Annotated in this window: 58 protein-coding genes and 1 tRNA gene (1 of these 59 cut by a window edge); 36 read left to right on the top strand and 23 right to left on the bottom strand. The window is 60.3% G+C overall.

Features of this window, described 5'->3' with window-relative positions; genetic code table 11:
- The 4 genes from HJA_RS14000 to HJA_RS13985 all read right to left on the bottom strand — a co-directional run.
- Nucleotides 1-957, bottom strand: the 5' portion of a protein-coding gene (locus tag HJA_RS14000) for an FAD-dependent oxidoreductase (protein WP_035583388.1). 189 nt of this gene lie to the left of the window's left edge; 957 of the gene's 1146 nt are visible here — the first part of the coding sequence; it begins with the start codon at nt 955-957; the stop codon falls past the left edge of the window.
- Nucleotides 945-1727, bottom strand: a complete 783-nt coding sequence (gene rlmJ / locus HJA_RS13995; protein WP_051597721.1) for a 23S rRNA (adenine(2030)-N(6))-methyltransferase RlmJ — start codon at nt 1725-1727, stop codon at nt 945-947. Before rlmJ ends, HJA_RS14000 begins: the two co-directional genes overlap by 13 nt.
- Before the next feature lie 61 nt (nt 1728-1788).
- Nucleotides 1789-3537, bottom strand: coding sequence for a M28 family metallopeptidase (locus HJA_RS13990; RefSeq protein ID WP_035583387.1), 1749 nt, complete (start codon nt 3535-3537; stop codon nt 1789-1791).
- Nucleotides 3538-3605: 68 nt separating this feature from the next.
- Nucleotides 3606-4502: a pirin family protein gene (locus HJA_RS13985; protein WP_035583386.1), complete on the bottom strand. Its 897-nt coding sequence runs from the start codon at nt 4500-4502 to the stop codon at nt 3606-3608.
- A 47-nt stretch (nt 4503-4549) separates the two neighbouring features.
- Here HJA_RS13985 and HJA_RS13980 point away from each other — a divergent pair, with 47 nt between their 5' ends.
- The 4 genes from HJA_RS13980 (at nt 4550) to clpX (ending at nt 8248) form a co-directional block, all read left to right on the top strand.
- On the top strand, nt 4550-5146 hold the full coding sequence (locus HJA_RS13980) for a uracil-DNA glycosylase family protein (protein ID WP_035583385.1): 597 nt from the start codon (nt 4550-4552) through the stop codon (nt 5144-5146).
- Nucleotides 5147-5208: 62 nt separating this feature from the next.
- Entirely contained in the window at nt 5209-6123 is a 915-nt protein-coding gene (locus tag HJA_RS13975) for an alpha/beta fold hydrolase (protein WP_051597720.1), read from the top strand.
- 113 nt (nt 6124-6236) lie between these two features.
- Nucleotides 6237-6860: an ATP-dependent Clp protease proteolytic subunit gene (locus HJA_RS13970; RefSeq protein ID WP_035583384.1), complete on the top strand. Its 624-nt coding sequence runs from the start codon at nt 6237-6239 to the stop codon at nt 6858-6860.
- Between the two features lie 125 nt (nt 6861-6985).
- Nucleotides 6986-8248 (top strand): ATP-dependent Clp protease ATP-binding subunit ClpX, encoded by a 1263-nt coding sequence (gene clpX / locus HJA_RS13965; RefSeq protein WP_035583383.1) that lies wholly within the window; start codon nt 6986-6988, stop codon nt 8246-8248.
- Nucleotides 8249-8437: 189 nt separating this feature from the next.
- Here clpX and glnA read toward each other — a convergent pair whose 3' ends face one another.
- Nucleotides 8438-9841, bottom strand: a complete 1404-nt coding sequence (gene glnA, locus HJA_RS13960; RefSeq protein WP_035583382.1) for a type I glutamate--ammonia ligase — start codon at nt 9839-9841, stop codon at nt 8438-8440.
- A 54-nt stretch (nt 9842-9895) separates the two neighbouring features.
- Nucleotides 9896-10234, bottom strand: coding sequence for a P-II family nitrogen regulator (locus tag HJA_RS13955; RefSeq protein WP_034765007.1), 339 nt, complete (start codon nt 10232-10234; stop codon nt 9896-9898).
- A gap of 476 nt (nt 10235-10710) precedes the next feature.
- Here HJA_RS13955 and HJA_RS13950 point away from each other — a divergent pair, with 476 nt between their 5' ends.
- From HJA_RS13950 to HJA_RS13935, 4 genes are all read left to right on the top strand, one after another.
- Entirely contained in the window at nt 10711-11250 is a 540-nt protein-coding gene (locus HJA_RS13950; protein WP_035583381.1) for a histidine phosphatase family protein, read from the top strand.
- Nucleotides 11251-11257: 7 nt separating this feature from the next.
- Nucleotides 11258-12700, top strand: a complete 1443-nt coding sequence (locus tag HJA_RS13945) for an NAD(P)H-hydrate dehydratase (protein WP_035583379.1) — start codon at nt 11258-11260, stop codon at nt 12698-12700.
- Between the two features lie 136 nt (nt 12701-12836).
- Nucleotides 12837-12921: transfer RNA gene (locus HJA_RS13940), tRNA-Leu, on the top strand.
- 118 nt (nt 12922-13039) lie between these two features.
- Complete coding sequence (locus tag HJA_RS13935; protein WP_035583378.1) at nt 13040-13975, top strand: M14 family metallopeptidase; 936 nt, start codon at nt 13040-13042, stop codon at nt 13973-13975.
- On the opposite strand, the gene HJA_RS13930 is transcribed toward HJA_RS13935, so the two are convergent.
- A complete protein-coding gene (locus HJA_RS13930) occupies nt 13972-14697 on the bottom strand; it encodes a DJ-1/PfpI family protein (protein ID WP_081814725.1) in 726 nt (241 codons plus the stop codon). The two genes, HJA_RS13935 and HJA_RS13930, sit on opposite strands and share 4 nt — an antisense overlap.
- 289 nt (nt 14698-14986) lie before the next feature.
- Here HJA_RS13930 and tig point away from each other — a divergent pair, with 289 nt between their 5' ends.
- Nucleotides 14987-16324: a trigger factor gene (tig, locus tag HJA_RS13925; protein WP_035583468.1), complete on the top strand. Its 1338-nt coding sequence runs from the start codon at nt 14987-14989 to the stop codon at nt 16322-16324.
- 162 nt (nt 16325-16486) lie between these two features.
- Nucleotides 16487-17650, top strand: a complete 1164-nt coding sequence (gene spbR / locus HJA_RS13920; protein ID WP_035583377.1) for a SpbR family protein — start codon at nt 16487-16489, stop codon at nt 17648-17650.
- On the opposite strand, the gene HJA_RS13915 is transcribed toward spbR, so the two are convergent.
- A complete protein-coding gene (locus tag HJA_RS13915) occupies nt 17647-18321 on the bottom strand; it encodes an EAL domain-containing protein (protein ID WP_035583376.1) in 675 nt (224 codons plus the stop codon). The genes spbR and HJA_RS13915 overlap by 4 nt on opposite strands.
- A gap of 114 nt (nt 18322-18435) precedes the next feature.
- Here HJA_RS13915 and HJA_RS13910 point away from each other — a divergent pair, with 114 nt between their 5' ends.
- On the top strand, nt 18436-19242 hold the full coding sequence (locus HJA_RS13910; protein ID WP_035583375.1) for an NUDIX hydrolase: 807 nt from the start codon (nt 18436-18438) through the stop codon (nt 19240-19242).
- 9 nt (nt 19243-19251) lie between these two features.
- Here HJA_RS13910 and hslU read toward each other — a convergent pair whose 3' ends face one another.
- Together hslU and hslV are read right to left on the bottom strand one after the other, a co-directional pair.
- On the bottom strand, nt 19252-20556 hold the full coding sequence (gene hslU / locus HJA_RS13905) for an ATP-dependent protease ATPase subunit HslU (protein WP_035583374.1): 1305 nt from the start codon (nt 20554-20556) through the stop codon (nt 19252-19254).
- Nucleotides 20557-20573: 17 nt separating this feature from the next.
- On the bottom strand, nt 20574-21134 hold the full coding sequence (gene hslV, locus HJA_RS13900; RefSeq protein ID WP_035583373.1) for an ATP-dependent protease subunit HslV: 561 nt from the start codon (nt 21132-21134) through the stop codon (nt 20574-20576).
- Between the two features lie 157 nt (nt 21135-21291).
- Here hslV and pstC point away from each other — a divergent pair, with 157 nt between their 5' ends.
- The 5 genes from pstC to phoB are packed head-to-tail and all read left to right on the top strand — an operon-like array spanning nt 21292 to nt 26470.
- Nucleotides 21292-22680 (top strand): phosphate ABC transporter permease subunit PstC, encoded by a 1389-nt coding sequence (gene pstC, locus HJA_RS13895; protein WP_241764371.1) that lies wholly within the window; start codon nt 21292-21294, stop codon nt 22678-22680.
- A complete protein-coding gene (gene pstA, locus HJA_RS13890) occupies nt 22673-24250 on the top strand; it encodes a phosphate ABC transporter permease PstA (RefSeq protein WP_035583372.1) in 1578 nt (525 codons plus the stop codon). Before pstC ends, pstA begins: the two co-directional genes overlap by 8 nt.
- Nucleotides 24250-25068 (top strand): phosphate ABC transporter ATP-binding protein PstB, encoded by an 819-nt coding sequence (pstB, locus tag HJA_RS13885; protein WP_051597728.1) that lies wholly within the window; start codon nt 24250-24252, stop codon nt 25066-25068. Before pstA ends, pstB begins: the two co-directional genes overlap by 1 nt.
- 6 nt (nt 25069-25074) lie before the next feature.
- Nucleotides 25075-25752 (top strand): phosphate signaling complex protein PhoU, encoded by a 678-nt coding sequence (phoU, locus tag HJA_RS13880; protein ID WP_035583369.1) that lies wholly within the window; start codon nt 25075-25077, stop codon nt 25750-25752.
- A 31-nt stretch (nt 25753-25783) separates the two neighbouring features.
- Complete coding sequence (gene phoB / locus HJA_RS13875) at nt 25784-26470, top strand: phosphate regulon transcriptional regulator PhoB (RefSeq protein ID WP_035583367.1); 687 nt, start codon at nt 25784-25786, stop codon at nt 26468-26470.
- Here phoB and HJA_RS13870 read toward each other — a convergent pair.
- Nucleotides 26467-27171 (bottom strand): dienelactone hydrolase family protein, encoded by a 705-nt coding sequence (locus tag HJA_RS13870; protein WP_035583365.1) that lies wholly within the window; start codon nt 27169-27171, stop codon nt 26467-26469. The two genes, phoB and HJA_RS13870, sit on opposite strands and share 4 nt — an antisense overlap.
- A gap of 140 nt (nt 27172-27311) precedes the next feature.
- Here HJA_RS13870 and HJA_RS18155 point away from each other — a divergent pair, with 140 nt between their 5' ends.
- Nucleotides 27312-28151, top strand: a complete 840-nt coding sequence (locus HJA_RS18155; RefSeq protein ID WP_051597718.1) for a phasin family protein — start codon at nt 27312-27314, stop codon at nt 28149-28151.
- Nucleotides 28152-28193: 42 nt separating this feature from the next.
- Here HJA_RS18155 and HJA_RS13860 read toward each other — a convergent pair whose 3' ends face one another.
- Nucleotides 28194-28826: a TetR/AcrR family transcriptional regulator gene (locus HJA_RS13860; protein WP_051597717.1), complete on the bottom strand. Its 633-nt coding sequence runs from the start codon at nt 28824-28826 to the stop codon at nt 28194-28196.
- A 156-nt stretch (nt 28827-28982) separates the two neighbouring features.
- Between HJA_RS13860 and HJA_RS13855 the strand changes: the two genes are divergently transcribed.
- Both HJA_RS13855 and HJA_RS13850 read left to right on the top strand, forming a co-directional pair.
- On the top strand, nt 28983-30671 hold the full coding sequence (locus HJA_RS13855; RefSeq protein ID WP_035583460.1) for an alpha/beta fold hydrolase: 1689 nt from the start codon (nt 28983-28985) through the stop codon (nt 30669-30671).
- 30 nt (nt 30672-30701) lie between these two features.
- Nucleotides 30702-31532: an alpha/beta fold hydrolase gene (locus HJA_RS13850; RefSeq protein ID WP_035583363.1), complete on the top strand. Its 831-nt coding sequence runs from the start codon at nt 30702-30704 to the stop codon at nt 31530-31532.
- 2 nt (nt 31533-31534) lie between these two features.
- On the opposite strand, the gene HJA_RS18150 is transcribed toward HJA_RS13850, so the two are convergent.
- Both HJA_RS18150 and HJA_RS13840 read right to left on the bottom strand, forming a co-directional pair.
- Nucleotides 31535-32107, bottom strand: a complete 573-nt coding sequence (locus HJA_RS18150) for an Hpt domain-containing protein (RefSeq protein WP_051597716.1) — start codon at nt 32105-32107, stop codon at nt 31535-31537.
- Between the two features lie 55 nt (nt 32108-32162).
- Nucleotides 32163-32930: an NAD kinase gene (locus HJA_RS13840; RefSeq protein ID WP_081814732.1), complete on the bottom strand. Its 768-nt coding sequence runs from the start codon at nt 32928-32930 to the stop codon at nt 32163-32165.
- Between the two features lie 147 nt (nt 32931-33077).
- Here HJA_RS13840 and HJA_RS13835 point away from each other — a divergent pair, with 147 nt between their 5' ends.
- Together HJA_RS13835 and hemA are read left to right on the top strand one after the other, a co-directional pair.
- Nucleotides 33078-33869 (top strand): class II aldolase/adducin family protein, encoded by a 792-nt coding sequence (locus tag HJA_RS13835; RefSeq protein WP_035583359.1) that lies wholly within the window; start codon nt 33078-33080, stop codon nt 33867-33869.
- A gap of 105 nt (nt 33870-33974) precedes the next feature.
- The gene (gene hemA / locus HJA_RS13830) at nt 33975-35192 is read left to right on the top strand and encodes a 5-aminolevulinate synthase (RefSeq protein ID WP_035583357.1); all 1218 of its coding nucleotides are present in this window, start codon (nt 33975-33977) and stop codon (nt 35190-35192) included.
- Between the two features lie 48 nt (nt 35193-35240).
- Here the strand turns inward: hemA and HJA_RS13825 are convergent, their stop codons facing one another.
- The gene (locus tag HJA_RS13825; protein WP_035583355.1) at nt 35241-35642 is read right to left on the bottom strand and encodes a Ros/MucR family transcriptional regulator; all 402 of its coding nucleotides are present in this window, start codon (nt 35640-35642) and stop codon (nt 35241-35243) included.
- Nucleotides 35643-35854: 212 nt separating this feature from the next.
- Here HJA_RS13825 and glyA point away from each other — a divergent pair, with 212 nt between their 5' ends.
- Genes glyA through nusB form a run of 7 tightly spaced genes read left to right on the top strand, consistent with a single transcriptional unit; the run spans nt 35855 to nt 40958 of the window.
- A complete protein-coding gene (gene glyA / locus HJA_RS13820) occupies nt 35855-37162 on the top strand; it encodes a serine hydroxymethyltransferase (RefSeq protein ID WP_035583353.1) in 1308 nt (435 codons plus the stop codon).
- 6 nt (nt 37163-37168) lie between these two features.
- A complete protein-coding gene (nrdR, locus tag HJA_RS13815; RefSeq protein ID WP_035583351.1) occupies nt 37169-37645 on the top strand; it encodes a transcriptional regulator NrdR in 477 nt (158 codons plus the stop codon).
- The gene (locus tag HJA_RS13810; protein WP_035583349.1) at nt 37642-38289 is read left to right on the top strand and encodes a RibD family protein; all 648 of its coding nucleotides are present in this window, start codon (nt 37642-37644) and stop codon (nt 38287-38289) included. The genes nrdR and HJA_RS13810 overlap by 4 nt, the downstream gene beginning before the upstream one ends.
- A gap of 24 nt (nt 38290-38313) precedes the next feature.
- Nucleotides 38314-38934 (top strand): riboflavin synthase, encoded by a 621-nt coding sequence (locus HJA_RS13805; RefSeq protein WP_035583347.1) that lies wholly within the window; start codon nt 38314-38316, stop codon nt 38932-38934.
- 4 nt (nt 38935-38938) lie between these two features.
- Nucleotides 38939-40066 (top strand): 3,4-dihydroxy-2-butanone-4-phosphate synthase, encoded by a 1128-nt coding sequence (ribB, locus tag HJA_RS13800; RefSeq protein WP_035583344.1) that lies wholly within the window; start codon nt 38939-38941, stop codon nt 40064-40066.
- Complete coding sequence (gene ribH / locus HJA_RS13795; RefSeq protein ID WP_035583342.1) at nt 40066-40494, top strand: 6,7-dimethyl-8-ribityllumazine synthase; 429 nt, start codon at nt 40066-40068, stop codon at nt 40492-40494. Before ribB ends, ribH begins: the two co-directional genes overlap by 1 nt.
- Nucleotides 40491-40958: a transcription antitermination factor NusB gene (nusB, locus tag HJA_RS13790; protein WP_035583340.1), complete on the top strand. Its 468-nt coding sequence runs from the start codon at nt 40491-40493 to the stop codon at nt 40956-40958. Before ribH ends, nusB begins: the two co-directional genes overlap by 4 nt.
- Here nusB and HJA_RS13785 read toward each other — a convergent pair.
- Nucleotides 40955-42124 carry an epoxide hydrolase family protein gene (locus HJA_RS13785; protein ID WP_035583338.1) on the bottom strand — a complete coding sequence of 390 codons (1170 nt, stop codon included), beginning with the start codon at nt 42122-42124 and terminating at the stop codon, nt 40955-40957. The two genes, nusB and HJA_RS13785, sit on opposite strands and share 4 nt — an antisense overlap.
- Before the next feature lie 63 nt (nt 42125-42187).
- A complete protein-coding gene (erpA, locus tag HJA_RS13780) occupies nt 42188-42529 on the bottom strand; it encodes an iron-sulfur cluster insertion protein ErpA (protein WP_035583336.1) in 342 nt (113 codons plus the stop codon).
- A 27-nt stretch (nt 42530-42556) separates the two neighbouring features.
- Here erpA and HJA_RS13775 point away from each other — a divergent pair, with 27 nt between their 5' ends.
- The 5 genes from HJA_RS13775 (at nt 42557) to scpB (ending at nt 47577) form a co-directional block, all read left to right on the top strand.
- Nucleotides 42557-43729, top strand: a complete 1173-nt coding sequence (locus tag HJA_RS13775; RefSeq protein WP_035583334.1) for a deoxyguanosinetriphosphate triphosphohydrolase — start codon at nt 42557-42559, stop codon at nt 43727-43729.
- A 129-nt stretch (nt 43730-43858) separates the two neighbouring features.
- A complete protein-coding gene (locus HJA_RS13770) occupies nt 43859-44689 on the top strand; it encodes an SPOR domain-containing protein (RefSeq protein WP_035583332.1) in 831 nt (276 codons plus the stop codon).
- Nucleotides 44689-45726, top strand: a complete 1038-nt coding sequence (nagZ, locus tag HJA_RS13765; protein ID WP_241764370.1) for a beta-N-acetylhexosaminidase — start codon at nt 44689-44691, stop codon at nt 45724-45726. The genes HJA_RS13770 and nagZ overlap by 1 nt, the downstream gene beginning before the upstream one ends.
- Nucleotides 45723-46556, top strand: a complete 834-nt coding sequence (locus HJA_RS13760) for a segregation and condensation protein A (protein ID WP_051597715.1) — start codon at nt 45723-45725, stop codon at nt 46554-46556. The genes nagZ and HJA_RS13760 overlap by 4 nt, the downstream gene beginning before the upstream one ends.
- Nucleotides 46543-47577: an SMC-Scp complex subunit ScpB gene (gene scpB, locus HJA_RS18410; RefSeq protein WP_206741726.1), complete on the top strand. Its 1035-nt coding sequence runs from the start codon at nt 46543-46545 to the stop codon at nt 47575-47577. The genes HJA_RS13760 and scpB overlap by 14 nt, the downstream gene beginning before the upstream one ends.
- On the opposite strand, the gene HJA_RS13750 is transcribed toward scpB, so the two are convergent.
- The 4 genes from HJA_RS13750 to HJA_RS13735 form a co-directional block, all read right to left on the bottom strand.
- Nucleotides 47578-48162, bottom strand: coding sequence for a DUF1287 domain-containing protein (locus HJA_RS13750; RefSeq protein WP_241764369.1), 585 nt, complete (start codon nt 48160-48162; stop codon nt 47578-47580).
- Between the two features lie 61 nt (nt 48163-48223).
- Nucleotides 48224-48895 carry a nitroreductase gene (locus tag HJA_RS13745; RefSeq protein ID WP_035583328.1) on the bottom strand — a complete coding sequence of 224 codons (672 nt, stop codon included), beginning with the start codon at nt 48893-48895 and terminating at the stop codon, nt 48224-48226.
- A gap of 77 nt (nt 48896-48972) precedes the next feature.
- The gene (locus HJA_RS13740; protein WP_035583326.1) at nt 48973-50307 is read right to left on the bottom strand and encodes a cytochrome P450; all 1335 of its coding nucleotides are present in this window, start codon (nt 50305-50307) and stop codon (nt 48973-48975) included.
- A gap of 102 nt (nt 50308-50409) precedes the next feature.
- Complete coding sequence (locus tag HJA_RS13735; RefSeq protein WP_035583454.1) at nt 50410-50898, bottom strand: DUF2244 domain-containing protein; 489 nt, start codon at nt 50896-50898, stop codon at nt 50410-50412.
- 58 nt (nt 50899-50956) lie between these two features.
- On the opposite strand from HJA_RS13735, the gene nth reads away from it, so the two are divergent.
- Nucleotides 50957-51703 (top strand): endonuclease III, encoded by a 747-nt coding sequence (gene nth / locus HJA_RS13730; protein WP_035583324.1) that lies wholly within the window; start codon nt 50957-50959, stop codon nt 51701-51703.
- A 240-nt stretch (nt 51704-51943) separates the two neighbouring features.
- On the top strand, nt 51944-52714 hold the full coding sequence (locus tag HJA_RS13725) for a DUF481 domain-containing protein (RefSeq protein ID WP_035583322.1): 771 nt from the start codon (nt 51944-51946) through the stop codon (nt 52712-52714).
- On the opposite strand, the gene HJA_RS13720 is transcribed toward HJA_RS13725, so the two are convergent.
- Nucleotides 52711-53592 carry an ATP-grasp domain-containing protein gene (locus HJA_RS13720; protein ID WP_035583320.1) on the bottom strand — a complete coding sequence of 294 codons (882 nt, stop codon included), beginning with the start codon at nt 53590-53592 and terminating at the stop codon, nt 52711-52713. The genes HJA_RS13725 and HJA_RS13720 overlap by 4 nt on opposite strands.
- Before the next feature lie 80 nt (nt 53593-53672).
- Between HJA_RS13720 and HJA_RS13715 the strand changes: the two genes are divergently transcribed.
- Nucleotides 53673-54671, top strand: coding sequence for an adenosine kinase (locus HJA_RS13715; RefSeq protein ID WP_035583318.1), 999 nt, complete (start codon nt 53673-53675; stop codon nt 54669-54671).
- Nucleotides 54672-54750: 79 nt separating this feature from the next.
- On the opposite strand, the gene HJA_RS18715 is transcribed toward HJA_RS13715, so the two are convergent.
- A partial coding sequence (locus tag HJA_RS18715; RefSeq protein ID WP_035583316.1) for a hypothetical protein occupies nt 54751-54985 on the bottom strand: 235 nt, incomplete at its 5' end.

Raw genomic sequence — 54985 nt, 5'->3', positions numbered from 1 at the left:
ACGCTGGATATTTTCCGCAATCACCGGGCCGGCGCGGACAGCAAACACACCGGCTGGTTCCAGAGGGCTTGCCTTGAAGTAACTTGTGTCCCCTGCGGCCCAGATATTTGTATGGCTTGTGGAACGAAGGCAGGGGTCAACTTCAACACGCCCCTGAACCGTGCTCAGCGCGGACTCGCCAATCCAGTCATGTGGCGCAGAACCGGCACAGTTCACGGCTAGAGCGGCTTCGAGCGTCTCGCCGGTTGAGAGACTCACGATGCCAGCGTCTACGGATCGAACGCGCGCATTCAGCCATAGTGCGATGTTTGCCCGGTCGAGGGCGCGGTACAGCTTGCGGCGGAGAGCCAGAGAATTGCCGGAGGCGATTTCATTACCAGCATCGACGAGATGAACCTTTGCATCCGGAACCCCTACCTGCGTCAGGCGAAATTTTATCGCCAGAGCAACCTCAATGCCTGCCAGACCCGCGCCTATCACAACAATGGAAGGCGGTGTGTCAGAGCCTCTTATACTCTTGATCGCGTCTTGCCATTTCAAAAGGAATGGACTGATCGGCCGGATCGGAACAAGTCCGTTTTTACTTCCGGCAAATTCCAGCGGTCGGATACCGGAGCCAACATCGAGGCTCGCCAGATCGAAGGAAAGCGTATTGCCGGACGCGAGCTGTACGGTGTTTGCCCCCGCGTCTATGGAAGTAATGCTGTCCTGGACGAATGATACACCCGCGGCTGCACATAGCGGCTCCAGAGGCACGCCTATGGAATCGGCCGTCCAATGGCCGGCTATGACGCCCGGAAGGGCTCCGCTGTAGAGGTTCTGCGTAGAAGGCGCCACGAGTGTCAGACTGACGCCAGGGGCCAGAGGCTTCTTCGCAAGTCTGCGCAGTGCAACCGCATGCGCGTGCCCGCCACCTGCGAGCAGAACGTGGCGGTCCCGCGCCGTCAGCGCACCCACCAGGATTGTAGGGCGCTGGCAATGTTCAGGGATGCCTCACGCGCAGCAGCAGGTGCGCGGTAGGCGACGATTGCAGACCCTTCGAGGGCGCCTTCATCCAGCGGGTCCATTGGCCAGCGGGCGCCGGCCACGAAACAGTCATCCAGTTCAGTGAGGTATTCACCGAACTCGATTTCCCGTCCGTCTTTGAAAAGTGGCAGCCAGAGGATCAGCGTACCTTTGGGCCAGCGCTTGAGCGCCTTCGGGGTCCACAGGGCGAGGGCATCAATATCGCGGCTGGTTTCGTAGCTCGGGTCAACGAAACAGATCATCCGCTCACTGCTGCGCGGTGCAAGTTTCAGGGCGCCTGAATATCCATCAGCATGTTTCACCTGAAGGCGTGGGTCAGTTCCGAGGGCCTTGACGAGTTCCTTGTGTTCCGTGGGGTGCTTTTCAAAGAAAATCATGCGGGATGATGACGGCAGAAGCTGCTGCGCGAGGGCTGGCGAGCCCGGATAGTCGCCTCTGCCTCGCTGCTTCACCAGATCCAGCCAGGGGCGTAGCGGCTTTGGTGCGCCGTCTTCTAGAAGTGAGAGAACGCCATCCTGCGCTTCCCCGCCCTTTGTGGCCTGAGCGCCGTCGAGGTCATACCGTCCGCGTCCGGAATGGGTCTCGACGTAGAGCGTGTTCGGGCATTCTTTTGCTGCAGCACTCAGGATCGCGTGCAGGACAGCATGCTTGAGGACATCAGCACGATTGCCCGCATGAAATCCGTGCTGGTAGGAGAGCATGCCGAGAGGCCTCGTTGTAAAAGATGCCACCCGCCGGAAGTTTCCGGCGGGTGGCAGAGGATTATTCTTCTCCGAGGCTGGCCTTGCGAGCCGCTTCGAATTCGTTGCCTTCATACCAGGTCGGCCATTTGTCGGACTGCGCAATCGCCTTTCCGACTTCGAAGAGTGCGGTCACGTCTTCTTCATTGCCCGAGAGATCCCAGTCGTCCGAATATTCGTCCATGGGCTTGTGGTAGCGCTGTTCGTTGTAGGCCTGGGCGATGGCTTTGCCGGCTGCGATGCCGCCGTCCAGCTTGTCTTCCCCGCCATCCGCATAAAGCATCGGCACGCCGCGCTTTGCCAGCGAGATATGGTCCGAGCGATAGAACGAGCCAGCTTCCGGTTTCGGATCCGGCTTCACGACGCGGTTCTGCGTTTCGAGGTAATCGATCAGCATGTCTTCAAGTTCGGACGCGCCATAACCGACGACGACCATATCATGCGTACGCCCGACAGGCAGGGAGCCGTCCATGTTGATACCGGCCACGATCTTGTTCAGCGGCACCGTCGGGTGCTGGGCGAAGTATTCAGAGCCGAGCAGCCCGGACTCTTCCAGCGTCACAGACAGGAACATGACGGAACGGTCGAGCGGCTGAGCAGCCATGGCTTCTGCGATTTCCAGAAGTGCTGCAGCGCCCGTTGCATTGTCCACAGCGCCGTTGAAGATCTGATCCTGGTAAAAGTCTTCGCCCGGCGCGCCGGTTTTCTCGCCGGACTTCTTGCCGAGGTGGTCCCAGTGAGCCGTGTAAAGAACATACTCATCCGGTGTTGTCTGCCCGGGGAGAACGCCGATCACGTTGTGGCTGGTCAGCGGTTCGATTTTCTGGGTGATCGCGCCTTCAGCTTTTAGGCCGGTGAGCGGAACTGGCTTGAAGCCGCGCTCCTTGGCAGCGTTTTTCAGCGTCTCATAATCAAGACCTGCGGCCTTGAAGAGTTCTTCTGCCTTGTCGCGGGTGATCCAGGCTTCCATTGTGGTGCGGTCTTCGCCGCCATTGGCGCGGACGAGATCAGACTGAGCACCCGACCAGGAGTTTGCCACCACGTCCCAGCCATAGGCGGCCGGCGCGGTCTCATGGACAACGATGGCCGCTGCAGCGTGCTGGCGGGCGGCTTCCTCATACTTGTAGGTCCAGCGGCCATAATAGGTCATGGCCTTGCCTTTGAAGAGGTCCGGATCCTGCGTGGCAAATCCCGGGTCGTTCACAAGGATAATCACCGTTTTGCCGGTGAAGTCCTGACCATCGTAATCGTTCCAGTCATACTCCGGAGCAACCGCGCCGTAGCCGACAAAAACGACGTCGCTCGGATCGAAGGAGAGTTCGGTCGCATTCTGGCGCTTGGTCCAGATCACGGCGTCATCCTTCAGCGTAGTCGGGATTTCCGTGCCGTCTTCCGAAGTGAAGTTCAGATAGGATTTCGAGGGATCGATGGTCTGGTTCACCATCTTCACTTCCTGGAGATAGCTGCCGTTGTCGCCGCCCGGTTCGAGGCCGATACGGTCCATCTCTGCAGCGATCCACTCAGCAGCAGCTTCACCTGTGGGTGTACCGGGGCCGCGGCCTTCAAACGTATCGTCTGCGAGCGTCTTGATGCGGACCGCCAGGTCGTCGGCGGTGATGTCCGCGACGGTGCCTTCCGGAAGCGGCATCAGCAATTCCGGCGTAGCTGCGGCTTCGTTCGTTTCTGTTTCGGGGGCGGTGTCGACCGTGGCGGCTTTCTCTCCACAGGCGGTCAACGCCAGCAGGGAGGCTGCCAGGAACAGCTTCTTCATGAGATTCTCCGTAACAATCCTGTTAGGAGGGGTTTTGCACGGGGGCAGGCGAGGAGCAAGCTTGTGCCTCAGGGAAGGGGAATCCATTCCTTCGTATCACCGGGAACCGTCGGAAACCGGTCAGATCCACCTGACCCGGCGGAGTGTTCCCAGTCTTTTTTTGCCTGGTCGATCAGGGATTGGTCGCTGGCGACAAAATTCCATTCGATCTTGCGCGGGCCATCCATCGCTGCTCCGCCACAAATCACGCCCTTCGTCCCCGGCTCAAACCGGACAGCGACATCTGCGCCTGAAGTCAGCACCAGCATCTGGCCTTCGTCAAAGATCTCCCCTTCGATTTCAGCCTTTCCGCTGACGAGATAGATCGCCCGCTCTTCGGCCAGCGTGTGCGGCAGGATCAGGCTTGCGCCATCGTCCGCCTCGAAGGCGACATAGAGGATTGGCCAGGGAAAGCTGACCGGCGATGCCTGGCCGAAAGCTTCCCCTGCGAGGACTCGCATTCGTGCGCCTCGATGATCGAATTCGGGCAGGGTATCGGCGGGGTGATGGTCAAAAGCCGGTGGAATACCTTCATGCGTCTTCGGCAAGGCGACCCAGGTCTGCAGGCCATGCATTTTCTGGCCGGCTTTGCGTTCCGGTGCCGGCGTTCGCTCGGAATGGACGATGCCATGCCCCGCCGTCATCCAGTTCACGGCCCCCGGGCGGATGACAATATCGGTGCCAAGGGAATCCCGGTGCTCAATCGCACCTTCAAAAAGATAGGTCACCGTCGATAGGCCGATATGCGGATGTGGCCGGACGTCGAATCCTTCGCCCGGCGCATAGTCCACCGGACCGAAATGATCGAAGAAGACGAAGGGGCCGACCATCCGCTGGGCATGAAACGGCAGGACCCGGCGCACGCGGAAGCCGCCGCCCAAGTCACGCGCTCTCGGCTCAATTTTCCGCGAGATGTGCCCGTTCATGCTGAATTCTCCTTTTCGCGGCCGCATTCACCCTCAAATATGGCATCATGAGCGATGATCTCCAGTCCCTGATAAAGGAGATGCGCCAGTGCCGTCTGTGCGAGACGGACATGGAGCGTGCCCCCAATCCTGTTTTCCAGTTATCAGATACCGCAACAGTTCTTGTTGCAGGGCAGGCGCCGGGCAATCTGGCCGATACAACCGGCACGCCTTTCAATGATCCATCAGGCGACCGACTGCGGGACTGGATGGGCGTGTCACGTGATGAATTCTACGACGCCTCGAAAATCGCCATTCTGCCAATGGGGTTCTGTTTCCCCGGCTATGATGCAAAAGGCGGCGACCTGCCGCCGATGAAACGGTGCGCTGAGGTCTGGCGTAATCGCGTGTTGGCGCAATTGCCCCAATTGGAGCTGATCCTGCTGGTCGGAGGATATGCGCAGCGATGGCATCTTGGGCGAAAGGCTGAAAAAACACTGACGGCGACGGTCGCGAACTGGAAAAGCCATGCGCGTGATCACATGTTCACACTGCCGCACCCAAGCTGGAGGAACACGGCATGGCTGAAACGCAACCCATGGTTCGAGGCAGACGTTCTGCCCGAGCTGCGGCGCGCGGTTCGCTCCGCATTGTCCGCCGGCTGACTTTGCTTGCAATGCTGGCAATCAGCGCGTGCGCAACGCCTTCAACTCAGGAACCGTTTCCTATGACGCAATCCGTGACGCCGGAATTCCTTCCGGATCAGAATACTTTCGTCTCTTATGACGGGGCCAGGCTCGGCCTGACCTGTTGGGAGGGGCAGGAAGATGGGCCGGCAGCAGGGCACGTCGTCGTCGGCCTGCATGGCATGAACGATTATGCAAATGCATTCCACATGGCGGCGCCTTACTGGGCCTCACAGGGCGTCACCGTCTATGCCTATGACCAGCGGGGCTTTGGCCGTTCGCCTGGCAGGGGAATCTGGCCCGAAGAGGACCTGATGCGGGAGGATCTCCGAACAGCGGTGGACATCGCCCGGCAGCGCCACCCCGATGCGCAGATCACAGTGGTTGGTATTTCCATGGGCGCCGCCGTCGCAATTTCGGCTTTCGGGTCTGAACATCCGCCGCTCGCCGACCAGTTCATCGCATCCGGGCCGGGCCTGCGGGGATGGGGGGCGATGAACCTGACTTATCGGACAAGTCTCTGGCTGTCGGCCCACGTCCGCCCCGGCTGGGTCGTGCAGCCGCCCCGGCGGTTCGTCCGGATCGAGCCTTCGGACAATGTCGAGATGCTACAGCGGACCTGGGCGGATCCGTTGATGATGCCGACCAATCGGATCGATCAGGTCTACGGACTTGTGTCGCTGATGGAGCGGGCGCATGAGCGTGCGCCGAACCTGCCGAAGGGCCTGCCTACGCTGATGTCGTACGGGGCAAACGACTATGTCGTCCCGGTAAGGGGGGTGGAGCGGACGGCCAAAGTGCTGCCGCCTTATGTCCGGACGGTCTATTACGAGCAGGGCTATCACATGCTGCTGCGGGACCTTCAGGCACAAACCGTGCATGACGACTATCTGGCCTTTATGATGGATCCCGAAGGCGAATTGCCCAGCCGGGCGCCGGAATGGCCGTTTCGCTAACGCTTTCCACAGCGCATCACCTCTTGCAGCACTGCCTGCGTGGACAAATATCAGCCATTCTGCCAGTTCTGGCAAAGTAGAGATTCCTTTTTTCGACGCCCGAGGCCCGACTTATGTCAAATCCGTATCAAACTGCCCTCAACCTGGTCCCCATGGTGGTGGAGCAGACCAGCCGTGGCGAACGGGCCTTCGACATCTTCTCGCGCCTCCTCAAGGAGCGGATCATCTTTGTGACCGGTGGCATCGATGATGGCATGGCCGCGCTGATCACGTCGCAGCTTCTGTTTCTCGAATCGGAAAATCCGAAAAAAGAAATCGCCATGTATATCAACAGCCCCGGCGGTTATGTTTCGTCCGGTCTGGCGATTTATGACACGATGCAGTTCATCCGCTGCCCTGTGTCCACGGTTTGCATCGGACAGGCGGCCTCGATGGGCTCGCTGCTGCTTGCTGCAGGTGAACCAGGCGCCCGTTTTGCGCTTCCGAACGCCCGCGTGATGCTGCACCAGCCGTCCGGCGGCTATTCCGGTGTCGCAACCGATATTGAGCGCCACGCCGAGGAAATCATTGATCTTAAGCGGCGCCTGAACCAGATTTACGTTAAGCATACCGGCCAGGAATACGACGTGATCGAGCGTAAACTGGACCGGGATACCTTCCTCACGGCTGAGGAAGCCCAGGAATTCGGCATCGTCGACAAGGTGTTCGAACGCCGGGCTGCAGAGGATGAGAAATAGTTCGCGCCATTTCGCGTATTGCGGCCTGCCACTTGCAGTGCAGGCCAATGCCCATATTGTTCTGTTAAGGAACTGGGTCCGGGCGCTTAAAACCACGTTAAGCCTTAAACGGCATTGAGGACAGCATGACCAAACAAACCGGCTCAGGCGACTCCAAGAACACGCTTTACTGCTCGTTCTGCGGCAAAAGCCAGCATGAGGTTAAGAAGCTCATTGCTGGTCCGACCGTATTCATCTGCGATGAATGCGTTGAACTCTGCATGGACATCATCCGCGAGGAAAACAAAACCTCGCTGGTTCGCTCCCGTGAAGGTGTTCCGACACCGCAGGAGATCTGCGATGTGCTGGACGATTATGTTATCGGCCAGACCTACGCCAAGCGGATCCTGTCTGTTGCGGTTCACAACCACTACAAACGCCTCTCCCACGCCGGAAAGACAGACGGTGTTGAGCTGTCGAAGTCCAACATCCTGCTGGTCGGTCCGACGGGGTGCGGCAAGACGCTGCTGGCGCAGACGCTGGCGCGTATCCTGGATGTGCCGTTCACAATGGCCGACGCAACGACGCTGACTGAGGCGGGCTATGTGGGTGAAGACGTCGAGAACATCGTTCTGAAGCTGCTGCAATCGGCCGACTACAATGTCGAGCGGGCCCAGCGCGGCATCGTCTATATCGACGAGATCGACAAGATTTCCCGCAAGTCCGACAATCCGTCCATCACGCGTGACGTGTCGGGCGAGGGAGTCCAGCAGGCGCTTCTGAAGATCATGGAAGGCACTGTGGCGGCGGTTCCGCCGCAAGGTGGCCGAAAGCATCCACAGCAGGAATTCCTGCAGGTCGACACAACGAACATCCTGTTCATCTGTGGCGGTGCATTTGCTGGCCTCGACAAGATCATTTCCGCGCGTGGTGAAGCAGCCTCAATCGGCTTTGGTGCAACCGTGAAGGACGCAGAAGCCCGTGGTGTTGGCGAAGTACTTCGTGACGTGGAGCCGGAAGATCTCCAGCGCTTTGGCCTGATCCCGGAATTCATCGGCCGTCTGCCGGTGATCGCGACCCTGGAAGACCTCGACGAGAAGGCGCTGATCCAGATTCTCACTGAGCCGAAGAACGCGCTGCTGAAGCAGTATCAGCGTCTCTTCGACATGGAGAATGTGCAGCTCACCTTCACGCCGGATGCGCTGACAGCTGTCGCGCGTCGCGCCATCACGCGGAAGACGGGTGCACGGGGCTTGCGGTCCATCATGGAAGGCATCCTGCTCGACACGATGTTCGAATTGCCGAACCTGCGCGGTGTCGAGGAAGTGGTGATCAGCGGCGAAGTCGTCGACGGCAATGCCGAGCCACTCTACGTCCACGCCAAGAAGAGCCAACCGGAAGCCGGCTGATCTTCAGGTCTTCACCAAGGACAGATATGAAAAGCCCCGGCCTTTGCGCCGGGGTTTTTGTTTACGCAGATCACGTGTCGTCACCTGACCTGTTACCTCATGGAGGGGCTGGAACGGTAAGGGCCGGCATCTTTCGATGCCGGCCCCGCCTTCCCCCGTTGTGTCGGGTGATCCGATCGGACAGTGCGATCAGTATTTGTAGTACATGTCGAACTCGACCGGGTGGGGGTGGAGTTCATACTTCATGTTTTCTTCCATCTTCAGGTCGATGTAGCCATCGATCTGGTCGTCATCGAAGACGCCGCCTTTCTTGAGGAAGTCACGGTCGGCATCGAGAGCCGCCAGGGCCTCACGCAGCGAGCCGCAGACCTGCGGAATGGCTTTCGCTTCTTCCGGCGGCAGGTCGTACAGGTCCTTATCCATGGCGTCGCCCGGATGGATCTTGTTTTCGATGCCGTCGAGGCCAGCCATGAGCAGGGCAGCGAAGGCCAGGTAGGGGTTGGCCATCGGGTCCGGGAAGCGCGTTTCGATACGCTTGGCTTTCGGGTTGTCGCCGAAAGGAATACGGATCGATGCAGAGCGGTTGCGAGCCGAATAGGCCAGCATGACCGGTGCTTCGTAACCCGGCACCAGACGCTTGTAGCTATTGGTGGACGGGTTGGTGATCGCGTTCAGGGCCTTGGCGTGCTTGATGATGCCGCCGATGTAGTAGAGGCAGGTCTCGGACAGGCCTGCATATCCGTCGCCGGCGAACAGTGGCTTGCCGCCGTTCCAGATGGACTGGTGCACGTGCATGCCCGAACCGTTGTCCTTGTACATGGGCTTCGGCATGAAGGTTGCCGTTTTGCCGTAGGACGCTGCCACGTTCTGCACCACGTATTTGTAGAGCTGAAGGCGGTCAGCCATCACGGTCAGGGTCGAGAATTTCAGACCGAGTTCGTGCTGGGCCGGGGCCACTTCGTGGTGGTGCTTTTCCGGGTCGAGGCCGATGTCGCCCATGACCGACAGCATTTCGCTGCGCATGTCCTGCTCGGAATCGATCGGCGGAACCGGGAAGTAGCCGCCTTTCGGACCCGGGCGGTGGCCCATATTGCCCATCGGGTATTCTTTGCCGGTGTTGATCGGCAGTTCGGTGGAGTCGAACGAGTAGCCGGTATTATGCGGCTCGACGCTCCAGCGGACGTCGTCAAAGACGAAGAACTCTGCTTCCGGTCCGAAGAAGACGGTGTCGCCAACGCCGGACTGTTTCACATAGGCTTCGGCCTTCTTGGCAGTCATCCGCGGATCGCGGTTGTAAGCCTGGCCGGTGATCGGATCCAGAATGTCACACATCACCGCGAGTGTGGTCTGCTGGAAGAACGGATCGATGATTGCCGACGCCGTATCCGGCTTCAGCAGCATGTCGGACTCGTTGATCGATTTCCAGCCAGCGACGGACGAACCGTCGAACATCTGACCGTCTACAAAGAAATCCGCGTCGACCATGTCTTTGTGGAACGACACGTGCTGCATCTTGCCGCGCGGGTCGGTGAAGCGAAGGTCCACATACTGGACGTCTTCGTCTTTCATGATCTTCATGAGGTTTTCAGCCATTGGAAATGCCCTCCATCTGTAAATTTGCTGAAATGTGTTTTTCGTTATGCCGGATCAAAGCGCAGTTTCGCCCGTCTCACCGGTACGGATACGCACCGCGTCAATAATATCGGAAACGAAGATTTTGCCATCGCCGATCTTGTCGGTATGTGCAGCTTTCTTGATCGCTTCCACAGCGCCGTCGACAGCGCTGTCTGCCAGCACGATTTCGATTTTCAGCTTGGGCAGAAAGTCGACAACGTATTCGGCGCCACGATAGAGTTCGGTGTGCCCCCGCTGGCGGCCGAACCCTTTGGCTTCGATGACAGTCATGCCTTGCAGGCCGATCTCCTGCAGAGCCTCTTTCACATCATCGAGTTTGAACGGTTTGATGATTGCCTCAATTTTTTTCATGGCCCGTGTTCTCCCAGCCGCTGAGTGTCTGACTATAGACTCCGGTAGGCGGCTTCCCGTGCGTAGGCGAGACATTCATGCGTGTCGTGCCGTGTCATACACGGGCGTGGTCGAATTTTGTGCGTCGTTGCTGAATAATTGGTCAGTGCGGTTTGCTCCAAAGTCGGGAAGTACTGGCCTGCCTTCGCCTTGCTATGACGAGGAATGTGCAGTGGCCCCGGGCGATTGCACAGTAAATATCGGCGAGGCGAATGGGCTCAATGGTCCGGCAGGTGACTCGCGCGGAGTGCATCGCAGCGTGTCTCGGAGCGCTCAAGGCATGGGCAAAAAGGTAAATTTTGATGTCTGGTGCCTGCAGGATGGCCAAAGGGGCGGTGCCTTAACATCTGCAGGACCGTGGTCTATCACCGCCGGGCAGAGTCTGGTGTCGGCCTTCCGGCTCTGGATATACGGAACGTCGAACTGAGGGCATCAGCATGATCTATCTCGTCCGCCATGGCGAAGCCGCGGCAAGCTGGGGCAATCACCCCGACCCGGGGCTGAGCGAACTTGGCCACAAGCAAGCCGAGGCCGCTGCTGCCACATTGATCGGCCTCGGGGCGCGCAGCGCGGTCTGCAGCCCCATGCAGCGTTGCCGCGATACGGCTGCAGCATTCGAACGCCAGGCGGACGTGACGGCTCAGATTGAACCCGTGGTATCAGAGATCGAAACGCCCGTTGGTGTCCATGACCGGGTCGAATGGCTCCGGTCTTACATGGCGGGCACATGGGAGAAGGAAGGCGCGGCGCATGACGCCTGGCGCAAAAAGATTGCGGAGGCGCTGTCGCTCCTTCCGGACAATACGGCCGTTTTCTCTCATTTCGTGGCGATCAATGCGGTCGTCAGCCTGATTGATCAGGACAGCCGGACCACCGTCTTCCGGCCTGGGCACTGTTCCATCACCAAAGTGGACTTCGGTGGCGCGGTGCCGCGCGTCATTGAATACGGAAGCCAGGCCGCGACTCGCGTGTTATGAGCCTGCCATGGGCAGACCGATACTTACACCGCAGGAAATGCAGGCCGCCGAACAGGCGGTGTTTGCGCAGGGCCTCGACAGTTTCGAACTGATGCAGCGGGCTGGCGATGCCGTCGCCGAATTCGTCCACGCCAACTGGCCGGAAGGCTCTATCCAGGTCCTGTGCGGGCCCGGCGGGAATGGCGGCGATGGATTCGTCGCGGCATCGAAGCTGGCGAAGCTTTGGCGGGACGTGAAAGTCTACAGCATGGTCCCGGTGGCTGAGCTGACGGGCGATGCTGCCAAAGCCGCCGCGCTCTGGGGTGGCCCGGTCGGCACCTTGGAAGACGCGGTAGAAGCCCCGCACGATCTTGTTCTGGACGGGCTTTTTGGTGGCGGGCTTTCCCGGCCTCTGGAAGGCACGGCGGCCCAGCTCGCCCAGCGCGGCGGGCGCGTGATCTCCATCGACGTGCCGTCTGGTATTTGCGGCCTGCGGGCCAAACCGCTCGGGCCGTGTTTCATTGCGGAGGGGACAATCACCTTCGCCGCACTACGCCCGGCGCATGTTCTCCGCCCGGCGTCGGCCTATTGCGGCAATGTCTTTGTCGCGGACATCGGCGTGCCGGTGCAGACGCGTCTCATGGAAAACAGCCCGATGCTGTGGCTGCGCATGCTGCCGCAGCCGGGCATGGCGGACCACAAGCACAGCCGCGGGCATCTGAAAGTATTGAGCGGGGGCATATCCTCGACCGGCGCAGCGCGCCTCGCCGTGCGGGCAGGCCTGCGCATCGGGGCGGGGCTGGCGACCCTGTTGACGCCGCCCTCGGCACTGATGGTGAACGCCGGGCAGCTGACGGCTGTGATGGTGAAAGCCGTCGATGGCGCGGAAGAGCTGGCCGAAGCGATCCAGACGGCTTCGGTCGTGATCGCAGGGCCGGGCGCCGGGATCACCCCGGCGACGCGCGCCAATGTCGAGGCAATCCTGAACGGTCCGGGGCGGGCCGTGCTCGATGCCGATGCGCTGACCGTGTTTGAGTCACAACAGGATGAGCTGTTCAAACGCCTGCGCCCGACAGACCTGTTGACCCCGCATATCGGCGAGTTCAACCGCCTGTTCGGAGATTTGCTGGAGACCGCCACGAACAAGGTCGAAGCCGTGCGCCAGGCCTCGGTCAAAGCCGGATGCACTGTGCTCCTGAAGGGGCCGGACACCGTGATTGCCCAGCCGGATGGCGGTGCGGTCGTCAATATTCATGCGACGCGCTGGCTCGCGACGGCAGGATCGGGCGATGTTCTGGCAGGTTTTGCAGGTGGGCTGATGGCGCAGGGAATCGACACGTTGGTCGCGGCCAGCATGGCGGCGTGGATTCATGGCGAGGCCGGGCGGCGCGTGGGTGCGGGCCTGATCTCGGAAGACCTTGAACGCCAAGTGCCGGACATTCTGAGCGCGCTGCATGGCGAGATTGGCTGAGCCAGCTGTTGGATAAGCGGCCCTTCAGGCAATAAAGAACACCGTGAATACACCATGTATGGACCATATACAGGCGTCTGCTGTGCAGTGCCCCGTTGTGCCTGCGCGCGCACTCGCCTAAGGGTTCCGCCGGAACGCGGATGTGGCGGAATTGGTAGACGCACTGGATTTAGGTTCCAGCGCCGCAAGGCGTGGAGGTTCGAGTCCTCTCATCCGCACCATTCAATTCCGGTGGCGCTCCGCGCCAGAAATCGGTCGAGGATCGATTTCAGGAATTGAATGCTCGAAGCGCAAGCGAGAGCCGGCCGGTCCGGGCACATATACAAAGGAAAAATTCGTATGGCATTTGACCCCTCGATCGGTGTTCCCGGAAAACCCTGGGGCGACGCGGAACGCGACAAGTGGAGAGCCCTGCAAACGCCACAGCGGAGCTATGCTGACGATGTCCTCTCCCGAATGGATGGGCTGGACGAGCGGTTCGAGCGGGTGACCTACGGCCGGATCGAATATGCTGGCGAATCTTATGACCTTCATGCCTTTCGCAGCCGCGATTGGGACCCGGCCCTGCCGACGGCCCTGGTGACCGGCGGCGTGCACGGATACGAGACCAGCGGCGTCATGGGCGCCCTCGCTTTTCTCGAGCAATCCGCAGCCGCCTATGCTGGCAAGGTCAACCTATTGGTGGCGCCTTGTGTGAGCCCGTGGGCCTATGAGCGCATCAACCGCTGGAATTACGATGCCATCGATCCGAACCGGAATTTCCGGGCGGATGGGCCGGCACGTGAGGCGACAGCCTTGATCGAGTTGGTGCGGGCCACTTCACGCGATTATCTCCTTCATATCGACCTGCACGAAACGACGGACAGTGACGAAACCGAGTTCAGGCCGGCCCTGAGCGCGCGCGATGGCAAGCCTTTCGAACCGGGCACCATTCCCGATGGGTTCTACCTGGTCGCCGACAGCGAGGATCCGCAGCTTGACTTCCAGCAAGCCGTCATCTCGGCGGTCGAACAGGTGACCCACATCGCCCCGGCGGATGAGAAGGGGGAGATCATTGGCTCGCCCATTATCGGCCCTGGCATCATCGAGTATCCGCTGACGCAGCTGGCCCTCTGCGCGTCGATCACGAATGCGCAATTCAAGACGACCACCGAAGTCTACCCGGACAGCCCGCGTGTGACCCCGGAAGACTGCAACCGGGCACAGGTGGCGGCCGTGTGCGCGGCGCTGGACTTTGCATTGGCGAACTCCGTGCGCTTCATACAGCCGGGCTAATTCGTTTCCGCCACTTCCACCGCAAACGGATCATCTGCCGGGTCATCGTTCCAGATGTATTCCGCCACTTTGGCGACGTTCTCGGCTTTCTCCCGGCTTTCAAGGTCCTCGATCAGGGCGAGGGCCATGTCGATGCCGGCGGAGATGCCGGACGAGGTCACATATTTCCCGTCCTCGACCCAGCGGGCGCTCGGCTGCCAGAGCACGTCGCCGTCCTGACTGGTAGCGAAGCTCCAGGCCATCTTGTTCGAAGTCGCCTTGCGCCCGTCGAGCAGGCCCGCCTTCGCCAGCACGGCAGCGCCGGTGCAGACTGAGGTCGTGTACTCCGTGCCTTCGTCCTGCTTTTGCAGGAACTCCAGCATCACCGGATTGTTCACTTCCGTGCGCGTGCCCATGCCGCCGGGGATCATGAGGATGTCAAACTGTGGCGCGTCGGCGAAGCTATAGTCAGTCACCGTGTCGATGCCTTGAGCGGAGGTAATCGTGCCGCCATGCTCGGAGACGGTGACAATCTCATAATCGTCCAGCCGCCCCCACATCTCGACCGGGCCGAACACGTCCAGCGTTTCGAAGCGGGGGAAAAGGACGATGGCGAGTGTCTTTGATTTAACCTTGGCTGGGGCAGCGACCGGGGTTGCGACCGGAGCGGTCTGAGCAAGGGTGGCCGGGGCCGAAGCGAGAAGGGCAAAGAAGGTGCTGGCGAGCAGGGCTGAAGGCTTCATGTGATCTCTCCATTCTGCAGGAAGCCTTGCAGCGACAGGGGGAGGAGCGAAAGCCCGGATACGCCCGGACGTCCTGATTCCGCGCTGCAAGCCACCGCGAGTGCAGCACCGCCGGGAAATTGGGCTGGGGCGGGCGCGCGTTCGAGGAGTTTTATGCCGCTGCGAAACCCGCAGAACCCGCGTGGACAGGGCGTTTTCCGTGTGACATAAGCCGCCCCTTCAGACACAGATCAGATGGCTGCCGGAAGGGCATGACCGGGCCTGATCGCCAGAACGGATGAATGAACCGATGGAAGTGACCCAGACGAAGGCAGAAGGTCTCAGCCGCACCTTTGCCGTCAAGGTATCTGCAAGCGAACTGCAGTCCAAGCTCGACGCCCGGATTGAGGAAATCCGCCCGACCATGAACCTCAAGGGCTTCCGCCCGGGCAAGGTGCCTGCGTCGCATGTCCGCAAGATGTTCGGCCGCGACCTGATGGGCGAAATCATCGACAAGACCGTCAATGAAACCAACCAGAAAGCCATCGAGGACGCAGAGCTGCGCCCGGCTGGCCAGCCGGATGTGCATCTGGAAGGCGACATCGAAGACGTCGTGAAGGGCGAGGCCGACCTTGCCTATCACATGCATGTCGACGTGATGCCGGAATTCGAGCCGGTTGACGTGAAGACGCTGAAAGTCACTCGCCCGGTCGCCGAAGTGGCTGACGAGCAGGTCCAGGAGGCGCTGAAGAACCTCGCTGAGCAGAACAAGCAGTATGAGCCGCGCGCCAAGACCGCCAAGGCGAAAGACGGCGACGCTGTCGTGATCGACTTTGTCGGCAAGATCGACGGCGAGCCCTTCGATGGCGGCACCGCCGAGCAGCAGACCGTCGTGCTCGGCTCCGGCCGTTTCATCCCGGGCTTTGAAGAGCAGCTCGTCGGCGTGAAGACCGGTGAAGAGAAGAACCTCGAAGTCAGCTTTCCGGAAGACTACCCGTCCAAAGACCTGGCCGGTAAGGCCGCGATCTTCGAAACCAAGGTGCACGAAGTGCGCGCACCGAAGGAAGCCGAGATCGACGACGAGTTCGCCAAGGGCCTCGGCCTTGAGTCGCTGGAACAGCTGACGGGTCTCATCAAGGACCAGCTGAAAGGCGAACTGGACCAGGCCTCGCGCAGCAAAGCCAAGCGCGACCTGCTGGACCGTCTGGACGAAGCCCACAGCTTCGACCTGCCGCCGAACATGGTCGAAGCCGAATTCGGCCAGATCTGGGACCAGCTGCAGCGTGAGATGGATGCTGGCCGTGTCGACGACGCCGACAAGGAAAAGTCGGAAGACGACCTGAAGAAGGAATATCGCGAGATTGCCGAGCGCCGCGTGCGCCTTGGCCTCGTCCTGGCAGAGATCGGCCGCGTCAACGACGTGAAGATCACCGAGCAGGAAGTGCAGCAGGCCCTGATCCAGGAAGCCCGCCAGTATCCGGGCCAGGAGCGTCAGGTTATCGAGTTCTTCCAGAAGAACCCGAACGCGATGGCCCAGCTCCGCGCCCCGATCTACGAGGATAAAGTCGTTGACTACATCCTCGGCGAGGCGGACGTGACCGACAAGACGGTCTCCCGCGAAGAGCTGTTCAAGGAAGACGAAGAGTAAGCTTCTTCCAACCTCACGAAAATTTAACAACGCCGGGCCCCAAAGCCCGGCGTTTTGCTGTCTGGCCGACTGTTCTCAGGTGGTGGGAGCGGGTTGGTAAACCGCCTATTAACCGGGGCAGGCGAAGGTGCCTCGAATCGTTAATGAGGGGTTTCGGTTCCTATGAGCGTACAAGCCATCCGGCCGCAACTGACAGAGCAGGACATCCACCGCCTGATGAAGGGCGAAACGCCCGAGCAGCGCGCGTCGGTGGCGCACCGTCTGTGCCGCCGGATTGCACTGGATGTGCTGAGCGAGGAAGAGCGCAAATACGCTGAAGAGATCATGGCGATCCTGGCGGATGACGCGGCGGACCTCGTGCGCCGCACGCTGTCGGTCACGTTGCGCAATTCCCCGATCCTGCCGCGCGAAATCGCCCTGAAGCTGGCACAGGACATCGAGGCCGTCGCCATTCCGGTGCTGCAGGATTCGCCGGTTTTTACCGAAGAAGACCTGATCGAGCTGGTCCTCTCCGTCACGGCGGCCAAGCAGGCAGCCATCGCGGCGCGGGACGGGATCTCCGTGACTCTGACGGAAGTGATTTCCGAGCATGGGCAGGTGGAAGCCGTCCGGGCGCTCGCCTCCAATTCCAGTGCTGAATATACCGACCGGGCCTATGAAGACACGCTGCGCCGTTTCGGCAGTGACGAGATCGTCCAGAAGGGCCTGATCCGGCGTGAGTTCATTCCGACCCATATCGCAGAAAAGATGGTTTCGCTGGTCTCCGGCCAGCTGTTCGACATGCTGGTGAACCGGCATGAGCTGCCGGCGCAGATGGCGATCGACCTGGCCGCCGGGGCGCGCGAGCGGGCGACGATCGACCTGGTCGAACAGGCCGGGCGGTCAAACGATCTCGTGCGGTTTGTCTCGCAGCTGAACCTCAATGGCCGTCTCAGCCATTCCCTTATCATGCGTGCGCTCTGCTGCGGGCAGATGCCGTTCGTGGAGCATGCGCTGGCGGAGCTGTCGGGCGTGGCGCACCAGCGCGTTTGGCTGATGATCCATGATGCCGGGCCTCTGGGCCTGCAGGCCGTGTTCGACAGGGCGGGCCTGCCGCGCAAGATGCTGCCGGCCTTCAAGGCGGCGGTGAACGTCTTCCATGAGACCGCCTATGACGGCGGACCGAATGACCGGGCCCGTTTCCGCGCCCGCATGATCGAGCGCGTGCTGACCCAGTTCCAGGCGATCCCGAAGGACGACCTCGAATACCTGCTGGAAAAGCTGGACTATTATTCCGAGATGGCCGCCGCCGAAGAAGCTGACGACGCCGATACGGACGCCGCTTAAGCGTCTGCGCGCAGGCGCGTTCCGGCGGAAATGCCAAGACGGCCAAGCTCATCCGCATCACGCCAGTTGGCGTTCTCCGCAATAACAAGAATGCCAGCAGCGGCAGCGGTCTCACACGTCTCCATGAGGAGGTCGCAATCGAGGTTGCGGGCGTCGACGCGCAGCGTGTCGATCAGCAGGCGCATGCCTTCGGCGAGTGGCGTCTGCCAGGACTTGCGCATGTCTACGGACACGCGGAAGCCATGACGGCGGAAATGCGCGACGCGGCTGGTGCAGTCGGCGGCATCACCGGCAAAGGCGGTGTCGGTAAACTCGATGCAGAATTCCTGCTGACAGAAAACGCTGCGGCGCACGCGGGCATCGCAGGCCAGGGCCGTGTCAGGATTGGCAAGGGCGGCGACAGGTGCCGGCACGATAATCGGGCGGTGATCGTGGCGGAATTCATGGGCAATGCTGGAAATCTCGCCGATGCGGTCAGCAACCCATTTGGCGGAATTGGATTCGCTCTTGCGGACGCGGGCCGGGCCGAAGGAAGGGCCGTCTTCAAAACAGAAGGGCAGTTCCGCCGTCATGCCGAGGGCATCGCCCGTGGCAAGGTCCAGCACCGGGTCGAACCGAACGGCCGGTGTGGGGATTGTGTGGACGGTCGTATTGGCCCAGGTCTGTTTCATTGTGTCCCGCTCATCTGTCGTGTTGGTCTTGCCTTCCCTAGGGGCTGAGGCTGAAGATCACGCGTAAGAACAGAGGCACATTTCGATGAAATTTGCCCGATAGGGGGAACCACCATGGAAAAGACACCCGCAGAACCGAGACTTTCAGCAACAATCCTGATGGTGCGCGATGCCGCGTCCGGCCCGCCGGAAGTGCTGATGGTGAAGCGTCACTATGAGATCGATTTTGCTGCGGGTGCGCTGGTGTTTCCGGGCGGTAAGGCCAGTGCGGACGACTCCCGGGCCGATTGGGACGCCTATACCGATGGCGATTACGGCCCTGTCCAGCAGGACGCCCGGATCGCGGCTGTGCGGGAGGCCTATGAAGAAAGCGGCCTGTTGCTGGCGCGGCCTGCCTCAGCGCGCGGGCCCGGGGCGCCGCTGGTGGGCGCGGACATTGCCGACAAGCTTGCTCCACACCGGCACGCTGTGGACAGGGGCGAGATGAGCTTCCTGGACCTTATCCGTGAGCATGACCTCGTGCTGGCGCTCGACAGCCTCGTGCATTTCGGCCACTGGATCACGCCGATCATGATGCCGAAACGCTTCGACACGCATTTCTACATCGCACCGGCGCCCGAAAATCAGGTCGCAGCCCATGACGGGCGCGAGACGACCGATGCCGTGTGGCTGTCAGCCGAAGAAGCGCTGGCGCAGGAGGCCGATGGCCGGGCGACGATTATCTTCCCGACCCGGATGAATTTAAAGCGCATGACTCTGGCGACATCCGTCTCCGACGCGCTGGCGCGCTTTGGCGCGATGGATGTGCCGACTGTCCTGCCGAAGCCCGGCAAGGATGATGACGGCAATCCCTGCCTGTTCATCCCGGACGTCGAAGGCTACGGCCAGACGGTGGAGCTGTTGTCGAACGTGAAGGTTTAAGGCCGTCCGTTACAGGATGAATTTCGACAAGTCGGCATCGGCGGCGAGACCGCTGACGCGTTCGTGCACATAATCTGCCGTGATGGCGATCGTCTCACCTTTTTTCTCGGGGGCTTCGAAACTGATCTCGTCCAGCAGGCGTTCGAGAACTGTCTGAAGACGTCTTGCGCCGATATTCTCGACGCTGTTGTTCACGGCTTCGGCGAGGTCGGCCAGCTTGTCGATCGCCGCATCTTCAAAGACAAGGGTGACGCCTTCGGCGGCCATGAGCGCCTCATACTGGCGGATCAGGCTCGCTTCCGGTTCGACCAGGATGCGGCGCAGGTCGTCGCGGGTCAGGGCTTCCAGTTCCACGCGGATCGGCAGGCGGCCCTGAAGTTCCGGAAGCATGTCCGATGGCTTGGAGACATGGAAAGCGCCAGAGGCGATGAAGAGGATGTGATCGGTTTTAACGGCGCCGCGTTTTGTCGAAACCGTCGTGCCTTCGATCAGGGGAAGCAGGTCACGCTGCACGCCTTCACGGCTGACATCGGCGCCGCCGCGCTCTGACTTGGCGGCTATCTTGTCGATCTCGTCAAGGAAGACGATGCCGTCCTGCTCAACAGCCGTCACTGCCTCGCGGGAGATTGCCTCCTCGTCGATCATCTTGTCGGCTTCTTCGTCGAGAAGGGGCTTGTAGGCGTCTTTGACCGTGGTGCGCACGCGTTTGGTGCGTCCGCCCATGGCCTTGCCCAGCATGTCCGACAGATTGATCATGCCCATGGAGCCGCCCTGTCCGGGCAGATCGAACATCTGCATCGGGCCACCGGTCTCCGGCATGTCGATGTCGACTTCCTTGTCGTCCAGCTCTCCGTCTCGCAGCTTGCGGCGGAAGACTTCGCGGGTAGAGGACTGCGCCTCTTCGCCGACAAGCGCATCCAGCAGGCGCTCCTCAGCTGCATCCTGCGCCTTCTGCTGCACGCCGGCGCGTTTCTGCTCGCGGATCATGCCGACAGCGGCTTCGACGAGATCGCGGATAATCTGCTCCACGTCACGGCCGACATAGCCAACTTCGGTGAATTTGGTCGCTTCGACCTTGAGGAAGGGCGCATTGGCAAGACGCGCGAGGCGGCGGGACACTTCGGTTTTGCCGACGCCGGTCGGGCCGATCATCAAGATGTTCTTCGGCGTAATCTCGCCCTGGAGGTTCTCCGGGGCCTGCTTGCGGCGCCAGCGGTTGCGCAGGGCGATGGCCACGGCGCGCTTTGCACCGGTCTGGCCGACAATGTGCCGATCAAGTTCAGCGACGATTTCGCGGGGCGTGAGTTCTGTCATGTGATCTTTGTGTCCGGTCAGACGTCGAGGGTTTCGACCGTGAAATTGGCATTGGTGTAGACGCAGATGTCCGCTGCGATCTGCATGGCCTTGCGGCCGATCACTTCGGCGTCGTCTTCATATTCGATCAGGGCCCGCGCGGCGGAGAGGGCATAATTGCCACCGGAGCCAACGGCCACGACGTCATGTTCGGGCTCCAGTACATCGCCAGAGCCTGTGAGGACGAGCGTGACCTCCTTGTCGGCCACGATCAGCAGGGCTTCGAGTTTCTGGAGGTATTTTTCGGTGCGCCAGTCCTTGGCGAGTTCCACGGCTGCCCGGGAGAGCTGGCCATTGTGGCGCTCCAGTTTGGTCTCCAGACGCTCGAACAGGGTAAAGGCGTCGGCTGTTGCACCGGCGAAACCGGCCAGGATCTTGCCATCCGCCAGACGGCGCACCTTGCGGGCGTTGCCTTTCATGACCGTCTGTCCCATGGACACCTGGCCATCGGACATCATGACGAGTTTGTTGTTCTTGCGAACGGCCAGAATGGTCGTGCCATGCCAGCCGGGTGAGTTGGTTTCAGATGCGCCAGTCATGCCGGAGATGTGGACGATCAGACCGTCCGGTGCAAGGAGTCGACTGGGCCGCAATGTCGGCACGTTTTGTCACATAAGTGTCGCGGCACTCCAGTAAGGGGTGCACAGCTGACAGTTGAACGGGGACTGGATGCTCTCGGAGTTGGGCCACCTGCCAATGGACTTTCTGCTCCTCGCGGCAGCAGTGACTCTCGCGTCCTTCGGTTTTATCGCCGGGCGCCTGCGGGCGGAGCAATTCTCCTTCTCCGGCGACATCCATCCGAACTCCCGCCCTAATGCGCATGGCTATTTCGTTCTGATGTGGAGCCTGGTGCCGGTTGTGCTGATCGGACTGGGCTATGTGCTGTTCGGAGAGGGCGCCTCGCGTGCGATCCTGCGCAGCGAACTGCCGGAGGGGTTCTCGATCCTGACGCCCGGCGAGCTGACAACCTATCTCGACACCGTGGCCCGCGCGGCCCGCATGCCGGACTTCCTGAGCGGAGAGCGGGTCTTCGATACGGTGACCGAACGCTACGGCGAAATCCGCGGCACGGTGAACATGGTGACCCTGCTTGCGGCGTGCGCCCTGTCCGTCGCGGGCATGTTCGTAGCGCGGCGGTGCCTGTCGCCTGGGTTCCGGGCGCGCCAGCATGTCGAGAGCGGCATCGAGTGGTTCCTGTTCCTGTGCGCGGCGGTCGCGATTGCTACCACGGTCGGCATCGTTGCCTCTCTGGTGTTCGAAAGCCTGCGTTTCTTCTCTGAGGTGCCGGTGTGGGACTTCGTGTTGGGCACACGCTGGAATGCGCAGACAAATGCCGAGTTCGGGGCGCTGCCGCTGTTCTTCGGCACGTTCATGATCTCTTTCTTCGCCATGATGATTGCCGCGCCGGTGGGGCTCTACGCCGCGATCTATTTGTCGGAATATGCCAGCAGCCAGGTGCGGGCGATTATCAAGCCGGTCCTTGAGGTGCTCGCGGGCATTCCGACGGTCGTATACGGTTTCTTTGCGCTACTGGTGATCGCGCCGGCTGTGCGGTCGGTTGCGCTGTGGATCAATCAGATGCTGATCGCCTGGGGGCTGGCTGACGGCGCTGTCCTGGCGGCACAGCCGACGAGTGCGCTCGCGGCGGGTATCGTCATGGGGATCATGGTCATCCCATTCGTCTCTTCGTTGTCGGACGACGTCATCCGGGCTGTGCCGCAATCCCTGAGAGACGGCGCGTATGCCATGGGGGCGACCAAATCCGAAGCCGTGCGGCAGGTGATTGTACCGGCTGCATTGCCAGGCATCATCGCAGCGCTGTTGTTGGCCGTGTCCCGCGCCATCGGCGAGACCATGATCGTGGTCATGGCGGCAGGGCAGCGGGCGCAGATCTCGACAGATCCGACGTCCGATCTGACCACAATTACTGTGCAGATCGTGGCGCTGCTGACCGGGGAGTCCGAGTTCGACAGCCCGAAGACCCTGTCGGCATTCGCGCTTGGCCTCGTCCTGTTCATTGTGACGCTCCTGTTCAATCTGGTCGCCATCAATGTGGTGAAGCGGTTCCGTGAAAAATATGAGTGATCCGTCCACCTCCCCGATGGCCAATGCGCCTTTCGCCAATGAAAGGGTGCTGAAGCGGCTGCGCCGCCGCCGGGCGGCAGATCGCCGGTTCAAATGGTATGGCCGTATGGCCATCGGCTTCGCGCTGGCAGCGCTGACGCTTTTGCTGGGATCCATCGCGACGCAGGCCGTTTCAGCCGCGACCTATCATGTCGTGACATTCGATTTGTCCTTCGACAAGAACACATTCGGCGATGTTCAGCCGGACAGTCCGCCACCGGTGGACCGGGTTTACGGTCTCGTACGCGACGACTTGCTGGCAGAGTTCCCGGAAACGGCCAGCAGCCCTGCGCTGCGGCACGACCTGCTGGGCCTGGTCACCCGTCTCGCCGTGCTTCCTGTCGCGAAGGACCTTGTCAGGAAACCGGCTGAGATCGGCACGAAACGCCGGGTCGAGCTTCCATTGTCCGATGATCTCGACCTGTTTCTGAAGGGCGCTGCGGCGCGACACCTGACCGTTCCAGTTGGCCGCGTGAAGGCCGAAGAGATCGCGGGCAATGTCACCCTGACCAGCGAGGCTACGTTCGCACGCCTGATTGCGGCGGCTTCGCTTGAGAACATGCAGCCGCCTGAAATGCCGGGAACTGGCTCCATACTGATGACGGCTGGCAGGTCGACGATCCGGCTGGACAGCCTGGCACCATCCCGCGTGACTGGAACGCTGTTGACCGGGACTGCTCAGGATTTCCGCACATACCCGGCCCGGGCGCGCCTGATCCCGGCGCCGGAGAGTGAGCGGACGGTCAGCGATCTGCAGATTGCCTGGCTGCTGGCCCTGAAAGCGGACGGACGGGTGCTTCGCGTGCCGCACTGGAGCTTGCTGACCCACACGGATAGCACGCAGCCGGAACTCGCCGGGGCGCTGGCAGCCATTATTGGCTCCCTGCTGACATTGCTGGTCACAGCGTCGCTGGCCATTCCGGTTGGTATTCTGGCGTCGATCTATCTGGAAGAATTCGCGCCGAGGAACCGGATCACGGGGCTGATCGAGGTGAATATCAACAATCTGGCGGCGGTGCCGTCCATTGTGTTTGGCCTGCTTGGTGCAGCCGTGTTCCTCGGAGCCTTTGGTCTGCCGCGCTCCGCGCCCGTCGTGGGCGGTCTTGTGCTGGCGCTCCTGATCCTGCCGGTGGTGATCATCGCGTCCCGGGCGGCGCTGAAGGCCGTGCCGCAGTCCATCCGGGATGCCGCCCTCGCGATCGGGGCGTCGCGGATGCAGACCGTGTTTCACCATGTCATGCCGCTGGCTGCACCGGGGATGCTGACGGGTGCCATTCTCGGCATGGCACGGGCGCTGGGCGAGACGGCGCCCTTGCTGCTGATCGGCATGGTGGCGTTCGTCGCCGAAGTGCCGCGCGGTCCGACCGACGAGGCCACGGCGCTACCGGTGCTGATCTATTCCTGGGCTACGCAGGCCGAGCGGGCTTGGGAACCGATGACCGGTGCGGTCATTTTGATCCTGCTGGCCTTCCTGATAGCGATGAATGGCGTAGTTGTATTTCTGCGCCGGAAATTCGAGCGGAGATGGTGATGGACGGGACTCTCGGGAATTCTGCAGCTGAAACCGGCGTGCTGCCGGATGCACCGAATGCGTCGGTGCGCATGTCCTGCCGCAACATCAATGTCTTTTACGGTGAGAAGCAGGCGATCTTTGATGTGTCGCTGCAGATTGCCGACCGCTCCGTAACGGCGCTGATCGGGCCGTCCGGTTGTGGCAAGTCGACGTTTCTGCGCTGCCTCAACCGGATGAATGACACGATTGAAGGCTGCCGGGTGGAAGGCGAGATCATGATGGAAGGGAAGGACATCAATTCCCCGGCCATCGACCCGGTCCTGCTGCGCTCACGCGTCGGCATGGTGTTCCAGAAGCCAAACCCGTTCCCGAAGTCGATCTATGAAAACATTGCCTATGGCCCCCGTATTCACGGACTGGCGCAGGGACGTGAAGACATGGACGAGATCGTGGAGAAAAGCCTGCGCCGGGCTGGCCTCTGGGAAGAAGTCAAAGACCGGCTGAACCTCGCGGGCACGAGCCTTTCCGGCGGCCAGCAGCAGCGCCTGTGCATCGCCCGCGCCATTGCCGTGCGCCCGGAAGTTATCCTGATGGATGAGCCGTGCTCGGCCCTGGACCCGATTGCCACGGCGCGGATCGAAGAACTCATCGACGATCTGCGTAAGCGTTACTGCATCATCATCGTGACCCACTCCATGCAACAGGCCGCGCGGGTTTCTCAGCGTACGGCTTTCTTCCATCTTGGCTCGCTTGTGGAAGTGGGGGACACCGACCAGATTTTCACCAGTCCCCGTGACCGCCGCACGGAAGATTATATCACGGGACGTTTCGGATAAGACACCATGTCAGATCATATCGTATCAGCTTTCACCGAAGAACTGGAAAGTCTGTCAGCAGACATTCTGCGCATGGGCGGGATTGTCGAGGAGATGATCGTCGACTCCTGCCAGGCTGTTCTGCACAACAATCTGGACCTTGCTGCAGATGTTATCGACCGCGATCCGCAGGTGGACAGGATGGAGGCGGAAGTCGAGCGGCAGATCGTCAGCCTGATTGCCCGCCGTCAGCCCATGGCGCACGATTTGCGGTCTGTTTTTGCTGCGCTGAAAGTATCGGGTGAACTCGAGCGCATCGGAGATCTGTCAAAGAATATCGGCAAGCGTGCGCTGAACCTGGACACGGCAGTGTCACCGGCGATGCGCAGCGGCGTCGCCCGCATGGCCGGGCCGGTATCGCGACAATTACACCAAGTGCTCAATGCTTACGCGTCGGGTAATGCGGCTGAAGCAAGAGCTGTCTGGGAAACGGATGATGAAATCGACCAGCATTACAATGCCCTGTTCCGCGAGATGCTGACCTACATGATCGAAGACCCGCGTTCGATCAGCGATGGGGCGCACATGCTGTTCATGGCGAAAAATCTTGAGCGGATCGGCGACCACTGTACGAATATCGCCGAATTCGTCTTCTTCCAGATCACGGGTGAAAACCTGGTGCAGCAGGACCGCCCGAAACAATAAGTGCCCGAAAGGTGCTTGCCAGGAGTATGACATGAAACCTTACGTGCTGATCGCAGAAGACGAGAGTGCCGTCTCGGAGCTGCTTCAATACAATCTGAAGCGTGAAGATTATGAGGTCGCCATCGCCAATGACGGCGAGGAAGCCTTGCTGATGATGGAAGAGCGGGCGCCGGACTTGCTGTTGCTGGACTGGATGCTGCCGAAAGTCAGCGGTATCGAAGTCTGCCGCCGCGTGCGCAGCGGCGGCGCCAACCCGAACCTGCCGATCATCATGCTGACGGCCCGCGGCGAGGAGAGTGACCGTATTCGCGGGCTTGATACGGGTGCGGATGATTATGTCACGAAACCGTTCTCGACGACGGAGCTGATGGCGCGGGTGCGTGCCGTGCTGCGCCGTATCCGGCCGGGACTGCGTGACGACAAGGTGATCGTGGGTGACATCGAGATCGACCGGGTGGAACACCGGGTTACTCGCAATGGGAATGACATTCACCTGGGGCCGACCGAGTTCCGCCTGCTGGATTATTTCATGCAGCATCCGGGACGGGTGTTCTCACGCGAGCAGCTGCTCGATACGGTCTGGGGATCGGATGTCTATGTCGAGCTTCGTACCGTCGACGTTCATGTCGGGCGCCTGCGCAAGGCGCTCCGGCAGACCGGAGGTGACGATCCTATCCGCACCGTCCGGTCTGCCGGGTATGCGCTGCGCGCTGACTAGAAGAGTTCTTCCAGGAACAGTTTGAGGCTGGCGAAGCTGCGCCGGTCAGCATCGGCGTTGTACACCGTGCCCATGTCCATGTTGTTCGCGCCTTCGGTCGTGAAAGCGTGATAGGACTGGCCATGGGCGTGCAGCTGCCAGTCTGCGCCGGCGTCACCCATCTCCTTGGCAATAGCCAGCACGTCGGCTGGTAGGGCCATCGGGTCCAGCCAGCCGTGTTCGATCAGGACCTTGGCGCTGATTTTCGGCGACGGGATGTTGTCTGCCGGGTTGAACAGGCCGTGGAAGGAGGCGACGCCGACCAGGTCCATACCGGCGCGGGCCATGTCCAGCACGCAGAGGCCGCCGAAGCAGAAGCCGATGGCGGCCGCCTTTGACGTGTCGACACCCGGCTGGGCCTTGGCGGCGGCGAGGCCGCCGGCGAGGCGTTTCTGAAGCTCGGCCCGGTCACCGACCAGCGGGTTCATCAGCGCCTGGTTTTCTTCAACGGTCGTGCCGCGCTTGCCCTTGCCGTAAACGTCCATGGCGAAGGCGGCATAGCCGAGTTCGTTCACCACGCGGCCGGCTTTCTGGATCTCGTTGTCGCCGAGGCCGCCCCAGGCGTGCGCGATCGCGATGACCGGCAGGTTCGTCTTGCCTTCGGGGGCAAGGAAATAGCCTTCATAGGTCTGGCCATCTACGGAATAGTCGACTGCGCTCATAATGAAATCCTCTCTTTCTGATGGGGCATTCATAGAGAGGCTGCGCCACGCCAATCAAGGGCTATGGCGATTAGTATGCGGATTCTAGACTTTTTCCTTATCTCTGGTGCCATAGACAAACCCGTGAAGGAGTGACTTCCATGGCAAAAGACAAAAAAACAAAAGCCAAGAAGACCAAGAAATCCGAGGCAGGCGCCAAAGCCGTGAAAACGGCCAAGGCGATCGAAGCCCAATCCGTCGAAATGGCCCACAAGATCTGGCTTGCAGGCGTAGGCGCCTATGGCAAGGCGTATGATACCGCGCTCGCAAACGCCAACACGTTCAACAAACAGTCGACCGAACTGTTCGATGAGCTGGTCAAGCGCGGCGAAAAGATTGAGTCCGATGTGAAGACCCGGTTTGGCGAAGACGAGCGCGTCACCAAGGCGACCAAGACCGTCGCCAAGGCAAATGCGGCCGCCCGCCAGTTCCAGGCAGAAGCCTATGACCGCTTCGAGGCCCGCATGGAGCGCATGCGCGATCTGCTGGGCGTCAAGCAGATGAACGAGCGGACGTCCAAACTGGCGTCCAAGATCGAGAAGCTTGAAGACGAAGTGGCCGAAACGGTCGCGAGCGCCAAAGACCGCGTCAGCAAGGTGGACCTTAAGGCCCGCATCGCGCGCCTGTCTGCCGAGATTGAAGCTGTGGCCGGCGAAACTGGTGCAGACATCGCCAAGACCGCGAAGAAAGCTGCCGGCAAGACCTCCAAGGCGATGAAGGCTGCTGTCGCGATGCCGGAAGCATCGGACGATCTCTCGCAGATCACCGGCGTTGGCCCTGCAATGGTCAAGAAGCTGAACGCCGCCGGTATCTACAGCTTTGCCCAACTGGCCGCGCTGAAGAAGGCCGAGGCCGAAAAGCTCGATGAGCAGATCGGTGCACGCGGACGTGTTACCCGCGATGAGTGGGTGAAACAGGCCAAGGCACTGGCGAAGAAATAAGATGGTCAGAAGCAGGCGGGCGGCTGGAAAGGCTGCCCGCCGCTATGTCCTGCTTGCTTCGTAGTGAGCGATCATGCGGGAGAGGGCATCCATCCCGTTCTCGCCCATATAAGGCACGATCAGGCACATCACCTGGAACACGGTTTTGTGGATCAGGGCAGCGCCGTCCAGATTGTTCCGGTTCATGCTGTCGGCTTCCAGCCAGAAGGTGAGGGTCATCATCATCTGGTCGGTCAGCACTTCCATGAGGCGCGGATCGATGGAGAGCGCTTCGGCATCACGCAGATCGTCCAGCACGTTGTGGATGGTTGTCCGTTGTTCTGCGACCAGGGAGCGGAACCGGTTTGCAAGGTCCGGATAACGGTCAAGGAGGACACCGAGGTTCCGGTAGAAGAAGCGGAAATCGTAAATCTCTTCGAGGATGATGTAGAGATAGACCCAATTGTCCTCGATCGACGTGACCCGTCCGCGGGAGCCGCGCAGGATGATCCGCATTTCTTCTTCGAAACTGTCGAACAGGCCCCGGATAATCGCGTCCTTGCCCTTGAAATGGTAATACAGATTGCCCGGGCTGATGCCCAGGGCATTCGAGATGTCGACAGCCGTCTGCTGTGCTTCCCCTTCTTCGTTGAAGAGTAGCAGGCTGACGTGAAGGATGCGGTCGCGTGTCTTCATGGGCAATATGGTAGAGTTTGACACGCAATTCTGACTATGGAACGAATTTTCTTTCAAAGTTTACAAGTAACTCTTTCCGGAAGTGAAAGAGAAAAAAGATAAACAATGCTGGTGGACACCGAATACCTGTCCTCTGGCGGTCTCCGGGAGGGACATATGACGACGCCGAAGGATGAAATCGCCAGAAGTGCGGCCGAAACCACGCTGGCGCTGAACCCGCTGATGGGCGGGATCAATCGGGAGGAACTGGTCGGGGCTGTGGCGATGATGCTGCGTTCGACCATGACGAACCCCGTGACCACTGCGAAATCCGCATCCAGGATCGCGAAGGAAAACGCCAACATTCTAATGGGTAAGTCCCAGCGGAAGGCTGATCCGAAAGACCGTCGCTTCCGCGACCCGGCCTGGGAGCACAATCCGTTCTACCGGCGCGGCATGCAGGCCTATCTAGCGACGCAGGAACACCTCAACGATTGGGTCTCTGATCTGAAAATGAGCGAACTGGAGCATGCGCGCGCCAAGTTCGTTATGGGTATGATCACCGATGCGCTGGCGCCTACGAACACGTTGATCGGAAACCCGGCGGCAACCAAGCGCGTGGTGGATTCCGGTGGCCTTTCGCTGCTCAAGGGATTGAAAAACGCATACACCGACCTGACGAAAAATGGCGGCATGCCGAGCCAGGTCGACAAGCGGCCTTTCAAGGTCGGGAAGAACCTCGCAATCACAGAAGGGCAGGTCATCTGGAAGAACGAGATGCTGGAACTGATCCAGTATGCCCCAAAAACCGACAAGGTGCACCGCACCCCCATCCTGATCATCCCCCCACAGATCAACAAGTTCTACGCCATGGACCTGTCGCCCATGACGTCGATGGTGCAGTTCCTGCTCGCCATGGAGCAGCAGACCTTTGTCGTGTCCTGGCGCAATCCGAAGCGCGAGCACCGCAACTGGGGCATGCAGGAATATATCGACAGTCTGATCCAGGCCAGCGAAGTCGTTCGTAAGGTCACGAAGTCGAAGAAGATCAACGTATCCGGCGCCTGTTCCGGCGGCATCACGACGGCGACCCTCGCCAGCTTGCTTGCCGCAGCAGGAGACGATCGGATTAACTCCATCACCTTCATGGTCTGTGTACTGAATCCTCAGAAGGAAGACAGCGAGCTGGGCCAGATCGTCTCTGACGGCAGTCTCGAAATCGCCCGGGCCTACTCAAAGAAGAAAGGTATCCTGAAAGGCGACGATCTTGCGCGCATGTTTGCCTGGATGCGACCGAACGACCTGATCTGGAATTATGTCGTCAATAATTACCTGATGGGTGAGGATCCGGCACCGTTCGATGTTCTTTACTGGAACAACGATTCCACAAACCTCCCGGCTCAGCTCCATTCGGATTATCTGGACATGGGGCTGGACCAGCCCTTCGATCATCCGGGCGAGTATGAAGTGGCCGGGCATATGCTGGACATGTCCAAGGTGAAGTCCGATGCCTTTATCGTGGCGGGGCTAACAGACCATATCACGCCCTGGAAGGCTTGCTACCGTACAGCCGGCTTGCTGGGGTCGGACAATGTCGAGTTCATTCTGTCCTCCAGCGGGCACATTCAGTCGCTCCTTAATCCGCCCGGAAATCCAAAGGCGAAAATGTTCCGGAATCCGGAAATCGCACCGACGGCGGATGAATGGGCTGCAGGCGCGACCGAAGAAGCAGGTAGTTGGTGGCCCATCTGGGGCGAGTGGCTGAAGGCGCGGTCAGGTACACTGAAAACTGCACCTAAAGCTTGCGGAAGCGATGCATTCCAGCCTCTTTATCCTGCGCCTGGCCGATACGTCTTCGACGAATAGGCCAGTCGTCAAACAGTGGAAGGTGGCAGCATGCCTGAACAACGCCCACAGATTACCATGCAGGATGTGGATGGCATCCAGCTTCGTACGGCGTTCTGGTCGGCTAAGCAGCCGGGCGGCAACCTGCCACTGCTTTTTTTCAATGGCATTGGCGCCAATCTGGAACTGACCCAGGGTCTCGGCGACATGTTCCCGGAGCGCGACATCATTACTTTCGATGTTCCGGGGGTTGGCAAGAGCCCGGTGACGCAATGGCCCTATCGGCCCTGGATGCTGGCACGATGGGCGCGTAAGCTGCTGGACCAATTCCAGATTGATGCCGTCGATGTGATGGGAGTCTCATGGGGCGGGGCGCTGGCACAGCAGTTCGCTTTTCAATACCGCAATCGCGTCGGCAAGCTGATCCTGTGCGCCACGACGGCGGGCATGACGATGATCCCGGGGCGTCCGAAGTCCTTGTCCAAAATGGTCGATGCGCGCCGGTACACCGATCCTGATTTCATGCGGGAAAGCTTCAGCACGCTTTATGGCGACGCTGTGGATGGAGAGGTCGGACGTCACATAGACAGTCTGCTGCCGCCGGATCCGCGCGGCTATCTCTACCAGCTGCTTGCCTTTATCGGCTGGTCAAGCTTGCCCTTCATCCGTTTCCTGAAAATGCCATCGCTGGTGATCATGGGGGATGAAGATACAATCGTACCTGTCGCGAATGGACATATCCTGCGAATGGGGCTGCCCAATTCACGCCTTCACATTGTCGAAGGCGGCGGACATCTCTTCCTCGTGACCCGTGCAGAGGAAACGGCGGAGATTATCCGGGAGTTCCTGAACTTATCTGATGAAGTGGCCGCAGCGGCCTGATCTCAGCGGTTTGCCACTTTGAGCGCGACGCGTTCTTCAAGTGCTTCGCAGACGGCATCGGCGATGGACTGGCCATCGCTGCCCTGGCCGATGGAATTGAACGCGGCGCGGCACGCCTCAACATGCAGATTAATCAGGGCGGCGTTTTCTCCCGGACGCGTTTCGGAGAGCAGGCGGCTCAGTGACCCGCAAAGGCGGGCAATTGCCGGATAGCCATAAGAGTTCGCCGCCCCCTTGATATTGTGAGCTGCCGTGAAGACGGCGCGGTAATCTTCGGCTGTTGCATCCGGTTCGCGTGCAAGGCTCCAGGTGCGGACCAGTTCGTCCAGGTCGCCGCGCATCCAGGCTTCGAACTGTCCTGACAGCGAATCGACAGCATCTTCTGCCAGGCCGCCCAGAAGGTCGGTGTCAGCTGGTCCAGGCTCGTTGGCCATGATAGCGGACTGGGCTGTCCGGGGCGCTTCAACCGGCTCTGCGGGCTTAATAACACGGCTGATGTCGATGGAGACTTCCGTGGTATTGATATTCGCCGGTTTTCGGCGGGATGGCAGGGCGGTCAGCAGATTCTTGAACATCGGGTACTCCTGAGCGCCCAATAAACTGTCCAAGCCTTAAAAATATCCTAGGAAATCAGAAGCCGAACTGCTCCCGGAGGATACGCTCGTCAAGGGCGTGCCCGGGGTCGAACAGCATGGTCAGCCGTTTGCTGCGATCAGCCTCGACTTTCACGGTTGCGATGTCACGCACCTCCTGATTGTCGGCCGCGGCGGCGACCGGCCGGCGGTCTGGCGCGATCACGTCTATTGTGACTTTTGCGTCGTGACGCAGGAGCGCCCCGCGCCACCGGCGGGGACGGAAGGCGCTGACAGGTGTCAGCGCCAGGAGGTTCGCGCCAATCGGCAGGATCGGGCCATGAGCGGACAAATTATAGGCTGTGGATCCAGCAGGCGTCGCGACCATGACGCCATCACAGGAGAGTTCTTCCATGCGGACCTTGCCATCTACCGTGATGCGCAGGCGGGCTGTCTGGGCCGTTTCACGGAAGAGAGAAACTTCGTTGATCGCGAGCGCCGTATGCTCCCGTCCGTGAATATCAGTTGCTGACATGCTGAGCGGGATAAGCTGGGCTCGCTCGGCCGCGTTGACGCGCTCCACCAGGTCGTCTTCCCGGTATTCGTTCATCAGGAAGCCGACAGTGCCGCGGTTCATGCCGTAAACCGGCTTGGAATCGCCAAAACGCCGGCGCAGGGAATCCAGCATGGCGCCATCGCCTCCCAAAGCGACAACCACATCGGCATCCGCTTCGCTGTGCTGGCCATAGCGCTGGACGAGCGTGGGCAGGGCGGCCTGTGCTTCAGGACGCTTGGAGGCGAAAAAGGCGAAACGGAGTGAACTCATCGGGCCCATGTGGTTGCGGTTCCGCTACGGCGTCAAGGCGTGTGATTGCAAGTCATTTGCCAAGCGTGACGGAGGCGTCAGCTTTGGAGTGGCGAAGCCCGGTCTTTTGGGATAAGTTGCCGGCGCAGAACAAAGGGAGACAGAGACATGGCCGACGGCAATCAGAAGGTCGATATTCGCAGCTCAGTAAGCGCGGAAGAGTGGCAGGCGCGCGTAGATCTTGCGGCCCTCTACCGCCTCACGGCCATGTATGGCTGGGACGACATGATCTTCACCCACATCTCCCACCGCGTGCCGGGGCCGGATCATCACTTCCTGATCAACCCTTATGGGTACTTCTTCGAAGAGATCACCGCGTCCTCGCTGGTCAAGGTCGATCTGGACGGGAATGTCGTCCAGGAAACTGATTCCATGATCAATCCGGCGGGCTTCACGATCCATTCGGCGGTTCATGCTGCCCGCGACGACGCAAAAGTCGTCATGCACGTGCATACCGACCAAGGCGTTGCCGTTTCGGCCCAGAAGGAAGGCCTGCTGCCCATTAGCCAGACGGCGCTGGCTGTCCGCGAAGACGTGGCCTACCATGACTATGAAGGCATCGCGCTCGACCTTGATGAGCGTGAGCGACTCGTTGCTGACCTCGGCCCCAAAAAGCACTCCATGATCCTGCGCAACCACGGGACGCTGACCTGCGGCGAGACTGCGGCCATCACGTTCACGCGGATGTTTTTCCTCGAGCGTGCCTGCAAGATGCAGATCATGGCGCTGACCGCAGGCCGTGACGGCGTGCTGGAGTGCGATGACGGCCTCCAGGACAAGGTGGCAGGCCAGGGCGGCATGACCGAAAACAGCAATGGTATGTCCATGCTGACCGAAAAGCTCGTGTGGCCGGCCCTCCTGCGGAAACTGGATCGCGAATATCCCGGTTACGACGCCTAAGTAGTGTCCCGGATGCGACAAAAGCGGCGAAAGGGCTATCAGCCCATTAAATGTCGTGTCGGAACCTACTAAGTAGAATTCCCAAAGCTTATGAGGGATAAGCAGATGAAACACCTGAAGGCCTTTGAAGACGCCCTCGGCAACATCCATTCTGAGGGACGCTACAGGGTCTTTATCGACCTTCAGCGCCACAAGGGGCGCTTCCCGAAAGCCACGGCGCGCTTTGAAGATGGCGAGCGTGAAGTGACGATCTGGTGTTCCAACGACTATCTCGGCATGGGGCAGGATGACGATGTCATCAACTCCATGCATGAGGCGATCGACAGCTTCGGTGCCGGATCAGGCGGTACGCGCAACATTTCAGGCACGACGCGGTATCACGTCGAGCTTGAGCGCGAACTGGCCGACCTCCATGAAAAGGAAGCAGCGCTTCTGTTCACATCCGGCTACGTCTCCAATGACGCGACGCTGTCGACGCTCGGCAAGATCATGAAAGACCTGATCATCTATTCCGATCAGCTCAATCATGCGTCCATGATCGAAGGGATCCGCCGGTCTGGTGCAGACTACCGGGTGTTCCGTCACAATGATGTGGACCATCTGCGGTCGCTGCTTGAAAATGACGATCCGGATCGTCCGAAAGTCATCGCTTTCGAAAGCGTCTATTCCATGGACGGCGATTTTGGCCGTATGGAAGAGATCTGTAATCTCGCTGACGAGTTCAATGCGCTGACCTATCTGGACGAGGTGCATGCGGTCGGCATGTACGGACATGAAGGGGCCGGTGTGGCCCAGATGCTCGGTCTCGCAGACCGGATCGACATTATCGAGGGGACGCTCGGCAAGGCATTCGGCGTGATGGGCGGCTATATTGCGTCCAAGGCGACTGTTATCGATGCCATCCGTTCCATGGCGTCCGGTTTCATCTTCAGTACATCGACATGTCCTGTGATGGCGGCTGGCGCACTGGCCAGCATCCAGAAACTGCGTACCGATGAAGGCCGCAAGCTGCGCGCCATTCATCAGGCGAAAGCAGCGGAACTGAAGCAGAAGTTCCGGGATGCCGGCCTGCCGGTCATGGAATCGCCTTCGCACATCGTGCCACTGCTGGTCGGCGACCCGGAGCGCTGCAAGGCCCTTTCCGACACGCTGTTGTTCGATTTCGGCATCTATGTGCAGCCGATCAACTACCCGACGGTGCCGCGCGGCACGGAGCGTCTGCGCTTCACACCAAGCCCGGTGCACGATGCCATGATGATGGATGAACTGGTCGAAGCCATTCTGGCTGTGTGGAAACAGCTGGGTCTCGACAAGGCTGCCTGATCTGGCGCTGCAAAACTCGGATAATTGCGAATAGGCGCCTTCGGGCGCCTATTTCTTTTTCTTGCCCAGGCCGATGTTCTTGGCGTGCTTCGAGCGCAGCTTGGCATAGTTCGGCGCGACCATCGGATAATCGGCCGGCAGGTTCCAGCGTTCCCGATACTCTTCCGGCGTCATGGAATAGCGCGACCGCAGGTATCGGCGGAGCATTTTCAGTTTCCGTCCGTCTTCCAGGCAGATCAGGAAGTCCGGTGTGATGGATTGCGACACGGGCACAGCCGGCGACAGGGTTTCATCACTCGCAGATTCTCCTTCGGAGAGCGTAGAAATGGCGTCATGCACCGACCGGATCAGCTGAGGCAGGTCCGACGCTGGAACTGTGTTGTTTGAAACGAAGGACGAGACGATGCCTGTCGTCATGCCCAGCACGTCAACCTGTTTCGGTTCACCCATCTTGCCACCACCGTTATTTTCATAATGCTACGGTAATTGAAGTCATATTCTCATGAAGCGGGAAATAACGCCAGAAGTACATAAGTATTAGTGGCTGATTACCGGCATTTGATCAGACAAGTTTGAGGAAATCTGCAGTCAGCTATGCGGGATTGTCCAGTTGCGAGCCTGCGTCTCTGAGCGTAAACAGCGCACCAAAGCAGGAGATTCCCATGGCAGACACCGCCCAGACGCAACGGTTCGATACCAGCGGTTTCTTTTCCACCGGTCTTGAAGCCAGCGATCCCGAAGTCTTCGCGGCGATCGGCAAGGAACAGGGACGCCAGCAGCACGAGGTCGAGCTGATCGCGTCCGAGAACATTGTTTCCAAGGCGGTGCTGGAAGCGCAGGGCTCGGTTCTCACCAACAAGTATGCCGAGGGGTATCCGGGGCGCCGTTATTATGGCGGTTGCGAGTTTGTCGATATTGCCGAGAACCTTGCCATCGACCGCGCTAAGCAGCTGTTCAATTGCCAGTTTGCGAATGTGCAGCCGAACTCCGGTAGCCAGGCAAACCAGGGCGTGTTCCAGGCAGTGCTGAAGCCGGGTGATACCATCCTCGGCATGAGCCTCGATGCCGGTGGCCACCTGACCCATGGCGCGCCGCCGAACCAGTCTGGAAAATGGTTCAACGCTGTTCAGTATGGCGTCCGCCGCGAAGACGACCGGATTGATTTCGAACAGGTCGAACGTCTGGCCAAGGCTCACCGTCCGCAGATGATCATCGCCGGTGGCTCAGCTTATCCGCGTGAGATCGACTTTGCCCGGTTCCGGGCGATCGCCGATGAAGTCGGTGCGGTGTTCATGGTCGACATGGCGCACTTTGCGGGCCTCGTGGCTGGTGGCGCTCACCCCAATCCGCTCGATTATGCAGATGTGGCAACGACGACGACGCACAAGACGCTTCGCGGCCCGCGCGGCGGCATGATCCTGACCAATGACGAGAAGCTCGCCAAAAAGATCAATTCGGCAATCTTCCCCGGTATCCAGGGCGGCCCGCTGATGCATGTTATCGCAGCAAAAGCCGTGGCGTTTGGTGAAGCATTGCGTCCTTCCTTCAAGGAATATGCGAAGCAGGTGGTCGTGAATGCCCGCGCCATGGCAGCGGCGGCAAAAGCCAGCGGACTGGATGTTGTGTCGGGCGGCACCGATACGCACCTCGCCCTGATCGACCTACGCCCGAAGAAGGTGACCGGCAAGGATGCAGAAGCCGCGCTCGGCCGCGCCTACATCACCTGCAACAAGAACGGCGTGCCGTTCGATCCGGAAAAGCCGACAATCACCAGCGGTATCCGTGTCGGCTCGCCAGCTGGCACGACCCGCGGCTTTGGCGAAGAAGAGTTCACCCAGATCGGTAACTGGATCGGCGAGATTGTCGATGCCGTTGCGACAGGTGAAAGCACGTCTACGGAAGAACGCATCCGCGACGAAGTCAAAGCGCTGACGGCGCAGTTCCCGATTTATGGTGGTCTTGGAGGCTGATCAGCTTTGCGTTGTCCTTTCTGCGGGTCTGAAAATACATCGGTGAAGGACAGCCGTTCGGCTGAAGACGATACCGCTGTGCGCCGTCGCAGGGTCTGCGAAAGCTGTGGCGCGCGCTTCACGACATTTGAGCGCGTTCAGCTGCGCGAAGTGACAGTCGTCAAACGCGATGGCAAGCGCGTGCCGTTTGACCGGGATCGTCTCGCCCGGTCGATCACGATTGCCCTGCGCAAGCGCCCGGTCGACCGCGAGCAGATCGATCAGATGGTCTCGGGCATTCTCAGAAAGCTGGAAAGCGCCGGCGAGCCGGAAGTGGCGTCGAACGATGTCGGCGAGCTGGCGATGGAAGCATTAAAGATGGTCGATCCTGTCGGCTATGTCCGCTTCGCCAGTGTCTACAAGGACTTCCGTGATCCGAGTGACTTCGCTCAATTCATAGAGAAGGCCGCGCTGGAGGACGAAGAGGACCTCGGAGGCGAATGAGCGGCGTGCGGGTCACGCTGAAGCTCGCCACCTCGCTGGACGCGCGGATCGCCCTTGCTGACGGCACCAGTCAGTGGATCACATCAAGCGAATCCCGTGCCCGCGGTCATGAGCTGCGTGCCGGCCATGATGCAATCCTCGTCGGCATCGGAACCGTCCTGGCAGATGACCCGCTGCTGACTGCGCGAACCGTCCCCATGCCAAAGAAACAGCCGGTACGTATTGTGGCAGATTCGAATGGGCGCACGCCGCTGAGCTCGCGTCTGGTTCAGTCTGTTTCCAGCGGCCGGGTGGTCGTCGCGACAAATGGCCAGCCGCAGGATTTCCTGACGCGGAGCGGTGTAGAGGTCTGGCGCTGTGGCAATGGCGTACGTATGGACGTGCAGGATCTTCTGCGCCGCGCGTCTGCTGAAGGGATCTCTTCGTTACTTATCGAGGGGGGCGGCACGCTGGCGGCGAGTTTCATTCGTGCGGGCCTTGTTGACGAGATTGCCTGGTTTGTGGCGCCGATCCTGATTGGCGGCGACGGTTTGCCGGCTCTGGGGGGGCTCGGCCTGCAAACCCTGTCGGATGCGACACGATGGAAGCCTGTCGCGACGGAACGCATTGGGGATGACGTTCTGAACACTTATGTTCGTTTTTAGCAAAAGTCGCCCAAAGGTCTTCCCATGTTCACAGGTCTCGTCACTGACGTCGGCACAGTCCGGAAGGCAGAGCATCGTAATGGGCTGACCCGGTTCGAAGTCGAAAGCGGCTATCCGCTGGACGAAATCGCGATGGGCGCTTCGATCATGCACTCCGGCGTCTGCCTGACGGTCGTTGATATGGGGCAGGGCGAGCGCGGCGCCTGGTTCGCCGTAGAGGCCGTGCCTGAGACGCTCGCGAAAACTATTCTGGGTGACTGGAACGAGGGCGCGAAGGTCAATCTGGAGCAGAGCTTGAAGCTGGGCGATGAGCTCGGCGGTCATTTCGTGTTCGGTCATGTCGACGGTGTCGGCGAGATCGTCTCCATCGTAGAGGAAGGCCAGAGCCGCCGGATCACGATCCGCCCGCCGGCCGATCTTGCGCGGTATTTTGCAACCAAGGGCTCTGCAGCGGTGAACGGCGTTTCGCTCACCGTGGCCGATGCCCTGCCGAATGGCGATTTTCAGGTCGCCGTCATTCCGCACACATGGGAGGTGACCACGCTAGCTGAACTGCAGCCGGGCAGCCGTGTGAACCTTGAGATAGATATGCTGGCACGGTACGTCGCCCGCATGATCGGTGCCGATGCACCGGAAGGGCAGTGAAACTATGTCAGACGACTTCAAGCATGCGATCTCCTCGATCGACGAGATTATCGAAGACGCCCGTAATGGGCGCATGTTCATTCTGGTGGACGCCGAAGACCGGGAGAATGAGGGCGACCTGATCATTCCGGCAACGTTTGCAACGCCGGAGCAGGTGAACTTCATGGCCCGTCATGGCCGCGGACTGATCTGTCTTGCCATGACGCAGGAGCGTGCTCACACGCTGAACCTCGACATGATGACCCGTAATAACCGAGAAAGCATGGGTACGGCCTTCACGGTTTCGATTGAGGCGAAAGAGGGCGTCACCACCGGCATCTCGGCACATGACCGCGCCAAGACCATAGCTGTGGCCATCGATCCGACCATGGACCACCACGACATCGTATCGCCGGGCCATGTCTTTCCGCTGGTTGCGCGGGATGGCGGCACGTTGGTGCGCGCCGGGCATACTGAGGCGGCGGTCGATATTTCGCGCATGGCAGGGCTCTATCCGGCCGGTGTGATCTGCGAGATCATGAATGAAGACGGCTCCATGGCCCGCCTGCCGGATCTTGTTTCGTTTGCACAGCTTCACAATCTGAAAATCGGGACGATTGCGGACCTGATCGCCTGGCGCCGCCAGAACGACCGTTTCCTGGAACGCCGGGTCGAAGCGCCGCTGGAGTCGGCTTATGGCGAAGGGTTCAAGACGGTCTGCTTCCGCAACGTGCTGGACAATTCGGAACATATTGCCATCGTCCACGGCACGATCACGCCTGAATCGACCACGCTGGTGCGTGTTCACCGGACAGACGTCCTGGCTGATATTCTCGGAGAACGCGGGCCGCGACAGGGGCTGGTTGAGCGCGCGATGCGGATTATCGCCGAGGCCAGCGAGCCCGGTGTCGTTGTGTTCGTGAATACGATGCAGCCGGATTCCATTGCTGAACGCCTGGGCCTCAAGACCTCGACGCCAAAGGATCCGACATCGCCGCTGCGCGAGTATGGTATTGGTGCGCAGATCCTGCGCGAACTGGGCGTTCGCAAGATGATTTACCTTTCCGATACGCAGCCCACCCGCGTTGCAGGGCTTGACGGATACGGCATGACGATAGAGGGGTGGCGCCGCCTCAACGAGGAGACAAACTGATGGCTGACCGGGTTCTGGTAGCGGTTTCGCACTACTACAAACATATTTCCGAAGAGATGCTGGCCGGCGCAATGGAGGTGCTGGAAGCCGCTGACGCGAAAGTCACTGTGATGGAAGTGCCCGGCGCTTTCGAAATTCCGGGCCTCATCGCCATGGCGGCCGACTCTGGCCGGTTTGATGGCGCTGTTGCGCTGGGATGCGTGATCCGCGGTGAGACGACCCATTATGATTATGTTTGCGGCGAAAGTGCACGTGGCCTGATGGACCTGATTGTCAATCGCCGGCAGGCTATCGGCTATGGTATCCTGACCGTGGAAAACGAAGAACAGGCTCTGGCCCGCGCTGACCGCAAGCGTGGTAACAAGGGCGCCGATGCTGCCAATGCCTGCCTCGCCATGATCAAATTCCGCAAGGAACTCATTCGTTGAGCGACCAGAAGTTCCCGTTTGAAGTCACACGTGCACGCCGGGCGGGTGCGCGTCTGGCCGCTGTGCAGGCGCTCTATTCCATGGAGCAGACCGGCAAGTCTGCCCGCGAGACCATACGCGCGTTCATGGAAGACAAGCTTGGGATCGGCCCGAACGAGGAGCCGGTCGAAGAAGCTGATCCGGATCTTTTCAAAGCCATCGTCAATGGCGTCGTCGACAATCAGGCGGCCATCGACAAGGCCATTCTCAAACGCCTCGCTTCGGGCTGGAAGCTGACCCGCCTCGATGCCACGATGCGCGCATTGCTGCGGGCAGGGGCAGCCGAGTTTATCGTTCACCAGCATCTATCCCATGCCGTGATCATGGATGAGTATGTTTCGCTCGCACACGACTTCTTCGAAGAGTCTGAAGCGAAATTTGCGAATGCTGTTCTGGACAATGTCGGGAACGACCTGCGCGCTTAATCCTGCGCGCTGGCCCAGATTCTGATTTCATCAACGAACAGTGTAGGCTTTTCCATCGCGGCGAAGTGACCGCCTTTTGGCATGTCTCGCCAGTGAACGAGGTTATAGGCGCGCTCGACCCAGCTCTTTGGCGGAGCGGTATAGACTTTCTCTCCGGGGAAATTGGCAAAACCCGTCGGTGTTTCACAGCGCTCGCCTTCCGGCAGCTGAACACCGCCTTCCTGGAAGAGAGCGTTGTAATACCAGACGCTGGTCGCGATGGCATCATTGACCAGATACAGCATGACATTCGTCAATAGCTGGTCTCGTGTGTAGACTGAGTATAAATCACCATCCCGCAGATCAGACCAGCCGTGAAACTTCTCCAGAATCCATGCGGCAGTTCCAACCGGTGAATCCATTAGCGCCATGGCCAGCGTTTGCGGCTTGGTTGCCTGCTCCATGAAGTAGGCACCCTCAGCTTGCATGGCGCTCTGCATGTGGCTCAGCCATTCACTTTCCTCTTCCGTAGACGGAGCAGGAGGTGTGGGCCGGAAGCCGATCATGTTGAGATGGATAGCTTTGCACCCGCCGCTTTTGTCGTGCGTGCCGTGGTTCTTGCCAAGCCATGATGTGACAAGACCGCCCCAGTCGCCGCCCTGGGCAAGATATGTCTTGTAGCCGAGCACCTCCTGCATCAGTTCGTTCCAAAGCGCCGCAGTTGCGCGCTGCCCGATTGGAGAAGCGGGTTTCTCGGAGAATGCATATCCCGGAAGGCTGGGAATCACGAGGTCGAAGGCGTCTGAGGGATTACCGCCATGACGGGATGGGAAGGCCAGTGGTTCGATGGCGTCCCAGAACTCATAAAATGAGCCGGGCCATCCATGTGTCAGAAGGAGAGGCCGTTTGCCTTCGGCTTCGCCCACCACATGCACGAAATGGATTTCCATCCCGCCGACATCTGCCTTGAAGTGGGGGAACTCATTCAGCACGTCCTCCTGAGTGCGCCAGTCGTAATCGTTCAGCCAGTATTTGCAGAGATCCTTCAGTACCGGCGTAGACATGCCATAGGCAAATCCCTGCTCATTTTCCGGTGCCGGAAACCATCTGTAGGCCGCAACACGTTCTCGGATCGCGGCAAGCTTGGCGTCGGAAATCGAAACGTTAAAAGGGCGTACCTGGCTCATGAAGGTCCTCCTGCGCGGTGGACCCTAACGTGAAGGCCTCCCCCGAGCGAGGCTGACCCAGCGTCAGATGGAAAAACTGGTGCCGCACCCGCAGGCAGCAGTCGCGTTCGGATTGTTGATCTTGAACGCCGCACCGATCAGCTCGGTCGAAAAGTCGATTTCCGCGCCATTGAGGAACTCGAGGCTCATCTCGTCGATCAGGACCTTTGCGCCGTCCCGTTCAACGAGTAGGTCATCGGAATTCACCTCAGAGGCGAAATCGAACTTGTACGAAAATCCTGAGCAGCCCCCGCCTTCGACGGAAACGCGCAAATAATCGGCGCCGTCCTGTTTGGCCAGAATCGCATTAATGCGCTTGGCAGCCGAGGCGGTAAGGGTCACATCAGGGGCAATTGTCGTGCTCATAAGATATAGATAGGGACGTTTGGGCCAATGGAAAAGAGAGCGGTGTTTGCGACACGCCATGAAGACAGCCGGGGCCGTTATCACGACGAGGCTCCGTCTGCCACGCGTACGCCGTTCCAGCGGGACCGGGACCGCATCATCCATTCCACGGCATTCCGGCGGCTGAAGCAGAAAACGCAGGTGTTCGTGGCCCATGAGGGCGACCATTTCCGTACGCGTCTGACCCATTCGCTGGAAGTAGCGCAGATCGCGCGAAGTATTTCTCGCACACTTGGTCTGGATGAAGATCTGGCCGAGGCCATGGCGCTGGCGCACGATATAGGTCACCCGCCCTTTGGTCATGCTGGCGAGGACCAGCTGGATGCCTGTATGGAGCCTTATGAAGGCTTCGATCACAATGCGCAGACCCTTCGCGTCGTCACGCGGCTGGAGAAGCGGTATCCGAATTTCGACGGGTTGAACCTCACCTGGGAAATGCTGGAAGGGCTGGTCAAGCACAATGGGCCTTTGATCGATGCCGATACCAGCGTCGCAGACCTGCCGGCCGCCTTTCGGGAGTTTTCCCGGATTGAGGACCTGGAACTGGATCAGTACGCCGGGCCTGAGGCACAGGTGGCGGCCCTGTCAGACGATATTGCCTACAACAATCATGACATTGATGACGGTATCGCGGCTGGCCTGTTCACGATCCAGGAGCTGATGGAGCTTCCCATTGTGGGGGACGTTTTTCGGGGTGTGAAAATCGAGTTTCCACACCTTTCGGACCGGATGGTCACATACGAAGCGGTTCGCCAGTTGATTGGCATCTGGATCAATGACCTGGTGGACGAAACCCGGCGCCGGGTGAAACGCCTCCAGCCGGGCAGTGCGGCTGAAGTCCGCGCGCTTGGGGAGCCTCTGGTCGGCTTCAGCGAAGAACTCGCGGACAAACAGCGCGCGCTCCGCGCCTTTCTGTTTGAGCGCATGTACAAGCACTACAAGGTCAATCGGATGCGATCCAAGGCGAAGCGGATCCTGGTCGAACTGTTCGACAGCTTCACGGCGGAACCGCAGACCCTTCCGGCCCCGTGGCGTCAGGACGCGACCCAGGCGGACGCTTTCCGCCGGGCGCGGATTGTCTGTGACTATATCGCAGGCATGACGGACGGCTATGCGATTGAGGAACACCGGCGCCTCTGCGATCTGACTTCTCTGGCCTGAGGGTCAGGCCTGCTGCTGAAGTTGAGGAAATCGCTGTTGTCAGCCCGTCCCGATGGGCGAGCGTTCAATCTGCGTTAACGAAACACCCCTAAAAATTAACCTCACGAAACAATGCGGAAGGGACGATTCATGAGTCGCTATCATTACGGCGCCGATGAAGGTTCACCATTCGAGGACGATTATCGGGGGTTCGATATCCGCGACGATGAGACTGCGCGGGGACCGCTGATCCTTGCGCTTGCCATCGGCGTGCTGCTCGTGTTTGGCGCCGTTGTCTGGAACACCTATCGTCAGGGTGTCCGCTCAAATGGTGCAGGCCTGCCAAGCGTGATCGCCGATGCGCAGCCTTATAAAAGAATTCCTGAGGAGCGCGGGGGCCTGGAAGTACGCGATACCGACAAGCGCTTCTACGACCAGATGGATGCCTCGGAGAGGCCAACGGACATCGCCGAGCTTAATGGTGACGAGGGGGGTGATCTGCTGCAGGGCGGTCCACCGATCGACCTGCGACCCGAGGCGGACGATGAAGAGGATGGCAACGATCCTGACAATGGGATGCCGAATTCGGTTGCAGACGAAGTCGCTGAACTTGCAGACCTGAGCCGGCCAGACCGTGTGTATGAGTCCGCAGCCCTCGACCCGATCCCCACACCACGTGCGCCTCCGCCGCCATCTCGGCAGGCCGCACCGCAGTTCGCCTTCAGTGAAAGCGGAATCTATCTCGTCCAGGTGGCCGCTTTCCGGTCTCAGGATGCGGCTGAGGCTGCATGGCGCAAATCCTCTGCAGAGTACCCTGACCTTTACCGCGGCGCGGGAAAACGTATCCAGCGGGCGGATCTGGGCGCCAAGGGTGTGTTCTACCGCTTGCGTGTCGGCGGCTTTGCCCAAAAAACAGAAGCCGATGCTTTCTGCGATGCTCTGAAAGCCAAAGGCGACAACTGTATTGTGGTGACCGGATAGTGGCAAAGGCCTGCATTCTCAGCGTTTCTGGCCCCGTCCTGACCATGGGCGAGGCGGCCCTGTTTCGGGCGCAGAACCCGTGGGGCGTGATTCTCATGGGCCGCTCCTGCGTCTCACGGGACCAGGTTCGCAGACTGGTGGCCGATATATGGGATGCAACAGGCCGCGAGACGCTGATCTTCATTGATCAGGAAGGTGGCCGGGTGGCCCGCCTGAAAGCGCCTGAATGGCCGCTGTTTCCGCGCGGGGCAGACTATGCGGCAATCTATGAGAAAGATCCGGAACTGGGACGGGAGGCCTGCTGGCTGGGTCACCGGCTGATCGCCTCGGAGCTTGCTAATCTGTCGATCCACGCCGATTGCGCCCCTGTTGTCGATCTACCGGTCCCGGGAGCACATGACGTGATCGGCGACCGGGCGTTCGGGGATGAACCAGGGCAGGCAGCGGATCTCGCCAAAGCGGCGATGGCAGGTCTTCATGCCGGCGGCGTTGCCAGCGTGATCAAGCATATTCCGGGACATGGACGGTCCATGTCAGACAGCCATCTGGAGCTACCGCGGGTGACTGCGGGTGACAATGAACTGTCGAAAGATTTCGAGGCCTTTTCCCGCGTCGCGGAGGCCCCGATGGCGATGACAGCGCACATTGCCTACGAAGCCTATGACCCGGGTAAGGCCGCGACGGTCTCACCCTACATGATTCAGGAGATCATCCGGGGCCGAATCGGGTTTGATGGTCTCCTGATGACCGATGATCTGGGGATGAAGGCTCTGGGCGGCAGTCTGGTAGACCGAGCGGCCGCGTCGATCGCAGCGGGCTGCGATGTGCTGCTGCATTGTTCGGGTTTTCTGAAAGATCCGGCAGAAATCCTTGCGGAAATGACCGAAGTCGCAGAAGCGGCGCCGGTTCTGGCAGGTCGTTCGGCAGAGCGCGCCGCAGTGGCCGACGCGATTGCCAGCCAGGCTGAGCCCATCGAAGCTGCGCGTGCGTGGCAGCGTTTCCGAGAATTCTTCCCCGATAGCGGGGCGAAAGCATGAGCACCGACGCCCTCACCATGGAAACCCTCTCTTCCGACATGGAAGAGGCGGACATTCAGGACATTTTCCGGGTCGATGTCGGTGGTTATGAGGGGCCGCTGCACCTGTTGCTGGAACTGGCCCGGCGCCAGAAGGTCGACCTCTTGCACCTTTCGATGCTGGATCTTGCCGAGCAGTATCTTGTTTTCATTGAGGACGCGAAAAAGCGCCGGATGGACCTCGCAGCAGACTATCTGCTGATGGCGTCGTGGCTGGCTTTCATGAAATCGCGTCTTCTGTTGCCAAAGCCTGAAAAGATCGAGGAAGACGAGCCGACCGGCGAAGAGATGGCGGCGCGTCTCGCTTTCCGCCTGAAGCGCCTCGACGCGATGCGCGACGCGGTGAAGGAGCTGCAGAACGGACCCATCCTCGACAATGTCGTGTTTCTGCGGGGGACGCCGGAACAGCCGAAAGTCATCCGCCATACCGAGTGGAATGCCAGTCTCTATGAGCTAACACAGGCCTTCGGGGCGATCCGTGACCGCCGCGAGAAAGAGCGTCCACATGTCATCGAGCAGCAGATGGTTCTGCCGCTGGAACTTGCCCGGACAACGCTCAGGCAGCTTCGAGGGCAGCTGTCACAGTGGTCTTCGCTTGACGAGATCAGCCTGACCATGACGGATGTGGACCCGGAACTGCCAACACGGTCGGTGACGGCCAGCGTGTTTTCGGCGGCGCTTGAACTCGTTCGCGATGGCGAGGTCGATGTCCGCCAGGACACGCATTTTGCCCCGCTGTACCTGCGCAATGCGCAATCCCACCCGCAAGGGGATAGCCATGCAGATGTTTGAGAAGATTGAAATGAACGACGAAACGCCAGCCGAGAATAAGCCGAGCGCGGTCACGCAGCTCGCTCTGGCATTCCGACGGTCTGAAGAGTCGCTGCACGAGGACATGAGCGAGGCGCTCGCCGAAGGCGTCCGCCGGGCTGAAGCTGTCCTGTTCGCCGCCGGTGAGCCCATGTCTGCCATGCAGATTGCGGAAATCCTGCCGCACGGCGTGGAAGCGGCTGAAGTGCTGATGACCCTGCGGTTGCTCTATGTAAATCGCGGCGTGAACCTTGTCGAAGTGGCGGGCAAGTGGCGGTTCCAGACCGCGCAGGACTTGTCCTACCTGTTTGTTGAAGAGCGTCAGGTCCAGAAGAAGCTGAGTCAGGCCGCACTCGAAACCCTGGCAATTATCGCCTATGGCCAACCCGTGACGCGGGCTGAAATCGAAGCCGTGCGCGGTGTTGCGGTCTCCAAGGCGGTTATCGACACACTGATGGAGACCGGTTGGATCAAGATCAAGGGCCGCCGTAAAACTCCGGGCCAGCCTCTGACCTATGGTACGACAGATGCCTTCCTCGAGCATTTCGGACTCGAGAGCCTCAGCACATTGCCGGGCAAGGCCGATCTCGAGGCTGAAGGTCTTTTGTCGGACGTTATCCCGGATGGCTTCCAGATGCCGGATGAGGAAGCGCTGAGCGAAGAAGAGCTACTGGTCGATGCGGGCGGCGAAACCGAAGAGATCGAGTCTTTCGTGACAGACTTCATGGACGACGAAGACGTCGCTGTAGACACTGAACCGGATGATGCTGAAGCTGCGGAAACCGCTCCGGAGGTATCTGAAGCCATTGAGGCTGACGAAGACGCTGAAGACGGTGATGACGACGAGGGCATCAGCGTGTTTGCCTACACGCGCGCGCCTGTCCGTTCTGCCGAGGATGAAGACGAGTTCGACCGGGATGACATCAAGGCAGCCGTGATGCGGCTGCGCAAGGAAGAGCGGACACCAGAGCAACCCATTTCTAAGTGGCGCGACGACGAATAGTCATATGCTGACTTCGTAACGGAAGCGTCGCTCATCCTGGAACTTGCCGAGGATGTCTTCCTCCTGCGTGCCAGCCCCAATATTGTGGATTACGTAAGGGTGACCGGCAGGCGTCAGTCTGTTTGAGACGATGCCAATATGCGGCAGGCGTCCACCAAGGCGCATCGTGTACAGATCACCCGGCTCCCAGCCGTCGAGCGAAGCAGGCAGAGGCAAATCGGCGCCGTGCCTTTCGAAGAATCTCTCAAGGTTCGGGACACGGCGATGATCGATATTCCGGTCCGGCCGTCTGAGGCCCCAGATTTTGGGATAGTCCGCAAACGCCGTTTTCATGTCCTCATGAACGAGCTTCTGCAGGTCAACATCAAATGCGTCCCGATAGGCGCGAATAATGACGTCGGTACAGACGCCGGTTGAGCGGTCGACATCGCCCATTGGGTAATCGAGGCGGACATAGGCGCCGTCATAACTTCGGGTCACGCCGATCTGGTCGCGGGCGGCCTTTGAAAGCCGCACGGGGAAAGGGAGCGGCCGCTCGCCAAATGTCTTCGGCAGGAGCGGAAGCGCCAACGTGGATGCAAGCATGGATCGGCGCGTCTGCATGCACCGATCAGATCACTCAGTTCCGGCAGGAATGCGGCGGAATCTAGAAACCGTGGAATTCCGCGATTTCGTCGATGTCGGCGCGTTCAGCGCGCAGCGAGTTTACGGGATGAGCCGCGTCGGGCTTACCGACGGCGACGCCGCACCAGATCATTTCGGTCGGAGCGAGATTGAAATGCTCTTTCAGGGCAGGGCGCAGCACGCCCCAGCATTCCTGGAAGCAGGTGCCCCAGCCGCGCTCTTCTGCCAGCAGGGCGAGGGTCTGCAGGTACATGCCGGCATGGCCCCATTGTCCGTGCCCCATGCGCTCGTCGATCACGAGGAAGAGGGCCAGCGGGGCACCGAAGAAGCGGAAATTGTTGGAGAACCAGGCGAGGCGCGCAGCCCGGTCTTCCCGCGGGATGCCGAGAGCCTCGTACATCATCTCCCCGACGCGGCGTCTGCGCGCTTCATAGGGCTCCCACAGGTCCTTTGGGTAGATCGGTCGGTCGGTCTTCTGGCCGCGCGGGTCAGCCGCAAGGATCGGCGCGGCCATGGCGATGACATCGTCCTTTGCCTGTCCGGTGACGGCGATCGTGCGCCAGGGCTGGACGTTGCCGCCGGACGGTGCGCGCTGAGCCTGGGTCAGCCACTCGCGGACTTCGGCTTCAGGGAGCGGGTCGGGCAGGAAGGCCCGGGTCGAGATGCGCTGGTCGACTGCTTTGGAAACGTCCATGAAAAACCTCCCGTCAGGATCTGACGGGAGGTCTAACGGCTTATCGCCGGGTCAGCCAACAGGCTTCTGATCCGGGACTATTTTTTCGGGTGCAGGATCACCGGCATCCAGGTGTAACCGTGGACGAAGGCGCCCGAGGTGTAGGACGGCTCAGCCAGAACCTCGATGTGCTCAAAACGCTCCATCAGTTCCTGCCAGAGGATCTGCAGCTGCAGCTCGCCCAGACGGTTGCCGACGCAGCGGTGAATGCCGAAGCCGAAGGAAAGGTGACGGCGGGCATCTGCACGGTCGATGATGTAATCATTCGGCTTGTCCCAGAAGTCCTCATCCCGGTTGCCCGAGATGTACCACATGGCGACCTGATCACCTTTCTTGATGAGCTTGTCGCGCAGCTGGACATCTTCGAGAGCCGTCCGGCGCATGAACGCCAGCGGGGTCTGCCAGCGGATGGTTTCTGACACCATGTTCGGGATCAGCGACAGGTCGCTTTTCAGCTTCTCGAACTGTTCCGGATACTTGTTGAGAGCCCAGACAGAGGCCGTCATCGTGTTCCGGGTCGTGTCGTTGCCGCCGACGATGAGCAGGATCACGTTGCCGAGCAGTTCCATCGGCGTCATGTTCTTTGTCTTCTCGCCGTGGGCGAGCAGGCTCATCAGGTCGCTTTTCTGCGGGATTGCCTGCCGTTCCTGGAAGATCTGCATGAACGTGGTCAGGCATTCCATCATTTCGCGGCGCCACTGTTCTTCACCGCCCGGGCAGATGTCCGGATTGTGCATGTTGGTGACGACATCGGACCAGCGGGTCAGCTGGCGGCGGTTTTCGAACGGGAAGTCGAACAGGGTGGCGAGCATCATCGTGGTCAGCTCGATGGACACCGTGTCGACCCAGTCGAACGGCTCGCCGACCGGCAGGCTGTCCAGCAGGCCCTGGGTCCGCGAACGGATCAGCGGCTCATACTCTTTCAGCATGTTCGGCGCGACAGCCGGCTGAACGGTCTTGCGCTGTTCGGAGTGACGCGGCTCATCCATGGCGATGAACATCGGCATCTCGAAGTCTTCCAGCGGTTCGCCGAGCGTGATGCCGCCATGCTCCCAGCTGGAAGAGAAGCGCTTGTGGTCGGTGTCGACCGCCATGATGTCTTCGTACTTGGTAACCGACCAATAAGGGCCGACGAAGGAATCCGGCGTGTAGTGAACCGGGTCTTCCTTGCGCAGCCGGTCGAAGCGGTCCCACATCTTGTTCTGGCGCCAGATTTCACCGTCGACGACGTCGAGGGTTTTCATATCCAGACTGGAGGCCGGGGGCACTTCCTCGCCTACGCGGAGATAGCCTTCGTGAAGGGGCTCACGATCGGAAACTTTCGGCCTTTCAACGGCCGGATGGTCGATGGAATGAACTGTATCGGCAGCCATATTATATCCTCCTTATGCCGGTCTCCCTAGGCACCGGTCTGCTCGCTTGAGACGTGTATATCATGGTCGATTTAAAAAAACCATGACGCTTGCGTCATTTTTTTATGCGATGTGGCGTTCAAGCCGCGCCCTGTGGAGCGCCGTTCGCATGGCGTCGGCGAGGGATTTGCGTTCCGGCACCGTCAGAAAGCGCCCGATGACCCAGCCCGTGCGGCCATGTTCGATGCGCAGCGACGAATCAGGCCGGAGGGGTTCGTCGAGCTCAACACGGGCAAATCCGGCCGGCACGCTGACGCGTTTTTCCGTGCCATTGGCTTTGCGGTGCATCATGTCGACACTGCTGGCGGTGATGCGGATTCGCGTCTCTTCGCGCTGTTTGCGGAAAGACCAGCGGAAAGCGAACCAGATGGCGAGGGCATCCAGGCCAAAAAAGCCGATTACCGGAATGGCGCCCATGGACAGAAAAGCCATGCCTGTCAGGAAGCTGACCGCGCCGACGATGGCCATGACAATCGCGAAGCCGCGTTCCGACAAGGAGCGGTTTGGCGTCAGAAGCGCATCAAAATAGATGATCTCATCTGTGTCAGGCATCAGGAACATTACTTATCACGCTCTTGCCCCACCGGAAGCGGCCTGACAGACAAATTGCATGACCGAATCGACGCAGAAGAAACCCGCCCGTAAGCCAGCAAAAAAGCGGGCGCCGCGCACGCTCGGGCCGGAGAAGACAGAGAAAATCTTCGCCGCCCTGGCGCATGACCGGCCGGACCCGAAGACCGAGCTGGAATATTCGGATCCTTTCACGCTTCTGGTGGCTGTGGCGCTCTCGGCGCAGGCGACCGATGTCGGCGTGAACAAGGCAACGCGGAAACTGTTCGCAATAGCCGATACGCCCGAAAAGATGCTGGCGCTGGGCGAGGAAGGTGTTGCTGAGCACATCAAGACGATCGGTCTCTGGCGGAACAAGGCCAAGAACGTCATCGCCCTCAGCCAGAAAATCCTCGACGATTTTGACGGGAAGGTGCCCCGTACACGGGAAGAACTGACGACCCTGCCGGGTGTCGGGCGCAAGACGGCGAATGTCGTGATGAATGAGGTCTTTGGCGAACCGACCATAGCGGTCGATACACACATCTTCCGCGTTTCGAACCGAACGGGCCTGGCCCCGGGCAAGACGCCGGATGAGGTCGAGGCAAGCCTTGAACGTGTCACCCCGCCGGAATGGAAGAAGGGTGCGCACCACTGGCTGATCCTTCATGGCCGGTATGTCTGCAAGGCGCGGACGCCGGAATGCTGGCGGTGCGTCATTGCGGAGTGGTGCAAGTACACGCCGAAAACACCAGACCCGGCCAGCGTTTCTGCGCTCGGCCCCAAGGCGCCGAAAAAGAAGAAGTAACAACATCGCCTCCGACACCCATGACGGCGGCTGACCCGCGCATTGCTGGCTGTGCTGCAGAATACATCCGGCCACGGAGGTGTCGGATGACTTTCTTTTTAAGTGCGCATTTACATCAGAATGAGATGCTCAAAGGGGTGGAGAGGCCATGCGAATCAGCGGCCTCCAGTTCGCCTCATTTTCGCTAATCTTGCGTCACGCCGGGCGGGGAGAGCGAACGACGTAATAAGGGATGTGTCGATGAAGTATATTGTCTGTGCGGCTCTGGGCGCCGCTCTCTCGGGGTTTGCTCTGGCCGCGCATGCGGATGAAGAGCGTGTGGATGGCTGGTCGGGCGAAGGCGCGCTGAATGCCGGCATGACGAGCGGGAACACCGACACGCGCGATGTGGGGCTGACATTCGACGTCGATCATATCACCGGCAAATGGGACTATGGCTTTCAGGGGCAGGTCGATTATGGCGAGCAGGACGGGGTGGAGAGCCGCAACCGCGCCTTTCTCGGCGCCAATATCGACTACACGATCAGTGACCGCGTCTTTTCGTTTGCCCGCGCATCCTATGAGGTTGACCAGTTTACCGGCTTTGATAGCCGTTCCTTCGTCGGTGGCGGTCTCGGGTATCGCTTCCTCGGGCTGGACCCGGTGACCTGGGTTATCCGCGGCGGTCCGGGTGTGAAGATCGACGAAGTAAAGCGCGTTGTGACAGTGGATGATCTCGGTAATCCCCTGATCATCCCGGCAGAGACCGAGACCTCCATCGGCTTTGTCGGCAAGTCGAAATTTGCCTGGGCGCTGAACGACAAGGTCGAGCTGTCAAACAATACCGATATTCTTTACGCGTCGGAATCGACACAGATCTCCAATGGCCTCGCGCTGACGGCGCAGATCAATGGCTCGCTGTCGGCCCGCTTTGGGTTCGATACGCGTTACGACACCAATCCGCCGGACGGGTTCGAGTCGACCGATACGGCGACGAAAATCGGCGTCGTCTACAAATTCGGCGCGCACTAGGCGGGCGCCCGCTCCAGACGTTTCTTCACGGCCTCGGCGATCATCTCGCCGAGGCGCGGCCCTTCGACCGGGTAGAGATACGGCTCGATCACTTCCAGCTCCATCAGGACCAGCCGGCCATCCTCGCCGCGCACCATGTCGACACGGGCATAGAGCGGGGCTTCGTCCAGCATGGCGATGATGGCGGAGGCATCTGCAAGGTCGTTGGCCGGAGGATCGACCGGCGTTTCCTTGCCGCCATATTTCGACTGGATGCGATAGTCTCCGGGCACGGCCCGCTTGACCAGCGCGTGGCAGAAATCTCCGCCAATGAAGATGAAGCTGTACTCGCCCTCGTTCTGAATGGCGGGAAGGAAGGGCTGCACCATCATCGGGTGAGGCATGTCCGGGATGGCGTCGCCCTGCTTCAGGCGGTGCTGGCCGTCCGCGCCGGCGCCGACCTGGCGCTTGAAAACCAGATCGTCTGAGCCGAGCGTGTCAAAGGCCGCTGCCGCGCTCGCCTCATCTGCCTTGTCCAGCCAGAGGGTCGGAATGATCCGCGCGCCGCGGGCTTCCAGGTCCCGCAGATAGGTCTTGTGGATGTTCCAGCGCACGAGGCCGGGCGGATTGTAGAGGCGCGTGGCGGCCCCGATCCGGTCCAGCGTTGTGAGGAATTCCTCCTGCCGGTCCCAGTAATCCCACGTCGTGCCGATAATGACCGCGCCATAGCTCGCCCAGTCGGCCGCCGGATCGTCCCAGGAGACGTCCTCGATGGTCAGGCCCTGTGCGGCAAAGGCCGGGCGCAGGGCGTCCATCATGTAATCGTGCTCGAACGCGTCTTCGCGGCGGTTGGGAGTGCCGGGAAGGGTCACCGGGCAGGCAAGATAGGCGATTTTCATGCAGCGGCCTTTAGCATGCCTGCCAGTTGCGTCCAGCGGCGGGCTCTGGCAATTGCCCGGTTTTCAGCGGGAGATCTCGAATGGCAGATGTGCGTTTCGATGTGGTGGGCCTCGGCAATGCGATCGTGGATGTGCTGTCGCGGGCGGATGATGCCTTCCTGGCGGAGTGGGGCATCCACAAGAATGCCATGAACTTGATCGAGGAACCGCGGGCGCACGAGCTGACCAAGGTCGCCCGTGAACCGCTCTTCACATCAGGTGGAAGCGGCGCCAACACGATTGCCGGCCTTGCCAGTTTCGGGGCATCGGCTGCTTATATCGGCAAGGTCGCCGATGACGAACTTGGCGCCCAGTTCAAACGCGAGATGGAAGCCGGCGGCGTGCCGTTTCCGACGCCGCCGCTGACAGACGGCCCCGCCACTGCCCGCAGCATCATCTTCGTGACCGAAGACGGCCACCGCTCCATGAACACCTTCCTCGGCGCATCGGTGATGTTCTCGAAGGAGGATGTCGATGTGGAGGTCGTGAAAGGCGGCGGCATCCTGTATCTGGAAGGCTATCTGTTCGACAAGGACGACGCCAAGGAAGCCTTCATCCACGCCGCCGAGATTGCCCGCTCTGCCGGACGCAAGGTTGCGCTGACCCTCTCCGACCGGTTCTGCGTCGACCGCCACCGGCCGAGCTTCCTCCAGCTGGTCCGCAACAATGTCGACATTCTTTTCGCCAATGAAGAAGAGCTGCTTGCCCTTTACGAGACCGATGATTTCGACAGCGCGATGGCTTCCCTGCAGGCCGATACGGCGGTTGCTGCGGTGACCCGGAGCGAAAAGGGCTCGGTCGTCCTGGGCGATGGTGAGCCGATTGTGGTTGAGGCAGTTCCGGTGAAGGAAGTTGTCGACACGACCGGGGCAGGCGACCAGTACGCTGCGGGCTTCCTGTTCGGCATGTCGCGCGGCCTGCCATTGGTGACCTGCGCACGCCTCGGCCATATCGCGGCTGCGGAAGTGATCAGCCATTTCGGCCCGCGTCCGGCCGTGTCCTACAAGGTTCTGGCCGAAGCAGCGGGCATCTTTGCCTGAGTAAAGGTCTGCTGCAGCACCAACGACGCCCGTGAAGGCGCTTGGTGTTTGGGGTGAGTTTTCGGGGTCAGGGCTGACTTCAGGTTTCCGGCAGGGGCAGGTGTGAGCCCTTTCTCCCTGGGGCTTGTGAGGAAAAGCGAACGCCCTGCGTTCGCCCGAACAAGGGTTTGGGGATGAGGGGCAGCGTGCGGAGATGTTCGGGCATGGCGGCCCGGCCATCGCACGCAGCGGTGAGACGGTCGCTAGAGTACGCGGCGGGCAGCAGATGCCTCCGCGCTTTCTTCTGCCCCGGCATCCATTCGATGCTGACCAGA

This window comes from Hyphomonas jannaschiana VP2 (assembly GCF_000685215.1).
Classification (GTDB): domain Bacteria; phylum Pseudomonadota; class Alphaproteobacteria; order Caulobacterales; family Hyphomonadaceae; genus Hyphomonas; species Hyphomonas jannaschiana.
This window is presented reverse-complemented; position numbering and strand designations above follow the sequence as displayed.

Excerpts from the sequence above, each read along its gene's own strand:
- HJA_RS13990 (WP_035583387.1), bottom strand. The coding sequence starts at position 3,537 with ATGAAGAAGCTGTTCCTGGCAGCCTCCCTGCTGGCGTTGACCGCCTGT.
- phoU (WP_035583369.1), top strand. The coding sequence starts at position 25,075 with ATGTCAGATCATATCGTATCAGCTTTCACCGAAGAACTGGAAAGTCTG.
- pstB (WP_051597728.1), top strand. The coding sequence starts at position 24,250 with ATGGACGGGACTCTCGGGAATTCTGCAGCTGAAACCGGCGTGCTGCCG.
- ribH (WP_035583342.1), top strand. The coding sequence starts at position 40,066 with ATGGCTGACCGGGTTCTGGTAGCGGTTTCGCACTACTACAAACATATT.
- clpX (WP_035583383.1), top strand. The coding sequence starts at position 6,986 with ATGACCAAACAAACCGGCTCAGGCGACTCCAAGAACACGCTTTACTGC.
- HJA_RS13980 (WP_035583385.1), top strand. The coding sequence starts at position 4,550 with ATGAGCGATGATCTCCAGTCCCTGATAAAGGAGATGCGCCAGTGCCGT.
- HJA_RS13935 (WP_035583378.1), top strand. The coding sequence starts at position 13,040 with ATGGCATTTGACCCCTCGATCGGTGTTCCCGGAAAACCCTGGGGCGAC.
- pstC (WP_241764371.1), top strand. The coding sequence starts at position 21,292 with ATGGACTTTCTGCTCCTCGCGGCAGCAGTGACTCTCGCGTCCTTCGGT.
- glyA (WP_035583353.1), top strand. The coding sequence starts at position 35,855 with ATGGCAGACACCGCCCAGACGCAACGGTTCGATACCAGCGGTTTCTTT.
- HJA_RS13850 (WP_035583363.1), top strand. The coding sequence starts at position 30,702 with ATGCCTGAACAACGCCCACAGATTACCATGCAGGATGTGGATGGCATC.
- HJA_RS13955 (WP_034765007.1), bottom strand. The coding sequence starts at position 10,234 with ATGAAAAAAATTGAGGCAATCATCAAACCGTTCAAACTCGATGATGTG.
- glnA (WP_035583382.1), bottom strand. The coding sequence starts at position 9,841 with ATGGCTGAAAACCTCATGAAGATCATGAAAGACGAAGACGTCCAGTAT.
- HJA_RS13970 (WP_035583384.1), top strand. The coding sequence starts at position 6,237 with ATGTCAAATCCGTATCAAACTGCCCTCAACCTGGTCCCCATGGTGGTG.
- HJA_RS13805 (WP_035583347.1), top strand. The coding sequence starts at position 38,314 with ATGTTCACAGGTCTCGTCACTGACGTCGGCACAGTCCGGAAGGCAGAG.
- spbR (WP_035583377.1), top strand. The coding sequence starts at position 16,487 with ATGAGCGTACAAGCCATCCGGCCGCAACTGACAGAGCAGGACATCCAC.
- HJA_RS13915 (WP_035583376.1), bottom strand. The coding sequence starts at position 18,321 with ATGAAACAGACCTGGGCCAATACGACCGTCCACACAATCCCCACACCG.
- HJA_RS13720 (WP_035583320.1), bottom strand. The coding sequence starts at position 53,592 with ATGAAAATCGCCTATCTTGCCTGCCCGGTGACCCTTCCCGGCACTCCC.
- HJA_RS13930 (WP_081814725.1), bottom strand. The coding sequence starts at position 14,697 with ATGAAGCCTTCAGCCCTGCTCGCCAGCACCTTCTTTGCCCTTCTCGCT.
- HJA_RS18155 (WP_051597718.1), top strand. The coding sequence starts at position 27,312 with ATGGCAAAAGACAAAAAAACAAAAGCCAAGAAGACCAAGAAATCCGAG.
- HJA_RS13860 (WP_051597717.1), bottom strand. The coding sequence starts at position 28,826 with ATGAAGACACGCGACCGCATCCTTCACGTCAGCCTGCTACTCTTCAAC.
- HJA_RS13770 (WP_035583332.1), top strand. The coding sequence starts at position 43,859 with ATGAGTCGCTATCATTACGGCGCCGATGAAGGTTCACCATTCGAGGAC.
- phoB (WP_035583367.1), top strand. The coding sequence starts at position 25,784 with ATGAAACCTTACGTGCTGATCGCAGAAGACGAGAGTGCCGTCTCGGAG.
- HJA_RS13750 (WP_241764369.1), bottom strand. The coding sequence starts at position 48,162 with ATGCTTGCATCCACGTTGGCGCTTCCGCTCCTGCCGAAGACATTTGGC.
- pstA (WP_035583372.1), top strand. The coding sequence starts at position 22,673 with ATGAGTGATCCGTCCACCTCCCCGATGGCCAATGCGCCTTTCGCCAAT.
- HJA_RS13975 (WP_051597720.1), top strand. The coding sequence starts at position 5,209 with ATGACGCAATCCGTGACGCCGGAATTCCTTCCGGATCAGAATACTTTC.
- HJA_RS18150 (WP_051597716.1), bottom strand. The coding sequence starts at position 32,107 with ATGTTCAAGAATCTGCTGACCGCCCTGCCATCCCGCCGAAAACCGGCG.
- HJA_RS13870 (WP_035583365.1), bottom strand. The coding sequence starts at position 27,171 with ATGAGCGCAGTCGACTATTCCGTAGATGGCCAGACCTATGAAGGCTAT.
- tig (WP_035583468.1), top strand. The coding sequence starts at position 14,987 with ATGGAAGTGACCCAGACGAAGGCAGAAGGTCTCAGCCGCACCTTTGCC.
- HJA_RS13740 (WP_035583326.1), bottom strand. The coding sequence starts at position 50,307 with ATGGCTGCCGATACAGTTCATTCCATCGACCATCCGGCCGTTGAAAGG.
- HJA_RS13910 (WP_035583375.1), top strand. The coding sequence starts at position 18,436 with ATGGAAAAGACACCCGCAGAACCGAGACTTTCAGCAACAATCCTGATG.
- HJA_RS13715 (WP_035583318.1), top strand. The coding sequence starts at position 53,673 with ATGGCAGATGTGCGTTTCGATGTGGTGGGCCTCGGCAATGCGATCGTG.
- nth (WP_035583324.1), top strand. The coding sequence starts at position 50,957 with ATGACCGAATCGACGCAGAAGAAACCCGCCCGTAAGCCAGCAAAAAAG.
- HJA_RS13835 (WP_035583359.1), top strand. The coding sequence starts at position 33,078 with ATGGCCGACGGCAATCAGAAGGTCGATATTCGCAGCTCAGTAAGCGCG.
- HJA_RS13810 (WP_035583349.1), top strand. The coding sequence starts at position 37,642 with ATGAGCGGCGTGCGGGTCACGCTGAAGCTCGCCACCTCGCTGGACGCG.
- HJA_RS13745 (WP_035583328.1), bottom strand. The coding sequence starts at position 48,895 with ATGGACGTTTCCAAAGCAGTCGACCAGCGCATCTCGACCCGGGCCTTC.
- HJA_RS13840 (WP_081814732.1), bottom strand. The coding sequence starts at position 32,930 with ATGAGTTCACTCCGTTTCGCCTTTTTCGCCTCCAAGCGTCCTGAAGCA.
- HJA_RS13735 (WP_035583454.1), bottom strand. The coding sequence starts at position 50,898 with ATGCCTGACACAGATGAGATCATCTATTTTGATGCGCTTCTGACGCCA.
- HJA_RS13760 (WP_051597715.1), top strand. The coding sequence starts at position 45,723 with ATGAGCACCGACGCCCTCACCATGGAAACCCTCTCTTCCGACATGGAA.
- HJA_RS13725 (WP_035583322.1), top strand. The coding sequence starts at position 51,944 with ATGAAGTATATTGTCTGTGCGGCTCTGGGCGCCGCTCTCTCGGGGTTT.
- hemA (WP_035583357.1), top strand. The coding sequence starts at position 33,975 with ATGAAACACCTGAAGGCCTTTGAAGACGCCCTCGGCAACATCCATTCT.
- HJA_RS13775 (WP_035583334.1), top strand. The coding sequence starts at position 42,557 with ATGGAAAAGAGAGCGGTGTTTGCGACACGCCATGAAGACAGCCGGGGC.
- scpB (WP_206741726.1), top strand. The coding sequence starts at position 46,543 with ATGCAGATGTTTGAGAAGATTGAAATGAACGACGAAACGCCAGCCGAG.
- erpA (WP_035583336.1), bottom strand. The coding sequence starts at position 42,529 with ATGAGCACGACAATTGCCCCTGATGTGACCCTTACCGCCTCGGCTGCC.
- ribB (WP_035583344.1), top strand. The coding sequence starts at position 38,939 with ATGTCAGACGACTTCAAGCATGCGATCTCCTCGATCGACGAGATTATC.
- HJA_RS13950 (WP_035583381.1), top strand. The coding sequence starts at position 10,711 with ATGATCTATCTCGTCCGCCATGGCGAAGCCGCGGCAAGCTGGGGCAAT.
- hslV (WP_035583373.1), bottom strand. The coding sequence starts at position 21,134 with ATGACTGGCGCATCTGAAACCAACTCACCCGGCTGGCATGGCACGACC.
- HJA_RS13855 (WP_035583460.1), top strand. The coding sequence starts at position 28,983 with ATGACGACGCCGAAGGATGAAATCGCCAGAAGTGCGGCCGAAACCACG.
- rlmJ (WP_051597721.1), bottom strand. The coding sequence starts at position 1,727 with ATGCTCTCCTACCAGCACGGATTTCATGCGGGCAATCGTGCTGATGTC.
- HJA_RS13785 (WP_035583338.1), bottom strand. The coding sequence starts at position 42,124 with ATGAGCCAGGTACGCCCTTTTAACGTTTCGATTTCCGACGCCAAGCTT.
- HJA_RS13825 (WP_035583355.1), bottom strand. The coding sequence starts at position 35,642 with ATGGGTGAACCGAAACAGGTTGACGTGCTGGGCATGACGACAGGCATC.
- hslU (WP_035583374.1), bottom strand. The coding sequence starts at position 20,556 with ATGACAGAACTCACGCCCCGCGAAATCGTCGCTGAACTTGATCGGCAC.
- HJA_RS13945 (WP_035583379.1), top strand. The coding sequence starts at position 11,258 with ATGGGCAGACCGATACTTACACCGCAGGAAATGCAGGCCGCCGAACAG.
- HJA_RS13985 (WP_035583386.1), bottom strand. The coding sequence starts at position 4,502 with ATGAACGGGCACATCTCGCGGAAAATTGAGCCGAGAGCGCGTGACTTG.